Here is a 57,671-nt window from a genome sequence, read left to right as displayed (position 1 = left end):
CCGGTGGTGAAAGACAACGCGCTTTTTTAGCTTTAGCACTAGCGCAAGAACCAAAAGTTTTACTATTAGATGAACCGACAACTTTTTTAGATATCAACTATCAATTACAGTTATTGGAATTACTGAAAAATCTTAATCAACAGCAAGAATTAACTATTGTTACCGTTTTACACGAACTCAACCTAGCGGCACGATATAGTTCTCGCATTGCTTTATTAAAACAAGGTCATCTTTGGGGAGTTGGCAAACCTGAAGAAGTTCTGACACCGAGTGCGATCGCCCAAGTATTTGGTGTGGAATCTGTAATTATTCAAACACCTGTGGGTTTACAAGTTTGTGCAATTTCTGCTGTGTCACCATAACTCTATTACTTTGTTAACCAGAGTTTGACACTTTTTTATTACTTCTGTACAATTTTGCCAAATATACCCTTACAAATGCCTTAGTTAGGAATATTTATCGACGAACCAATTTATCAATAACTTTGTTATTGTCCATAACTGGTTGCTCAACATTGAAAGCTTTATTAACAATAACTTGCTTAGGTGATTGAGCGCCATTTTGGATGTACAATCCTGGTAATACACTCACTTTAACCTCTTTAGATTCAGGCACTAGACTTACTTGAAGCTCATGAAGAACTCGCTGCTGTTCCTTGATAATTTGGGTCAGTTCGTTTAGTTTTTGAGTGTGTAAGTCATCCAATTTTTCATGTAGCAGTTCAATATTTTGTCCAGCTTTCAAATTCACCTGATGGTCAATTTCGGCGTTTCTCCGATCGGTATCAGACTGACGATTTTGGCTCATCAAGACAACTGGTGCTGTATAGGCTGAAGCAAATGAAAACACTAAATTGAGCATCATGAACGGTGATTCATCCCAGTGGGGAACCCCAGGCATTGCATTTATACCAACCCACCCAGCTAAAACAACGCTTTGCCCAATGAGAAATCCCCAAGAACCTACTTTCATCGCTAATTTATCAGCAATGACTTGTCCGCGAGTCAGTGGTTCAGTGGAAATGTTTTGGGCTGCTGGTTGTATCTCTACAACTTGAGGTTTTTGAACTACTTTTGCATCAATATTGTTAGACGATACTTTTTTAAATGGATTCATGTTGCACCTCTTGGCGTTATTTCTGCCTGTGTTGTTCCTGATGACTTTTAATGTACGCTGATTAAACGATAGGAGCAAATATTGTTTCTTCTCAAAACGATAGAAAAAAGTGATGGAACGTTAAAGGCAGCGATCGCAAGTATTGGATTGAGGGGTATAGGGGCGATCGCACTCCAGCCTAATGTAGTGGTAATGAAAATTTACCAATTAACGGCAGTGCAAAGAGTCTCAACAGCCAGAGGATATCTCAGAGTGGCAACTGAAAGCGATCGCTCCAATTAAATTACTTTCTATGGCAGCTTATGTAAACTGCGATCGCACCTCCATCCTCTAAAACACCGATTCCTTAATGGGGAAACTAGACATTTAGCTAAGACTTGGTTTCTTGTGTCTGTGCGTCGATAATTACACTCCAATCATCATTTGTCACAGCAGCTTCAAGTTGACGCTGACGTTCGGCTATACTCGCATCTATTGTTTCTAAATCTTTAGAGAGGCTTGTATCAGCCATTGCTTTCCGTAGCTTTAGCTTTTTCTCCTCATAAGCTTGACGTTCCGCCTCGGACATTACCGCCTTTGCAGCTTCACCTACCGTACTAGCCCACATTTCGCAATCTGTTGCATTTCCAGGTGGTGTGGTTTCGAGTTCTGCTATCCACGCATCTCGCAAGTCTTCCATCTCTTGACGTTTGGGGAACTTAAATGCTTGCACACGCACAAAAGCACACTTTTGCTGACCATTTTGGGTGACATGACTATTTAGTGAAAGCAAGACATTTCGAGAATAGCCAATATACTGCACGCGGTGTTCTACATCTAATACTGCGTAAACACCTGCAATTTTAGCGTTTTGAGCAGATGCACTCCAAGCTTCAAGGTCAATGATTTCAGTACCATTATTTGCCAGTTCAGGGGTTATACTCACCTCAGTAGCGGTGTGTTCGTCATCAGAACTATACAAAAATTCATGTAGCCCACGGTGGTTTATGGGGACATTTTGATGTTCTATTGGCGGGTTGTGCTGAGTTTCCATCGTCGTTTATCTCTGAGTTATGACAGCAGATTGCAAATATATGCCTTTAGAATATTGAAGCTTAAATCTACTCATATCCCCAAATTATTGCTGACAAAGCGAAAACAATTATTAGACCTGATATGAATCAATTGACACCCAAAAATTGGATATTCATCAAACAGCGACTTACCCCTTATCTATTTTTACTACCCGCCTTGATTCTTTTGGGGTTAACAGTCTTTTTACCAGCACTACAAGCCTTTTACCTCAGCTTTACCAGCTACGAAGATATCGCCCAGCCGCCACAATGGATAGGTTTCGCCAATTTCCTCAAACTTTGGAAGGATGCTGTTTTTTGGAAAACCTTGGAAAACACTTTTTTATATCTTGTGGGTGTAGTCCCAATTTTAGTAATTGCTCCCTTAGTGCTAGCAATTTTGGTAAATCAGAAACTGCGGGGAATGAATTGGTTTAGGGCAGCGTACTACACCCCAGTAGTAATTTCAATGGTGGTTGCGGGAATAGCTTGGAAATGGCTGTATGCAGAAAATGGATTGCTGAATCAGTTATTAAAAGCTTTGGGGCTTTTTCCAGAAGGTATTCCTTGGTTAACTAGCCCAGAAAAAATTTTTGGTATTGTACCAATTTCTCTTGCCAGCGTGATGGCTGTCACGGTATGGAAGGGACTAGGCTACTACATGGTAATTTATTTAGCGGGGTTGCAATCAATTCCTGCTGATGTGTACGAAGCCGCAGCCATTGATGGCTCTGATGGTATTAACAAACATTGGGATATTACCATACCATTGATGAAGCCATATTTAGCATTAGTAGCGGTGATTTCGGCTATTTCTGCGACCAAAGTCTTTGAAGAAGTATATATTATGACCCAAGGCGGGCCACTCAGCAGTTCTAAAACGATTGTTTATTATCTATATGAGCAAGCTTTTAGTAACTTGGAAATTAGCTATGCTTGCACAATTGGGTTAATGTTATTTTTGATAATTTTAGGATTATCAATTTTGCGATTAACTATTAATCGGCAAGGGGACGAGAATATCACCATCTGAATCGCCGCCCTGGAATGGTTAATATTCGCAAAAATAAGGCGGGGGGATTTTTACCGAATCGTATTGTCCCCATTTACTATCTCAAATTATTTTTCTCTATAACCCCCAGCGTAGTTAATTACGCAGATTGTTCTATATGATTTGTGAGTTCCATAAGCAACGCCAGACACTTTAAAAGCACCGTTAAAAATGTTTGTTCTATGACCGCGATCGCGCACGCCATCATCAATAATTAATTGCATGACGATATCTTGGGCAGTGTTTGGGCCATAGCTGATATTTTCGCCTGCGGTTGTTTGCCATTTACCATATCGGTTGATGCGAGTAAAAGGGTTGCTACCATCGCTACCATCATGACCTGTAGCACCTTTTGGGCCTTGGTCTTTAACATGGTCTTCTGCTCCTAAAGACATACCTTTTGAGGCACTCAACGCTCCTACAGGACGTGCAGATTTCAAAAATGCGATCGCTTCATCGACTGCTTTGACTCCTTCTTGAGTTCGCAAATAGGTATTATTAGCAATTTTGACTCGGTTCCCCTGAAAGCGCTTTCTATAGTTTTCCAAAATCGGGAGATATGACTTGGGATTTGTTCGTACCTTATTTGTTTCAACAATTACCTGTTGTTCTAGAGGTGAAAGGTAACTCGCCTTTGCTAATAATGTTGGATTACTTGATTTAACTACTGCTGGGTTAGAATTTGCCACAGATGGGCTAGATTGTAACAGTTGATTTGAGCAACCGAATATCAGGGTAACTGGTAAAAGTACCCAAAATTTAATGCGATGCATTTATTACCTCAAAGTTTTTTCTATGGATTAATTTAGTGAATTAGAAGAAATAAAAATTTTTAACACACAGAGAATTCTATAGACGCTTCTTTATTAGTAATTTTAGAAGCGGCTTGTTGTCAGACATCAGAATTTCTACCAGTTCCATAACCAGAACAGAAATAAATTTATCAAGAGTTATAGATAACGCTGTGATGGTCTTTGTTCCTTGAGTGTTAAAAAAGGATTACTTAATACCTGTTGTAACCTAGCCAACACTCAAACGTAAACCACAAAAAATATTTTTACTTGATTACGCTTGCTTTTAAGTACAATAATTTAGAAAGTTAGCTTATATCAAATATAACGCAAATAAAAACTTTGCATATTTGCGTTTGACAGAAAAATACAGAGTTTATATCGTGTCTGCTTAAAGAAGCGTTGTTGCGATCGCTTGTTCTCAGTGTAAGGAAATAAGCCCAAAAAAATTTGCGATCAATTGACTAATTACGCCTGATTTACTGGATATAATTTCAAACTTTGAGAAACCAACGTTGTCGATACATTAGAACACCAACAGCCCACCACAACAACACGGTGACTATGGCGAACAAAAGGGAACCATTCAGAAGTCCCGCCCAAGATGCAAAACAATTCTGGTAAATCCAATTGTAGGTGCTGGGAGCGTCCTTACTTGTGCCGATAGTGGTTTTCACTAAGATTTTAATCAACAAAACAGATGGAACGAAAAGTGCGATCGCATTTAAGCCCATAATTTCAAAAGGTTTACTCCAGCGACGATTCAGCCGAACTTCGATAAGTTCATAACAAGCTGCTAGCAAAAGTAACGCCCAACCGCTAGTAAAGACTACATAAGAACTTGTCCACAGCTTTTTGTTAATGGGGAATGTCCACCCCCACGCCCAACCAATAATTAAACAACCAACTCCAAATAATCCTAACCCGATGCTTGTACGTGATTGTACAGGTTGGCTGCGTATCCATTGACCAGCAAAGTAGCCAGCGAGGACGCTTACTATCGCAGGAATAGTACTGAACAATCCTTCTGGATCTCCCATAAATTTGAAACCATCGCCTTTATAGAGATGTGCTTTGGGAATAATCATCCGGTCAATATAAGCAGCAAAATTACCTTCTCGTGTCAGAACTCCCGCGCCATAATCAGGTACTGGTAGATACATCATCGTTAGCCAGTAGCCGATAAGTATTACTCCTGCGAGTATCCATTGACCTTTGCGCGGAAGGTTGAGAACTATCAAGGAAGTCAACAGATAGGTAATACTGATGCGCTGCAACACTCCCATAATGCGGATGCTACTCAAATCAAAAGTCCAAACACCTTGATTCCAAAAGCCATTTAGTAGCAATCCCAAGGCGAAGAGAATGGCGGCGCGGCGTAAGATGCGCCAGTAAATAGCTGAGGTTGGTTTGTTATCTTCAGTGTATTTTGACAGCGAGAAAGTCATCGCTACACCAACAATAAAGAGAAAGAAGGGGAATACCAAATCAGTTGGTGTACAGCCGTGCCAATCGGCGTGGGCTAAGGGAGGATATACATCATCAGCGACTCCCGCCATATTGACGAGAATCATAGCAGCGATCGTAATGCCGCGAAAAACATCTAGTGAAGTCAGACGCATAAAGGGAATTTTTTCTTTGATGAGTATCTAAGTTACTCCGCCTCATGCAGGTAATCAAGCAAAATTTATATACTTGGATACAAGGTAAAATTTTGTTAAGTAATTACCACCATTTGTTATGTCAGTCAAAGTTGGAGATACCGCTCCTAATTTCACTCTACCTGCTCAAAACGGCTCAACAGTTAGCCTCCAAGATTTTCGCGGCACAAAAGCTGTTGTCCTATATTTTTATCCCAAGGATGACACACCCGGATGCACGGCTGAATCGTGCGCCTTTCGCGATCAGTATGAAGTGTTTAAAAGCGCTGGCGCTGAAGTTGTCGGCGTGAGTGCTGACTCTAGCGAATCTCACCAAAAATTTGCTGCAAAATATAATCTACCTTTTACCTTGTTAACTGACAAAGGCGACCAAGTACGGAAGCTATATGGCGCAACAGCAGCCTTTGGCTTATTCCCTGGTCGCGTTACTTACGTCATTGATCAACAAGGAGTTGTGCAATACGTGTTTGATTCAATGTTTAACTTTAAAGGTCATGTTGAAGAAGCGCTAAAAACCTTGCAACAACTTGTGAAATGAGGGATTGGGTACTGGGTACTGGGTACTGGGTACTGGGGATTGGGGATTGAGAAACTCTTTCCCAGTCCCTAGTCCCCAGTCCCCAGTCTCTATTTACTCGAGTGCAACTTTTCCGGCATGGCAATATTAGTGTGGCTTGACTTGCCATTCTTGCCGTTTGTATGACCGTTGCCATTGCGGGGATGGATTACACCATAACCGCCGTGGTTACGTTCGTAAATTACATTAATTTCTCCAGTTTCAGAATTACGGAACATATAAAAGTCGTGTCCCACGAGTTGCAGTTGTTCCAAGGCTTCTGCAAGGGTCATCGGTGGCATAGAAAAATATTTGGTGCGGACGACTTCGTTGGGTAATTCGGGGGTGCGATCGCCAATTAAATCTGGAACCACCAACTCTGCAACAACTACTTCTGTTGGTTGGGACTGAGTTTTCTGATCTTGAAGACGTTCTTTGTATTTCCGCAATTGACGGGCAATTTTATCTGCAACTAAATCAATGCTGGCATATAAACTTTCACTACTTTCCTCGGCACGGATAACGCTACCATTAGCGTAAATAGTTACTTCAGCTGCTTGTCTAGTATTAATTCGGGGATTACGGGCTACGCTCAGATGCACATCAACTTCATTTGTAAGGCTCTGAAAGTGGCTAACTGCTTTTTCAATCTTTTGATGTACATATTCCCGAATCGCATCGGTGATTTCAATATTTTTGCCGTGGATGACAAGCTTCATGTAAACTCTCCCACTAAATATTTGATGTGTGAATTTGCTTTGTATGAAAAGAAATTGCGGTAAGGTTTATTACTTCCGCCAAAACAAATTGTGAACTGTTTCTATCTACTGTTGGTAAGCTATCTCTAAGCTTACTGCATCTAAGTTTCTGCTCATTATAACTTTGATTTTCCTCCTCATCTCTGCGCTGAGATCCAATTGGATTTCCACATAGAACTATTTGGTGAGGAAATTTGAGCAGTAGCTCCGGTAACTGTCTTCTTTATTAAAACAACGCTTACAGAACTTTTGATAGTTGCTCCTTCTGTATCCGGTTGAGGTTTGCTCAATGTTGGTCAACAACACGAGTATTTGTTGAAGTCGATCTTGTTTATATTTCAAACAAGATTATTAGAGTCATCAGCCAGTGCATCTTTCTTATTGTCTTGGCATGATGCTTATTGCAGAGAATTCCTCCTAAAACCTATTGAGGTTGTATATTCAAGCTAGCACTTTGTATTTTCTAATGCATGTTCCCTTGACTTTCCTTTAAAATCCTTTGCAAATCTTGACACTTTTTGACTCCAATCCTGTAAATTGCAATATATTTTGTTCCTAATACCAGTTGATTTTTGGCATGATCCGTAGTAAAAAACCATACAAAAACCGTTGTTTGCTGTATAACCAAGGATTAATGCCTTACTTAGATGCTCATGGATGGCAGCGATCGCTTCTCAATGAGCGCATCCATGACTCTAGTTTAGATGACGTGTTAATTTTGCTAGAACATCCACCCGTTTACACTCTGGGACAAGGAAGCAACTCAGATTTCCTCAAATTTGATATTGAAAAAGGTGAATATGATGTACATCGAGTTGAACGAGGCGGCGAAGTTACTTACCATTGTCCCGGTCAACTAGTCGGGTATCCGATTTTAAATTTGCAACGTTATCGTAAAGACCTGCATTGGTACTTACGCCAACTCGAAGAAGTAATTATTCGCGTGTTGGCAGTTTATGGGTTGCAGGGAGAAAGAATTCCGGCTTTTACTGGTGTTTGGTTACAAGGGCGAAAAGTTGCGGCTATTGGGATTAAAGTCAGCCGTTGGATTACCATGCACGGCTTTGCATTAAATGTTTGTCCAGACATGACAGGCTTTGAGCGCATTGTACCCTGCGGTATTTCTGATAAACCTGTAGGCAGTTTAGCCGAATGGATTCCAGGTATTACTTGCCAAGAAGTGCGTTTTTATATAGCACAGTGCTTTGCTGAAGTATTTGGCGTGGAATTAATCGAATCGCAACCTTAACGATTTTTCCGGTCTGAGTAAATTCAGTTTGGAATTATGTAACAAATACTATAGCAGTCCTATTTAGATTATGAGACACTGATGAAAGTAACCCATATTTAATAGTATCAAAATACCTATTTAACTATGGTTGGCAAAGCTAAAATCTGATTATTTACAAATTTCTATACTAAATTTTTACAACTGTCAAGCACAACTTTGCGCGTGAATTACTCAAATAATTTCCAGGTATATACCCCATCGTTAACGTCTTTGAGAGAACGTGATTGGACAGCTTTGATAGAACTATTTGATAGAGACGACGGTGATGAAATTGAAGCTGACATCAGTGGTAGTTTGTTTTGGCTGATACCTGAGCCTTGTTGGGAAGACGATCCATTTGATTTCTTGCGTGAATATCTTTAAGTGGAGACGCGATGAATCGCGTCTGTACAAGAGAGTACAGAGTTGATTTTTAACAGGAAAGTTATTAGTTCAATTAATTACGAATTACGTTAGCGCAGCGTTAGCGAGTCATCGAGCGTCATTACGAATTACGAATTACTTGAAGGCGACTGAGGAAAATACGCAGGCGATCGCTTTGGGGATTGGTCAGTACTTCATAAGCTGAACCTTTTTCTGTCACAATACCTTTGTCTAAAAATATCACTTGATGGGCTACTTCTTTTGCAAATTGCATTTCATGGGTGACAACCACCATTGTCATCCCTTCTGCTGCTAGTTGTTGCATCACTTGCAAAACTTCGCCGACGAGTTCGGGATCTAGGGCGCTGGTGGGTTCGTCAAATAGCATGATTTGGGGATTCATACATAAGCTACGGGCGATCGCTACTCGTTGCTTTTGTCCGCCAGAAAGTTGTTCGGGATAAGCAGATGCTTTGTCAGATAAGCCAACTTTTTCTAAATATAATCTCGCTATTTGGGCGCTTTCTTTCGGTGTTTTACCCAAAACTTTACGCGGTGCGAGTGTCATATTTTCTAAGACGCTGAGATGAGGAAACAGGTTGAACTGTTGAAAAACCATACCTACTTGTGTTCGTAGTTGTCGCAGTTGGTTGTAGTTAACTGTGGGGCGGGATAAGTTGATACCGTTGATTATTAAACGCCCGTTGTCAATGGTTTCTAGGCGATTAAAGCAGCGTAGTAGGGTACTTTTACCACAGCCGGAGGAACCGATAACTGCAACGACTTCTCCCCGGTTGATTTCACCTGTGATTCCTTTAAGGACTTTTAGGGAACCAAAGTTTTTTTCGATATTGTCAAAGATAATGGCGGGTATAGTACTATTCATTACTTATGTCAAGCTGCTCTACAGTTGATTGTAAGATAAGGAACCGCAGAGGCACAGAGGGCGCAGAGGTAAGAGAAAATAATATGGCTAAATTTGGTTTTGGGCGTTGGCTGTGCTGGTGTGTGGTTGTTAGTTTGAGTTGTTTGTTATTGACTGGCTGTGCTGTCAATTCTAGTGTGGGGAAAACTTTGCGGGTTGCTACTGAACCAGCGTTTCCACCTTTTGAGTTTCAGGGAAAAGGTGGTGAGTTGCAGGGTTTTTCTATTGATTTGATGAATGCGATTTCTTCTTCTAGTAATTTTAAAGTGGATTTTCAAAGTCTGCCTTTTGACGGCATTATCCCAGCTTTGCAAAGCAAAACGGTAGATGCAGCGATTAGTTCGATCACGATTACAGAAGAGAGGGCGAAGACGATTTCTTTTTCCCGTCCTTATTTTAAAGCTGGGTTAGCGATCGCAATCCGCGCAGACAATCAAAATATTACTGGCTTTGACAGTCTCAAAAATAAAAAAATTGCAGTCCAAATTGGTACAACTGGGGCTGCAAAGGCTAAAAGTATTCCTGGAGTGCAAATTCGCAGTTTTGATTCAGCACCTTTAGCCCTGCAAGAATTGCTCAATGGGAATGTAGATGCGGTAATCAATGATGCACCAGTGACTTTATATGCTATTAATACGGGCAATCTCCAGGGAATTAAAATAGTACAGCAATTGCTGACGGAGGAGTTTTACGGAATTGCTACAGCTAAAAATTCGCCGAATTTGGCATTAATAAACAACGGTTTGGATAAGGTGTTGAAAAATGGTATTTATTCCCAAATTTATCGAAAATGGTTTAAAGCCGAGCCGCCATCATTACCAGTTCAATCACCATTTGAGAACCAAAGTAGCGCTGGCGCACCTAAAATATTTACCTCAATTGGCGTGATTTGGCAGGCTTTTCCAACTTTATTACAGGGAGCTTTAGTAACGTTGCAATTGACAATACTTTCTGTAGTATTTGGTTTAATTGGAGGTTCCCTGATTGGTATTGTCCGCCTTTCTCGTATTGCACTCTTGCGTTGGATAGCGAGAGCGTATGTAGATTTTTTCCGGGGAACGCCTCTGTTAGTGCAAATTTTTATGATTTACTTTGGATTACCTGCAATTTTGCAAGAACTGGGTTTAACATTTACTTTTGATCGTTTGGTAGCTGGGGTAATTGCCTTAAGTTTGAATAGCGCTGCATACATTGCTGAAGTTGTGCGTGCTGGGATTCAATCAATCGAAACAGGACAATCAGAAGCAGCACAATCATTAGGTTTAAGTTCTGTGCAAACAATGAGTTATGTAATTTTCCCTCAAGCTTTCCGGCGGATGATTCCACCTTTAGGTAATGAATTTATCAGTTTGTTGAAAGATACAAGTTTAGTTGCAGTGATTGGTTTTGAAGAATTGTTTCGCAAAGGACAGCTAATTGTCGCTGATAACTATCGCGCTTTTGAAATTTACGCGGCTGTAGCAGTGGTTTATTTATGCTTGACATTACTTTCTTCACAAGCATTTAGTCGCTTAGAAGTATGGATGAATCCAGTTAAACGACACAGAAAATCCGAGAAACAATAAATATTTTTCAGTAATTGTCTGATGATTGGAAGCAACAGAATTATCTGGCTTTACTGCTGAATTATTTATTGTTAATAAGTAGATTTAGCTAAACTATAAAAATCAAATTTTTTTAATATTTCCAAAAATGTGAACACCGCAGGCACATGGAGGGCGTTAGATAGAATTGCAGTTGCAATTACTCTCTTTAGCGGTGCAGGTAAACTGTATTCCTGCACATTTGGGGGAATCGGTACGGCTGCTAAACGAGGCATAATAGCTGCTCTCAGTCCTTGATTCACCATACTAACGACTGTGGAATCTTCTTGAATGTCGCTAGCAGTGTTTATTGGGATTGCTAAAGTTTTGAGGTGGTTGTGAAGAATGCGTCCACAGAGTGTACAAGGAAGTAAAACTGGTGGATAAGCTGCTATATCTTCCCAAGTAATTTTTGGGCTGCTAATTTTGGCATCTGGTGGTAGTAAAGCTAGATATTCATCCTGAAAAATTTCCCAAGTGTCAAATTCCTCACTAGCTGGTAGACAGGTAATACCAATATCGGTACGCCCATCACGCAAACACTGTTCTACATCGGTGAAAGCAGGACACTCTATGATTGTGACAGCAATTTCTGGAAATTGATTGTGAAATTGTGCGATCGCTTTTGGTAATAAATGGGTGGCGACGCTACGAAAAGCCGCAATTCGCACATGACCACCATGTAAACCTTTATGCAAGTTTGCTTCGTGTTGCATCATCTCTAGATGCTGCATAGCCTGACGCGCATGATACAAAATGCGCTCGCCAGCAGGTGTTAGCACAGCACCGTGACGACCTCTAGCAAATAAAGGTACACCTAATTCTTCTTCTAAGGTAGCGATCGCATGACTAATCGCAGGCTGCGAAAGCTGCAATTCTAGCGCTGCCTCACTAAAGTTACCACAATCTGCTACTGCAACTATGGCCCGAAGTTGGGAGAATTTCATGGTCAATTAACGATAACAAGAGTATGCACATTCTGATTTAATTGTGACAAAAAGGTTGTAATAGTGATTTTTTTATCTATAAATCATATTTATGGAACCTATGCAAGCCATGATTTGATTCTTAACTGACATGTTGCTAGTGTTTTATCTACTGAGCAACTTTCAGGAATAATTTTCTGAGTAATAACATTAAATATCTCCCAAAAGAAGATACAAACATAACTTGCAGCCCGTTATTGAGGAAAAAATTAAACTTCAATTTTTGGAAATCTCTGGATAGTATTTGGGAAAACTTTGTCAAAATACTCTTAGCAGATCCTCAAGAATTAAAAGTTTGGCAAAAGGTTGACCGCTACGGTAATATCTATTGGCAAGCTTACGATCCTGCAACTAGAAAAACTTTCTCTTCAGGTTCTCAAGCTGATGTTTGTATGTGGATTGAACAGCTTTATAGGTATTAAAAATATGACACAACTTACTTTAGTAATTGGCAATAAAAATTATTCATCTTGGTCACTCCGTCCTTGGCTATTGATGAAACAACTTGGTATAGAATTCAATGAAATTAAGATATCTCTCTACAATAACCTAGATTATTCATCAGAAATCCGGCAATATTCTCCAGCAGGAAAAGTACCTGTGTTATTGCACGATACGCAAACTGTGTGGGATTCTCTCGCTATTTGTGAATATCTAGCTGAAACGTTTCCGACTCTGCAATGCTGGCCAGAGGATAAAGCTGCTAGGGCATTTGCCCGTTCCATCAGTGCAGAAATGCACTCAGGCTTTCAAAATCTTCGTCAGAATATGCCGATGAACTGCCGTACTAAATATCCAGGTTTTGGTTTAGCATCCGGCGTACAACAAGACATTGACCGCATTACTAGTATCTGGCAAGAATCACGCCAAAAATTTGGGGCTGGGGGCAATTTTTTGTTTGGGAATTTTGCGATCGCTGATGCATTTTTTGCTCCAGTTGTCCTGCGATTTGTAACCTATGATGTGCAGTTAGATCCTGTTTCTAGAGATTATGTAGAGACAGTTTTGGCACTTTCAGCAATGCAAGATTGGATAAAGGCAGCAAAGAGTGAGACAGAAATTATTTCTCAATACGAGTTTAAGCAAAAGGTAAATAAAATATGAATGGTAGAAATATTTCAATTCGAGATGCACAGCAAAAGGATATTCCTACCATTATGGAATTGATTTATTTGAAAGCAAAATTTGATGGTTGTCCTAAATCTGTAGAAGCAACTCCTCAAAAGCTAAAAATTGATCTATTTGGAGAAAAGCCTCTTGCTTTTGTTCTTTTGGCTAAAGTTGATGGGGACGCTATTGGGCTAGCAACCTATCACTTTATCTATTCAACTTTTTTAGCAAAGCCTGGAATTTGGCTTGATGACTTATATGTTAAATCTGAACATCGAAACCACCGAGTTGGTCAAGCCCTAATGCTACGCTTGCGCGAGATTGGGCAGGAAAAAGGCTGTGGCAGAATCGATTGGACTGTAGCTGTATCTAACGAGCGTGGAATCAAGTTTTATGAAAGAATAGGGGCGAAGATTATGAACAAAGTAAAATTATGTCGTTTAGATGGTCAAGCACTAAGTCAGTAAATCTTAAGTAGGGGAAAGGAGTAGCTCAAGCTTCCCTAGATCATAAATAGTTAATACAAGCAATTAGTATAAATAGTGGCTTCAAAACCGTAGACAATTTCCAATCTGCCACAGCAGGAGTTAATATATAAACAAATATCCTATCATACAAAAGTTAAACAATTGTAACTATTAATAGTATTTATCCAAGTTTTATTTACAAATATATTTACTAGAAATAAAAAATATCCTTTTTTTTGGTATTATTTGGTGGTTATTTATAGTATTATATTGGCAAATATACTTTTTGCAAAAAAAACTATCTCAATCCAGCCATTTAGTGAATAACAATTTTATTTACTGATTATCAACACACCAAGGGATAATAGAGATAAACTAGATAAAATATAAATTAGTAGCTATAACATAATAAGCATTTATCAAATGAATTATTGATGAATAGCACAACAAGTTAAACACTTTTTTGTAGTCAACTTAAAGCAGAATACATAGATGCGGATAATTGGACATATCAACTACAAAAGGTACTACCCATGAGTTCCCGCGCACTGCTGTTAGTAAATCGTCATGCCCGCCAAGGGCAAAAGGGTCTATCGGAAGCGATTGAATATTTGAAGACACTCGGCTTTGATTTAATTGAGGAGTCTACAGAAGACCCGAAACATCTTGCTGAAGTTATATCTCGCTATCAGCATCAAGTTGATCTAGTAATTATTGGTGGAGGAGATGGCACTCTCAATGCAGCAGTAGATGCTTTAATTGATACTCAGTTGCCCTTGGGAATCTTGCCTCTAGGAACTGCCAACGACCTAGCAAGGACTTTGGAAATCCCGAATTCCCTTAACGAAGCTTGCAAAATTATTGCAGATGGAAATTTACACCGTATCGACTTAGGTTGGGTAAACGGCAAGCACTTTTTTAACGTTGCTAGTCTGGGATTAAGTGTAAAAATTACCGAGCGACTTACTAAAGAAGTCAAACGCCGTTGGGGAATATTTGCTTATGCCGCCACTGCATTACAAGTGATTTGGGAAGCTAGACCTTTTACTGCGGAGATTGCAATAAATGGTGAGTCAGTTCACGTAAAAACAGTACAAATTGCTGTGGGTAACGGTCGTTATTACGGCGGTGGTATGGCTGTGGCTGACGATGCCACAATAGACGATCAAAGGCTAGACCTCTACAGCTTAGAGATAAAACACTGGTGGCAGATTATATTATTACTCCCTGCCATGCGGCAAGGGCGACATATACATTGGGAGAGTGTACGTTCTCTTCAAGGTCAAGAAATAAAAGTATATACTCGCAAACCGCGTCCTATCAATACAGATGGTGAAATCACTACTTACACTCCGGCTCATTTTCGGGTTATATCTAAAGCTATAGCTGTTTTAGTACCCCAGAAATAAGCAGTTAGGAGTTAGGAGTTATTCTAGTGATCTCCCTCTGCGAAAAATGTGGTAACTCGGATCAACTCACGTCAAATGCATCTGAGATTTTCTCAAGATATAAAGTCCCTGTTGCAACGCCTAGCTGAACAACCACTGACTCTAGGTGATGTTCTGGCAGAAACCTCAGAACGAGGGTTCTGCCTGGTAATTACATTATTAGTCTTGCCTTTTTTATTTCCTATGCCACCAGGATTAACTGGCCCTTTTGGTGGTGCTTGTTTACTGTTATCAGCGCAAATGCTTTTAGGGAGGCGATCGCCTTGGCTACCGAAAAGAATTGCTAACTACAAATTTCCTCGTCCCTTCGCCCAGTTACTTTTACAAAATTTGGGGCATCTTACCAAAGTTTTACAAAAAATCGCCCGTCCCCGATTTGTAAAAATAGCCCATAATCCTTTAATTTGGCGAATTAATGGGTTTTGTATTTCTTTGTTAACAGTATTTCTAATATTACCAATTCCGTTTACAAATCCTATCCCTACTATAGGTATTTTACTTTTGACTGTTGCCACTATTGAATCTGACGGTTTATTAATTTGCATTAGCTACGTCATTACTGTCTTGATTACCTTGATGTTTGGATTTATTGGTTATGCAGTATGGTTAGCTCCTGGTTTGCTGCCATCTATATTTAAATAAAAAAAGCCCTCAACTAAAAATCGAGGGCTGTAATTTATTAGGGTGCATCTACCATTTATTATTTCACTTTATTAATTACCATATCCGGGAAAATTAGACTTATAGCACAAGCCTTGATGCTTAGGACATCAACAGATGATGAAACTCATACATAAAAAGACTTTTCACCCAGTCCCCAGTCCCTTGCTATATAACTAAATTTATTTTATTCCCAAATGAAAAGTATCAAAAGAAAAAAAGCCCTCAACTAAAAATTGAGAGCTGTAATTTATTAGGGTGCATCTACTATTTATTAATCCCTTCTATTAATCACCATATCCGGGAAAATTAGACTTAGAACTAAATTTATTTTATTCCAAAATGAAAAATCTCAACATAAAAAAAGCCTCCAACTAAAAGCTGAAGGCTGTGATTTAATTAAGGTGCATCTACTATTTATATATCCGCCTTAGTTATTGCTGCATCAGGAAAAATTGAAAAAAATAGATAGCTGTGGTATTGATCTCTCCAGCTACGCCAGTAGTACTAACCTGAATAAAGATAACCTACGGTTTTTGACTAGGTAATTATTGAGCGGCTTCACAAAAATTTTATAATTACTCCGAATTTGCCCTAAATAGACAAAGTTTCTGTTAATATCGCCGATGGCATCTCCGCAATAGTACTAATATGGTTTATTAGTTGGGTATATGATTCTAAAAGTTAGACACACCCAACTCGATGATAAAGCGATCGCAATTTATATTAGCCCTTGCTAGTCTTAGTATTGTCGGGGGGAGCTTCTTTATGAGAACAACTTTGAGCAGTACTAGCGAACCAAAAATAGTAACTGACGTATCACGCTACAAAGAAATTCGCAATCAACTGTGGTCTGATAATGACCAAATAAAACATTTTCCTAATGATATTCCCAGTGATGCTAAAGGCGTTCGTGTTGCTTACTCTCCTGAATTTTTGCAAGGAAGTAGTTTCTTTCAAATAAGGATGAAACAGCCACCAAACAAGATACAAAAATTACTCTCACAATACAGAAGTAGTGCAAAGCACAAATATATAGGTGGTAACACAAACGACCACATAAATCAGCCTAACGGTGTGCCGACAACTTTTTTCTACACCAGTGACTCTCCAACGGAATCTTTTCCAGCCAATTATGAAATACTGGTATTAAATACAGATGACAAAGGTAGACCAGGTTTTAAGTGGAATCACGGAGATAGTTACGGCGTTGCAATTAATAGTTCCGCTTCAGAAATTATTTATTGGTCTGAAAAATGGTAATCAGCAATTCAAATTTATTTTAAATTTTCATAAAAAATTATTATTTTTATACATTGATACATCTGCTCCTAACCTAACGCCAAGTGATTAGCTCAACTTTTTGCTCAATCCCCAGTCCCAAATGAAAGATTTTTACTAGGGACTTCCAAAAAATAAAATATTCCAAATTATTCGTAAATTTGTAGGGTAGCACAGCTGTGCTACCCTACGATAGGATATTTTTTCACTGGAAATCCCTTATCTGTTAGGAAGTATCCTAGTGCCAATAAATTGTATGTATAATAACCAACAAGGGTTAGGTACTTTTATTATCCAGGAACCCATCTCACTGCTACAGTTAATAGCGTTGTGTTCAATTGACAATAAGTTAAGCGAGAGAGGTGTGTAAGATGAAAAATCTAGTAAAAAATCTCCTTGATGAACGAACCAAATCAATTATTAGATCATCTGATCTATATCAGGTTTTATACAATAAGATGCATTCAAGCAAGCTAGCTGTTGCAGGTAAAAGGCTTGATATTTGTGCCAACGAAGTTGCTATCTATCTGCTTCAGGCTGGTAAAGGTAAGTATGTATTACGTGATAAAATTTGTCTTGAGATTGGAAGCGGATGGTTACTGACTCATTCGTTAGTATTTTATCTTCTCGGAGCAAAAAAGGTTTATGCAACGGATGTTTACCCATTATTGCAACCTGAAAATATTTTCAAAGCTGTGTGTAAGTCTGTAGATTGGAGTATTTTGGATAGTTTATCTACGTTTGAAGATCGTGAGATTATCCACTTACGTTTAAAGAAACTGCTTTCATTAAAAAGTTTATCTGTAGAAGCCTTAAAAGAGTTGGGCATAGAATACATTGCTCCAATTGATTTGTCTCAAAGAATGCCTACAGCAGAAAGAATAGATTTTATATTCTCCAAATCTGTGTTAGAGCATGTGCCAGTTGATGATGTTGTGCCACTTTTAGAAAATCTTGTAAGTAGTCTTTCTGAAGATGGTTTTATGTTTCACCTCATACACTTACTAGATCACAAAAATTTAACTGAAAGACCATTCGATTTCTTTGTTTATCAGCCAGAAGCCTACTCGAAAGACTTACAATCAAGATGGGGAAATCGAATTCGGCGAAGCCAATGGAAGCAGATATTTTCTGACCTCAAACACTTAGACTCTAAATTCATATTTGAGTGGTCGTGTAAAGACGGGGAATTACCAGAAAAAATTGATTCATCTATTCAATATACAGATGAAGAAGATTTAAGAATTTCTCATATCGGTGTGGTTGGAGAATTCACATCGCTTCCGAAAGTTCACTCTTAGGAAATGAAAGGACAAGTTTTAAGTGGAGGCTTCCTACACTCAGACTTTAGTACTAAGAGCTTATTTTAAAAGTGTTTAACTGTGACTGTAAGCACTTTTATATCATCCCTAATTTCCTTAGAAAAACTACTGTATATACACAAGTCAAAGTAGGAATCAAATAGACAGAAAAGAACGGAAAATTTTTTATAAAATCCTTGATTTTCCGTTATAGCTATATCAATAATCTGACCTTATTGATAATGAACTGGCTCAAGCTAAATCCTTGTCTATTAAGGCTTGTATATTCTAAGCAAAAGATTTTATGACTTGTGTATACACCGTAGCTTAAAAAGGGGCGAATCGAAATCAAAGTTACCTAATTTATTGGGGATTTAGAGAAATGTATAACTCTTGATACCGACAAGAGGATTTTTCAAATGTCCTCTAAGTACTGCTTTTACTCTTTTAGGTATATCACTTTGGGTAGTTAAAAATTATAGCCAGCATAGCTAAAATTTAAAAAGTGCTTAAAAAATATCTGAATATGTAGAATGCCAACTGCTTTAATTACTGGTGCTTCTAGTGGTATTGGTAAAGCTTTTGCTCAAGAACTAGCTGCACGCAAGACAAATCTTGTACTCGTAGCTCGTTCTGAACAGAAACTAAGCCAATTAGCTGAAGAACTACAAGAAAAATACAAAATTCAAGTAGACGTGATAATCAAAGACCTCACGGAATCAAATGCAGCTACTGCTGTATTTGAAGCCACTAAAGCAAAGGAATTAAGCATTGACTTATTAATCAATAATGCTGGTTTTGGTTACTATGGCGACTTTGCTGAAGGAGATGGAGAAAGACAAATTAAAATCGTACAATTAAATATTTTAGCATTGGTAGATTTAACCCATAAATTTCTACCTTTGATGCGGCAACGTCGCTCTGGAAGTATTATTAACGTATCCTCTATTACGGCATTTCAACCCATACCATATCTTTCTGTTTATGCAGCTAGTAAAGCTTTTATTCTTAGTTTTAGTGAAGCGCTATGGGCAGAAAATCGTCAATATGGTGTCCGTATTTTAGTTACTTGTCCAGGGCCAATAGAAACAAACTTTTTTGCAGAAGCTAATTTTCCTCCAGCGCTGGCGAGTAGTACAGATAAAGTGTATTCTTGTGAAAAAGTGGTTTGGGAGTGTTTAGACGCTTTGGAAAAAGGCTATCCAACTGTTATTAGTTCTGATACTACCACTCAAATTAGAAGCAAATTATCTAGGCTTGTACCACGAAAAATTCTGTTGAATATGTTAGCAAAGCACTTTAAAGTCTAACTATAGAGTTAGGAGTTAGGAGTTAGGAGTTTGAGATTAGAGAAACTGATGAATTTAAAACTCCTAACTCATCACTCTTAACTCCTAACTTAATTACATATATCTTGTTAATTGAACTCGGTAACGGTCTTTTTTTGTAACGGCGATTTCACCAACTTCTAAACGCCCTTTAGAGCGAATGGCGATTAAATCGCCTGTTTTGACTTGAGAACTTGCTTGTGTAACTTCCTTCCAATTGACGCGGACATCACCTGCGTCAATAAAATCAACCATTTTGCTGCGGGACATACCAAAACCAGCAGATGCGATCGCATCTAATCGCAAAGAAGCCTCGACAGTAGTTAATTCTTTTTTCTTTGGTTCCCGAACCTTTAACTCAGTTACCTCAATCCTTTGAGTCTTCACAGGAACCGATCGCACCTGTTTGAGACTCATTTCCAAAAATTCCACTAACTCTGGTGCAACGATCGCCTGCGCTCCTCGTTCTCCCAAAACTATAATGTCTCCCGTCTTTTCACGAACAATTCCCGTCCCCAACATTGCGCCTAAAAAGTCACGGTGAGAGGCGGTATCAAATAAGAAATTACCAGCAATTTCCACGGCGACAAGGCTAACTTGAGACTGATCTAGGGGAAGTTCCGAACGAGCGATCGCTATTCTTTGACGTTCAGCTTGAGGATATCCGCCCCACGCAACTAATTGCACTTCTGTTAATCGGTTAAACACCCGTTGAATTTCCGCCAATTCTGGGGGAGATAGAAAATCTGTCAAAACTACTTCCCAAGTTTTGATGGCTTGCTCTGCTTGGTCGATTACACGAGCTACACTATCTCTATTTTCAACACCCTTTAAAAGTTCTTCTCGTGGCAACATTCTTAAAAATTATGAATTAGTCATTTGTCATTTGTCATTTGTCATTTGTCATTTATTTTTTACTAATGCTCTTTTCGCCTCTTTAAAGCTATCTTGATTCTAACTTTTTCTGATTTATTTCTTACAATTACGGCTTGCGCCACTTCCAAAGAACAGGGAAATAGCTCAAGCCTCTGTGTTGTAATGTGTAAGCTAGGGTCATTTATTACACGCTACCTGTGTCAGCATAACCTTGGATATTTTCTGGATCAAACTGACGTAATATTCTGGTTGCTTGTCGAGTGAGAGTTTCAGAACCTTGCACGGCAACTAAATATTTACCTGCATCTAAGCGGTTGCGGTAAGGTAAAGCATCACCACTACCTACGAGTAAACCGACTCCGCCACCCACAAATACACCACCCATAGCACCACTAGCAGCACCCAGCAGTCCACCAATGATGTGATTGCCAATTTCACCCGCCCACGCAAAAGTATCTAAACCAGTGATCAGGCTGAATGTAAAACCTGCAAAAAAGCCAAATGGTATCAGCCAGGTTGCCATCAGTTGTGATTGCTTTTTGGCTTGGTCTTTGGGGTCAATTAAGCCAAACTCGTCAGCCGTTTTATACCCTTTCCCCAGGATAGTACTGTTTATGCCTTCTTCTTCTAAGGCTAAGTAAGCAGCTTCGGCTTGAATGCGGTCTGGTAATACGGCAACAAGGTAATTCATTGAATTTACAATTTGTCTAATAGAAGTTTTGCCTTAGTTAACAGCGTATCAGTCTTGGTGGAATCTATCTTGAGTTAGGAGTTAGGAGTTAGAAGTTAGGAGTTAAGAGTTAGGAATTTGCAAAGGCTTTGATTCTTACTCTCCTTCTCTTATACTAAAGCGTACATACAAGTTTTTTAAAGCTGCTCTACACCTTAGCTTGCAATGCCTAAGCATCGACTTACAATGCTTATGCATCAACTTGCAATGCCTAAGCATCGACTTACAATGCTTATGCATCAACCTACAATGCCTAAGCATCGACTTACAATGCTTATGCATCAACCTGCAATGCCTAAGCATCGACTTACAATGCTTATGCATCAACCTGCAATGCCTAAGCATCGACTTGTAAAAATTAGCCTACTCTACGTTACGTAGCGAAATGGGCGGTTATAAACCCCGTCCACACTAAACCTTACCCACCTCCGTAGGTTAGCCTTAATTTTCTTTTAGTCCGCGTAGGCTGACAATGCCTGTGTAGCCGCGAATTCCATTCGCTTAAGTTGACTGCGTAGGCGTAGCCCCCCGCAGGCATCGCACAAGTTAAACCAAGTTAAATATACATCGGCCGCTCACTTAAGCAAATCTAGTGGCTCACAAAAATTGTTCACGCCTTGCTTGAGGACATATATCAAAACTGGGGTTGCCAAAATCTTGGGAAACGTCGGCATTGCTTTTAGATGTTCCATCATCTTTTGAAGTGAAGTATTAAGCAAATCTTCCCGATATTCTTGTTCACAAATAACCACACGCCATTTTCTCGCTAAGGCATCTAACCACTCGGAATTTGCTCTTTCTGGCTGTTGTCCGGCTCTAATAGCTAATGTCATTGCCGCATCTTCTAAATCTCCATCACAGTCTTCAATCAAATCCAGCGCTTCCATATCGTTAGGATCATCAGCCAATTGAGAGCGAAACTGTGCAATTTCTTGAGATGTTACTTTAGTCATGAGTCTTTGACAAGGCAAGCTATCGGACACTCAGTTATGCTACATCATTTCACAAAATTGCTGTTACAAATACGTTTTTTACCAAAAAACCTCATTTTTCAATAATCACATTGAAGAATGAGGCTTTTTGAATTAAGAGATGAAGTCAGAATTACTAGCGTAGCGCTCTGAGGGTAACAGCTCGTTGTAACTGAGCTAAAGCACGGTTGTAATCCAAAATTGCTGTAACTCGATTACCTTCAGCTTGTGTGAGGTCGTTTTCAGAGTTAATGACATCAGTTTGAGTGCCTACACCAGCTTGGAATCGCAACCGCGCTAGACGTAAAGCTTCTCTAGCTTGTTCTAAAGCGGTATTAGAGGTTTGAACATTCACCAAACTAGATTGCTGGGTAGAATAAGCTTGTTCTACCTGAAAGCGAATTTGGTTGCGCTGTTCAGCAAATTGAGTTTCTGCGATCGCAATATTAACTCTTTGCTGTTGCGCTCTTGCTCTTGCTGCTCCCCCATCAAACAAACTTAGGCTTGCCCTAATTCCAAATGAATAACCATCAGTAAGGCTGACATTATCATCAAACTGGTCTAGCAGGTCGTAGCTGCCTACTAAACTAACTTGAGGGCCTAACTCTGCAAGTGCCTGTCTACGCTGTTGTTCGCTGATATTGCGTTGTGCTAACTGCTGTTGCAATTCTGGACGATTTTGATAAGCCAGCACAATACTTTCTTCTAGCGTTGGGTTCCAAAGACCAGCTAACTGTACAGGATCGGCTGCACTGATATTTATCGTCTGCGGCAAACTTATCCGAGTTGCTAATTGACGACGGGAAATTGCCTGCTGCGATCTAGCATTAGTCAAATTTTGTTGGGCATTGGCTAAATTCACTTGAGAGCGTAGCACATCGAACCGCGTACCAACCCCGGCTCGCTCTAAAGCTTCTGCATCACGCAAACTAGCCTCAGAGTTCACCACAGCTGACTGAGCAATACGTACTTGTTCATCCGCTTGTTGCAGATTGTAGTAGTCAGTGGCAACATTCAAACGGATTGTCTCAGACTGAGTTTCTACAGCCAACTCATTGAAACGTACCTGTTCTTCAGCCGCTCTAACACTAGCTTGTACTCTCCCAGAAGTGTAGATGTTATACGAAAGTTCGGCTTGACCAGTAAAAGATGTATTGGGTTGGTCTTGGTTAGATAGTGCGCCGTTTCGCCCGCTTAATTCGTCCTGAAGTTGACTGCTAGCAGACTGACTACGAGTTAGATTGGTGCTAATTCTCAAAGTGGGCAATAAAGCCGCTTGTGCCTCGCGCAGAGCCGCCCGATTGCGTTCTAGCTCCAAAAGAGACACCTGTAAATCCCGATTATTACGCCGTGCTAGCTCTAAAGCCTGTGCCAAAGTAATCGGCTGATTTCCCTGAAGTGTCACTTCCTCTGTTTTGGTGGGAAATTGCAGGGGATTTGAGTTAGGAATCAGGTTTTGTGGAATTTGCACCGCCCCTGATGGTGGAGGAGTTACGGTTCTCGGTACAGTGGAAGGTTGCACTGAATCACCTGGTGTAGGAGTTACACTTCCTGGTACAGTGGGAACTGGTGTAGATTCCGTTGGAATCGGGGTATTACTTTGAGCGATGCGATCGCCAACAGCATTTTGTTGTAAACAGGTGCTTGAAGCTAGTAGCAAAGCACCTGTTGAATCAGTCTTGCTTTTCCCTGATTCCTGTGGACATGTTGGCGCTGACAACAGTTTTGCTGATTCTCCACCAGTTGCTGTTTGTAAAAATGTTTGCAACTCAGCAACATTATTTATCTTTTGAACCACTGGCTGTTGTGCAGAAGACAGGGGCAAAATTTTCTTTTCGACAGAAGAGGGTTTTGAAGTGTAATTGGGAATTACTACACTCTCTGATTTCTGCTCAGAAGTGCTTGAGTTACTCTGTTTTTGCAGATTTGGAGTAGAACGGCTGACATCTAGCTGTTGGGAAGAATTAGAGGTAGGTGTCAAACTTAAAAATCTACTTTTATCCTTCTTAAGCACTTGTTTTATTGGTACAAAAGTATTCTCAGCCGTAAATACTGGAATACTGTTATTACTTAAAGGCTTCATGCTAAGTTTAGTGAAACCAAAACCAGTTACTAAAGTTGGAATACTAACATTGACACCATTCGGCAGTTGTGTATTCATCATATCCACAACCGAGTTTTGACCATAAGTAGAAGTCAAAACACTAGGAGAAGAAGCCAGTTGTACCTTAGTTAGTTTTACAGTACCAGCCCAAGCAGGCTGAGTTGTTAAAACTGCTGCCGTCACACCAGGCAAGAAGCTATAGAATAATTGCTGTCCTTTCACCGCATCCCTCACACGAAAATCAATCTAGCGGCAGAAAACCTTTCTTCACCACAGAATATAGCACGATACTAAATTTAGGAAAGAATATACTACGATACTAAATTTAGGGTTCGGAACTCTGTTTATCTTCAAAACGTCTAACAATGCGAGAAAGTTCCGCCTTTTCATCGATACTAACGCGAGTAGGAGCACCGCTAATAATCCGTTCGTAGTTTCGGAAAGAATCTTTGATTTCGGGCCCGTCAGCAGTGATATTATACTCACGAATGCCCTTATCATGCCAAGACCCACGCATTTTAAATACGTTAATTGCCCGCGACATTTCTCCACGAATTTCTACGTACTGTAACATTAGAATTGTATCGGTAATCGTAGAGATATGAGAGTCAGTAATGGAATGCGCTCCCAAAAATTGGTCAGTTGTGTTGGTAAAGAAACCAGTAATTTCTTCTTGTTTAGCATAACCCGTTACCCCAATTACAAACTGCCTAAATGCATTATTGCTCACTCCTCTAGCTAATGCTGATAAGGAATCAATGGCAATGCGGGCTGGTTTGAAAACAGCAATCTCTGATTTAATAATTTGTAAGTGGTCTTCTAAGCCAGTTGATTCAGGATATGTACAAATTATTTTGAGTAAACCTTGATCTTCTAACTCTTCAAAATCAATTCCCCAAGATGAAGCATTACGAGATAGTTGGGCGCGTGATTCTTCGTAAGCAAATAATATTGCCTGTTCTCCATTCAGACAACCATCTTGAATAAACTTACTAACTAACAAGGTTTTACCAGTACCTGTGGCTCCTGTTGCCAAAATAATAGAATCTTTAAAGAAACCACCACCGCACATTTCATCTAAAATTTTGACACCAGAAGATACCCTGATATTAGAAGACCGTTGAGTTAAACGCATTGCTCCTAATGGAAAGATGTTAACTCCTTCATTAGTAATTGTGAAGGGATATTCGCCTTTCATGTGAGTTGTACCGCGCAACTTGAGAATTTCAGCTGTGCGACGGCGACGTTCTCCTTCTAAAACGTTGCGGACAATTACTACATTATCAGAAACAAATTCTTCCACACCGAAAGAAGCAACAGGCCCATATTCTTCACTGCGTTCAGTGGTAATTACAGTGGTGACATTCAGTATTTTGAGACGTGCTACCAAGCGAAAAATTTCGCGTCGCACTACTCCCATCGCTTCGTACTGCTGAAATACGGCTGTCATTGAGTCAATTGAAACTCGTTTAGCTTTGTATTTACGAATGGCATATTGCAAGCGTTCAATCAGCGCAGAAAGGTCAAAATTCCCTACAATATCTTGACCTTCTGGATCGGGAGATGCATCAAGAATAAATAACTTCCCTTCTTCAATTAGGCGTGGCAAGTTCCACCCGAAAACATGGGCATTTTTAATAATATCGCTGGGCGATTCTTCAAAGGTAACAAAGACTCCTGGTTCATCAAAGTAGGTGATACCGTTATAGAGAAACTGAAGAGATAATAAAGTTTTCCCAGTACCAGAAGTGCCACTGATCAAGGTAGTTCTACCAATTGGTAAACCACCATGACTAATATCATCAAACCCCTCAATCATCGTGCGAATTTTTTCTACACCTCCATTTTTCGGTGTTTTATTTAGTTCTATTGGCTCGTTTTGACTCATTGCTTGATAATAGAAGGGTATTAAAAACGGGTTTTTTAACTTATAAATTTTGTACTTGATTTTCTTGAGGCTATTTATAAACCAAATATTAAGCAAGTAGGGTGTGTTAAGTCACAATTTTACTAATAAGATCACAAAAACAAATGTTTTTCGGTAATGCATCAAGAACAGGGGTGTTAAAACTCTCCTAAGTAGAGCAACATACTGGCTTATCTATACAGTTGAAATTTTCTTTTTAAATGCTCCCTTACATACATTAATTATTTTACTCTTCAAAATCTCCTTCACTTAGTTCTTCATAGAGCAAATCTAATCCAATCAATACTCTTTCTCGATCTGAAAGATCGCCGATAATTTTGCGAACGGGTGGAGGCAAAATTTTAGATAATGTTGGCGTTGCTAAAATTTTATCTTCTTCCGCCAGTTGTGGGCTTTTTAGGACATCGATTACTTTTAAAGCATAAACACCTTCAAACTCCTGTTCTAAAATATTTTTGAGTGTTTTTAATGCTCGGACTGAATTAGGGGTGTTACCTGCTACGTAAAGCTTGAGAACGTAGGTTTTTTTGGCTTTAATCATATTTTGACAGGCTAGTTATGATCAGAAAAAGTCAGGATTGTTCGCACCTTGAGAGTAACTAACAGCGTTAGCTCCTCAAAGTTAACATCAAGAATTTTAATTTATTTAGAAATAGAACTCCTATAGATTTCACACAAGTGAGCCAGGATATCTATTAACGTCAGGCGGTAATCAAGTAAGGCTTCGCTACTTCTTCCTTCTAATTTTAACTGGATAGAAAATTCTTCAATTACCTCCATGTGGATTTCAATAATTTGGGGCACAGGAATATTAGCATAAAAGATAGTGTTGATAAATTTATCAATACTATCTTTGAGTGTTTTGTCTGTGGTAAAATAATTTATAAGAATTAGGCTGTAATCGGATTTAAGCTGTTTTAATAATCCTTGCCTTTCGGCTGGATTCATATCTTGAAAATGCTGTTGACTTTTTTGCATCTGGCTGGCAAATACATAGACGTACTTGCTAGTGTATGGCTTACTTAGATTCGGTTGTGGGCAATTTGGTAAATAGTTGATTTCTACAGAGGTATTTGCAGTTACAGGGAAGTAGCAAAATTGGGCAATAATCGCGTCAATCAATTTCCACGCCCACCAAATCCAACCTTTTTGCTTGGCTAAGTCAACTAGATTATCTAAACATTTGTTAACATTAGGTTGCAGAATCAATATCGGTAATAACATTTGCTCTTTAATCTATCTCCTCGATCGCCCCGATCAATAAACGTGGGCTGATAAGTTTGGCTAACGCTTCTAGGGTAATACTTGATGTGCATTCGTAAACTGGTTGTTCTACCCCAAAATAATGCTTTGTGTTAGTAGATAATCCAAGAAGGAGAAAGGCAGGAAGTAGAGAAGCTTATTTACTAAACTTTTTACCTTTGAGCAACTGGATAGTTATTTATACCTGCTTGTGCTAGCTACTCAACAACCTAGTACAGAAACTGAGTGGTAGGTCTTTGATAATCGGGTAGTATGTCGGCATAACAAGACACAGTACCTAATTGATTGTTTACATATTTATGTAAATAGACAGATAGAGTTTTTGATTTTGCTCCTTGATAAGATACTTAAACGAACTTAAAGGATTGTCGCATTCTAAATCATTATAATTCCTCAAGGTTCTAAAGCGAATCTTTGGGGCCATAATTGTTGTAGCCGTCGCTATCGATGAGGAGTTTAAATACCAGTAAGACCCTGGGGAGGCTAGTTGCTATAAATCAGAAACGTCGCCTCTTGGAAAAATGCACTCGTTCACAAGCAAGTGTCCGTAAGGGTAAATCCCATTGTTTTATTTAATGGCGTTGAAATAACCAGAGTTGCTTATATGAGTCTTCTTAGAGGATATGGCTTCAGGCGAAAAGACCATCAATTGGCAGATGGAAATGCCGGAAGTTTCCACTGGAAGAATGATCCCCAAAGCCCTATGTTAATGCTAGATTACCCGCTTTATGACTTTCAGGCAACCGTACCTAGCTGCCTCCAAACATCTTCTTTGGCAGTGGTGCTGGAGATTTTTGAGCAAGAGCAGTGCGATCGCTTGGTAGTAGTGAATCAGCAGCAATGCCCTATAGGATTGCTGTATTCTGCACGTTTAATCCAAAAATTATTAGCACATAATGACGATAAAAATCTAAATTTACAGCAATCTATCTTTGCTTGGAGTCAAAGTCTAATTGAGCCAATCCAGACAATATCAGCTTCGGAGCGTGTTGAGCAATTAGGCTTGCATTTGTGCGATCCACAAGCCGAAAAACAGCAAAACTTAGATTGGGCGCTGATTGACTCTGATGGGCGATATTTGGGGCTACTGGATAGTTCACGACTGTTGCGATCGCTGGCTAAGGAACGCATGGGTGGCTTACAAAGCTCTGTACAGCCGCCAAATAAAGCGAAATCATTGGAACACCAGCCACTGATCCTGTTGCTGGAAAGACTGCCTTGGCCTTTGATGTTGGAAACCGATACTGGCGAAATATTAGCCCGAAATCCCGCCTGGTGGCAGCAATTAGGAGCCTTGAAAGATCCAGAAGGAGTTAGGCAACAAGTGGAGGCAATACTTATCCCTAAGTCCTCCGAAAAATCTGAATATGCCACCCAACGAGCAATCAAGGTTCATCCCAATGGCAGGGAAAATGAATATGGTGGTGAAGAACTGACTCAACAAGAAGCATCACCAGAGGCTGTATATAGTCGCTGCTATTTGGATGGTCAAGTGGGGACTTGTACCTGCGTTGTGGAAGTCCAAAATGGTCAGGAGCGAATCTGGCAGTTTGCCAAAATTCCCTTAGATAGTCCTGAGTTTAAAGGCTTGAGTGCTGAATCAGAGGTTGTACTCAGCAATGATTTATGGTTGGTTTTAGCTACTGATGTGACTGAACAGCAGCAGCTTTGCAAAGAATTAGCTGCAAAAAATGCCGATTTAATTCAACTAAATCGGTTGAAGGATGAGTTTTTATCGTGTATTAGTCATGAACTCAAAACTCCCTTAACTGCCGTTTTAGGGTTATCGCGTCTGCTTGTGGATCAGCAGTTGGGAGAACTCAACGAACGTCAAGCCCGTTATGCAGGACTGATTCATCAAAGTGGCCGCCACCTGATGAGTGTGGTGAATGACATTTTAGATTTGACCCGGATGGAAACGGGACAAATGGATTTGACGCTGACTCCGGTGAAAATTCAGGCTGTGTGCGATCGCGCCTTATCGGAAGCCAAAGCCATCCACACCCAAACTACCAAAACAACACCCCAAACTCAAGAAAACGTCCGTTCAACTGCTCCCCAATTCTGCCTTTCCATTGAACTAGGTTTAGATGAGATGGTGGCAGATGAGTTGCGCTTGCGCCAAATGCTAGTACACCTACTTTCCAACGCCTTTAAATTCACCGAAATATCTGGCGAAATTGGGCTGCGCGTGAGTCGTTGGGAAGGATGGATTGCCTTTACAATTTGGGATACAGGTATTGGTATTCCAGAACACCAGCAACACTTAATTTTTCAAAAATTTCAGCAACTAGAAAATCCCCTCACCCGCCAATTTGAAGGCACTGGCTTAGGGTTAGTCTTAACTCGGGCCTTGGCTCGCCTCCACGGAGGAGATGTCAGCTTCTTATCTCGTGAAGGAAAAGGTAGCCAGTTTACACTTCTTCTGCCGCCCAGTCCCCCGAAAACAGGCTTTTCTGAGCCAGAGATCGGAATCAGAGCAGACGATAAGACACGACACCAACAGACACGGGAAAATCCCGCAGCCGCCCGTCAGCAAGTCATTACACCCATACAGCATCATCCCGTTAGTTCACAAAGGTTGGTCTTAGTAGTCGAGGCAGTAGCGCGATATATTGAAGACTTGACCGAAAAACTTAAAGCTTTAGGTTATCGGGTAGTAATTGCGCGATCGGGGACAGAAGCAGTTGAAAAAGCTCGACGCTTGCAACCAATAGCGATATTTTTGAATCCCTTGCTGCCTCTGCTGTCAGGCTGGGATGTGCTGACTCTACTAAAATCTGACACCGCAACCCGTCACATATCTGTAATTGTTACCGCAACGGGGGCCGAAAAGGAGAAAGCATTTGCTAACCGAGCCGATGGTTTCTTAAATTTGCCCGTGGAGCATCAGGTATTAGCACCAGTTTTAGAAAAATTATGTACTGCACAAGCAGTTTTACAGGTAGGGTTAGACAATAGCGCCATTATCCCACCTAAAACCCCACTGCGAATTCTCCGGTTGGTAAATCCCCAGTTGGAATCCGTCAATCCCCACCCCTCACTTCGAGAACATCGAGTAATTGAAGTAGATGATTTAGATCAAGCAGAACTTTTGGCGCGGGTATGGCAGTTTGATGTCATTTTGCTAGATGTCGAAAGTACCACCGCCCAAATTTATCTGCAAAAACTAATTCAGCACCCACGTTTGGCGGCTGTACCCTTGGTTACTTGCGATGTTGCAACTACATTAATAGCTTCTAAAATACCAGGGTTATCTGTATTTCCTTACTTAACACCATTTACTAAAAACAACAGCAGTCGCATTGAGAAAACAGATGCCTTACTATCAGTACTGCAAATTGCTTCTGGTATTTGCTGCCCTCCTAACATATTGGTTGTAGATTTGACAATGTTGCGTGATTTTCCACAGGGAAGACGTAAGCCAGCTAAGGGTTATCGGACAGCAAAAAATTGCTCAATTAGTAGTGAAACTGCTGAACGGGGATCTGAGTGGTTCCAAGCTTTAATTCAATATCTACAAACAGCAGGCTTTAAAGCGGCGATGAGTCCTTGTTGGGCAGAAGTGTTACAACAAATTCGTCACCAAAGCGTTGATTTACTACTAATTTGTTTAGGAGAATCCGCTATCCACAAAGACGTGCTAAAAGCTCTGAAAACATTGGGAAATTCGCCTGACAAATTACCACCAATTTTGGTATTAAATCAGCGATTAAATCGTCCAGAAAACAGTTTACAGCCTGCGTTAGCTTATAAGGAAATTGACAAGCAGAAGAAAAATGGTTTGGAATCAGTAGAGAGTGTTGTTGGTGCGATCGCTACCCAAATATTACCGCGCTCGATATCAATGGAAGACCTCTTAACCCAGATCAATCAAGCCTTAGCTATCAATGGTTACAATGGCAAATGTTAATCGGGTCATTAGTCATTGGTCATTGGTCATAGATTATTCACAGATGACAAAGGACAAAGGACAAATGACTAATGATAAATTACGATATATCTATTTTTTCGCTTTTCTTTTTCTTAAAAGGAACTCGAACTAGGTTATAAGCACCCTTGGTAGATAAATTCTTGTAATCATCTGGCTGTAAGTCCATTTGTAAAAACTTTTTCTGTTCAGCCAGTAACAACAGTGAGGCAGGTTTTAATCCCTTTGCTGCTTGATTTTGAATATGCTCTATAGCCTCTTTGGGAAATCTTAAATAATTTACGTGAATTTGGCTGTAAAATACCACACTAGGCTTTTTGAAGCCAAGCATGATCAATTCTTCATTTGGTTGTTTTGCTTCTAGGACGATCGCAGATAATTCTCTTAAAGGTAATTGACGTTCTCGATCAATAAAAAACGAAGCAGGCGTTAATACAAAAATTATAAACGCCACAAACCCGATTAAATTAATCCCAATAATGTAGTTCCATCGGCGACTTAGTAAGAAACCCGCAACTAAAACGGCACAAACAAGCCATATTAAGCCGGCGATTACTGGTAAACCAGATTTTTGAATTAGTTCGTGGAAGTTACTTATGGCTGGATCAGTACCTAATATATGGGTTATATTAAACAGTGCTGTTGACAAGACTGATAAAAAAGCTACATTCAACCAACCACTGATTCGCAGAAAAGCGGGAGACGAGGAAACAGGAATTGGTTGTCTGTCTTGTCTATCCTGAAAAAAATCGCTCCATAACAGCGTTACTAAGATGGCTGCTGCTGGCATTAAAGGCAATACGTAACTAGGAAGTTTGGTGACAGCGACACTGAAAAAGGCAAAAATGCTAGCAAACCAGAACCAGGCGAATAAACCAAATTGCTGAAAACGTTCAAGGGATCGCCAGTGCGATCGCTGCCAAAATTTTAATTTTACTATAGACACTGGTAAATACACTGAGTAAGGTGCAAAACCCAGCAGCACAATTACAAAGTAAAAATACCAAGGTGCTGAATGACCATTAACTACCTCTGTAAAGCGTTCCAGGTTGTGATAACCAAAAAAGGCATTAATATAATTCCAGCCATTACGCCAAATTACTAAGGCGTACCAGGGTACTGATAAACCTAAAATTATCAGTATACCCATGAAGAGGCGCATTTCCCGCAATACCTCTCTAAACCTTCCTACATAAAGCAAAAAGGCGAAAATAATTAGTCCTGGTAAGACAATTCCCACTGGGCCTTTAGTCAAAATCGCGCCTGCAATTAGCACATAACAAGCTAAGTACCATTTATTTGGGAATTGGGAATTGGGAATTGGGAATTGGGAATTGGTTATTTCCCCCTGCTCCCCTGCTCCCCTGCTTCCTTCCTTCCCTGCATATCCTAGAAAGAAACATAACAAAGCTGATGCCATACATCCAGTGAGCAACATATCAGAGACACCTGTTCTGGCCCAAATAATAGTTTCGCCATTGAGTGCCATCAGCGCTGCTGCGATAAAAGATGTTAAATAGCGGCGAGTAGGACGTGAAACTTGCTCTAATTCGTCTTGTTTGGCAAAATACCACTGGACGGTGTAAAAACCTAAACAAATTAAGCCAAATGCTGCGATCGCTGAAGGTAAGCGTACTGCCCACTCATTCACGCCAATCAGATGATATGCGATCGCTTGACACCAGTAAATTAAAGCAGGTTTATCGAAACGAGTGTCACCATTGAAAAATGGGGTTATCCAATCACCTGTAACGAACATCTGGCGGGAAGCTTCGGCAAACAAAGGTTCTGTCTCATCAATCAAGCCAATGTTGCCCAAATTCCACCCAAAAGCTATCCAGCCAACCACCATCAACCACAAAATCGACACAGTTAAACTTAGGGCTGGATTCTTTGCTATTTCGTTGAACCACTGATCGACAGTGTGCTTAACACTCAATTTCATGCTCATTAGTCAATAGTCAACAATCACTACTCAATAGTCGTTGGTTATCTATCTTTTGTTCTTCGGAGTTTTTAACTCAACAATTTTCCTCTACTTCAGTACTCTATCAACACTAGGGTAGGCACTGCCTACAATCTCAAAATAAAAGTTTGAGACAATGGTAAACAATGCCCACCCTGCAAAAATAGCTTCCGTACTCAGCATTACTAATCTATGGACTCAGCACTAGTTGCCATTCCTTGCTTTGAGAATTCCATTTAGGTAATTGAGTTTCACCGACAACGTAGGGGCCCCAATAACGACGGGAACCATCTTGTGCAAAAGCAACCAAAATATCTCCCTTCTCCAGCTTTAAATTATTTTGAGGTAGAGATAAAGTCAGCCCCTTCTCACTACCTTCTTGGGGCGCAAAATCCCAATGTGCTGGTACATCATAGTGAGTCTTTTTAGTACCAGAGCCTTTTGCTACCGACTGTCGCGCTAGTAGAGCCAACCGCACAGGCTGATTCGTTTGATTGCTCATCCGCAAAGTCCCTTCATTCTTGGCTTTGCTTGCTGATTTATCCCGCTCTGCCAACACAGGATAAGTATTTTCTTTTATACTACTATGTTCTACTTGATTGCTTTGAGTAGATAGATTAGCGGAAATATCTTTTTCCGGTGAAACAGGTATTGATGAAGCTGTCTCCCACTCTTGAGTTTCTGTTGGCACTTGTGAAGATGTATCTGGGTTTGTGGATTCAAAAGATACACTTACTCCAAAACATCCCACCAGCGTAACAAGCAGTCCCAAGCAAGAAACCGTAATACCGACGTTACGATATACTGAAGATTTCATATTGATAGTTATTAGAAATAAATATTTTTTCTAGGCTTGACCAAATAGTAGCCTATTATCACAAAAGCTAATCAGAGAAAGTATCCTAATATAGATTTTTCTAAAATTAGGTACAAAAATGTATTATAGATATCATTTTGAGGAGAAAATATTTGGAAGAAATAATTCCTTTGATCCTTGCTCAACAATGGGTATAGATACCCTTTGCTTTGTGTATTGACCGTAGGCTTGGATGAAAACAAGAAAATCAGATACCTAGCCAAGCCTTTTCATTTGGATAAAAAAATAAGAGTTTCCTGAAACCGCTAACGGCTTCAACAAGGCTTTCTTTGCCAAACCTTAGATAAATCTAAGATGTATATTTCATCTCATCTTATAATAAGTACCCTTTTAAGAGACTTTCTAAAAGATGATAGCTTATGCAAATTTGAATTAATACTGTAACTAGGTAGGCTTAATTAAATATAAGAGCAAATCTCACCCTCACTCCTTCTCCTTAGTAAGGAGAGGGAAGCCGCAGGCAGCGTGAGGTTTTATATTTAATTTGACCCACTTACTTATATCCAGTATATATCTATAATATTAACAAATAAGCTTAGACTAAAACCAAATATCCTATTTGAATATAGAGATATTTGAAGATATCTTGACTTTTCCTGAGAAGTCTATGTGATGCAAAATACTCGTCTCAATAACTTGTTGGATGCCATTGTTACACGGTTTAGTCAATGGTTTTTAAATCCTTGGCGGCGATTATCGTTGCTGATCATTAGTTTTTTGTTTGGTTTTTTTCTAGGAAACGCAGCTTCTACTACAGCCGGTCAACGGGCAGAATTAGATATTGTAGTAGCTGGTTTTTTAGTAGTATTAACGGAAATTACTAGTAGGATATTTTACAGTAAAAGTTTTTTCGCCAAGCGATCGCTCTTAGTAGACTCACTAAATCTCCTCAAAGTTGGTTTCACCTACAGCCTGTTTCTCGAAGCCTTTAAGCTGGGATCGTGAGAAGATGCAGGGGAGCAGGGGGCAGGGAGAGGTAAATTATGAGTTGGTGGTTGGGTGAAATTTTAGTAAAGGATGGGTTGGGGGAAACTTGGCAGCAGCAAGCAAAAGAAGCAGCGCTGTTAGATAAGTCGAGAGCTAAAGCTTTTGGGATCACGTTGAAAAATGTAGATGAAGTAATAGAAAAGCGATCGCAGTTACTAAAATCTGTCTTCCCAGCTTTCAGTCAATTCTGTCAAACTACGCTCCAAATCGAACCCAAGGAAATGTTACAAGTATTGTGGGACTTGTGGCTGCCTTTGGGGATCAAACTAGCATCGCAGCGCCAACAGTTGGAACGCCCTCTAATTCAAGGAATATTAGGAGGACAAGGCACTGGAAAAACTACAATGTCTAAAGTTCTCAGCTTGATTTTGAATCAGTTGGGATACCAGACTCTAAGTTTATCTTTGGATGACTTATATAAAACTTACAGCGATCGCTTGGTTTTAACACAACAAGATCCCCGCTTGATTTGGCGCGGGCCACCAGGAACCCACGATGTAGATTTAGGCTTAGATGTACTAGATCAGATCCGTCAGTCGCAAAGTTCAGTTTTGGTTCCCCGTTTTGATAAATCTGCATACAGAGGCGCTGGCGATCGCACCACTCCAGAGATTGTAACAGGTGTAGATATTGTATTATTTGAAGGTTGGTTTGTGGGTGTGCGACCAATTAACGCAGATGTATTTGATACTGCGCCGCCGCCAATTATCACAGACGAGCATAGAGCATTTGCCCGCGATATGAATTGTCGCCTCCACGATTATTTACCATTGTGGGATCGATTAGACAGCTTAATTTTGCTATATCCAACCGATTATCGCTGTTCTTTGGAGTGGCGCAAACAGGCGGAACAGCAGATGATTGCTGCGGGAAAATCGGGGATGAGCAATGCAGAGATAGAGCAATTTGTCAATTATTTTTGGCGATCGCTTCACCCGGAATTATTTATCAAGCCGTTGGTAAAAGATGCAACAGTGGTCGATTTGGTGATTGAGATCCATGCCGATCATAGCTTTGGTGAAGTTTATTGCGATCGCACTTAGGGCGTTAGTTCTCAAGCAAATCAGCTAAAAGCACTATAATTTCTTTAAAGCGTGATTTATCCTACTCCTTAGACCAAAAATGCCAGAGGTATCGTTAAAGCTTTTCTTTTCTTACTCTCACAAAGATGAAGCTCTGCGAGATGAACTAGCTAAACACCTGACTATATTAGAATGGCAAGGTGTGATTTCAAGTTGGTGCGATCGTAAGATACTACCTGGAGAGGAGTGGGATTACCAAATTAACGATAATCTAAACACTGCCGACATCATTCTGTTGCTCATCAGTTCAGATTTTCTTTTTTCTAAATATTGCTGGGATGTCGAAGTTAAGAAGGCAATAGAACGTCACGAAGTTGGAGAGGCTTGTGTTATCCCGGTTATTCTGCGAAGCGTTGATTGGAGTGGCGCACCATTTGCAAAACTTCAAGCTTTGCCTAAGAATGCTGAACCTGTGGTTTCAAGGAATTGGCACAATCAAGATGAAGCTTTCACAGATGTAGCTAGAGGAATTCGGGCGGTTGCTGAGAACCTAAAGAAGGTAAGAGAGGAACTAAGGCAAAAACAGGAAGCAGAAAGGCTACAACTACGGGAACAAGAAGAGGAAACCAGGAAGCTACAACAGCAACAAGAAAGGCCGCGGCTACACGAACAACAAGAACAAGAAGAAGCAAATAGGTTACAAAGACAACAAGAACAAGAAAAAGCCAACAAGTTGCAACTACAACAGCAATCTACTGATAACGATCTCCTCTCTGAGAAAGGCATAGACTATAGGCGGTTGCGCGATTTACTTAAAGCAGGGAATTGGAAAGAAGCGGATCAAGAAACTCTGGCTGTTATGCTCAAAGCCACTGGCAGAGAAAAAGAAGGCTGGGTAGATTCTAAATCTATTAAAAACTTTCTTTATGCTGACTTACGCACCATTGACCAACTGTGGGTAAAATACAGTGATGGGCACTTTGGGTTTAGTGTGCAAAAGCGCATTTGGGAAAGTGTTGGAAAAGACTACGAAAAGTTTGGCGATCGCGTCGGATGGCGAAAAGGAATGTTTTTTAATAAAAAGTGGCTGGGATACTCAGACATGACCTTCACAAAAAACTCTCTGCAAGGACATTTACCGGCTAGGGCAATGGCGTGGCATAATTTATCGAATGACTTTGTGCGGATGGACTGGATGGACAACATTCCAACTCTTCTCTTCTCTCGCCTGGAGACTTTGTAAAGTCTAACATATAAGGCTTACAGCAAATTGTAAAGATTCACAAACAAGTCGTTTCGCACGAAGTATTGCGGTTTCTACGTTTCCGTTACCTGGCACTGTAGCAAAAAAACGTCTTCTTGTTGGGCTTGTAGTATAATGCTAGCTTTTTGAATGTCATAGCAATTAGCAAAGATAAATTTATTCGCTACTTTTTCTATTTCATGGTTACTTGCTTCCCATTCATCCAAGGTAGTCTCATATTAATTCGTAATTCGTAATTCATAATTCGTAATTAGACAAGTTGTAAGAAGCTCTCTCGATAATTTTAACTACTTGGGAAACCTCCAGCTTGAAAAATCTGTTCGGCGGTTAAATTCAATTCTGGGAAAGTAGGCGAGATGATGGCATCCGCACCTCTAAATTGAGTAACTTGGTATTCACCATCGATTAATTGATAAATAGACATAGTAGGTTGTTTGGGATTGCCAGTGAACTTCTTAGCGCCTAAACCTAGATAATCTACAACCCAGTATTCAGGAATTCCAATACCCTCATACTTACCTTGTTTTGTGTAGTAGTCATCATCCCAATTAGTACTAACTACCTCAACTACCAAGGGAATTGATGCCGCATAAGATACAGTTGATTCTTTTTTCCATAACGGTTCATTCACTAAATTAAGACGATTTAATATCAACACATCTGGGGAATAAGCAGATACCGAATTAGAAGGTTTTATCAACGCAGTTTTAGGGATTGTATAAGGTAAATTTAATCGGTCAAATTCTACTGTTAGTTTTCTAGCTATAAAACCAACAACATCCTCATGATCACCAGTTGGTTGGGGCATTTCAACAATCACGCCATCATATAATTCGTATCTTCCACCTTCGGGCCGCCACGCTGTAAAATCTTCAAAGCTTACTAGTTTGGGTATGGCTTGAGTCATAAATTATTGCCTTGGCTTGTATATTGCCTTAATAATTGCTTTTAAAGCTGACAAATTGCTTTTAAAGCTTGTAGCAACTGACTTGAACGCTCTTTTTCCATTAAATTTAATTCTGGTAACAGATAATAAATCGGCGGATTTCCTTGTTCAATATAGACAAACTGATAACTTCTACCATTAGTTGTTAATCCCCAAACTGATTTTTGATTATCTAAATTTTTATAAGAGTATGTGAGTAGCTGAGGTAAACCTGTTGAAATATCAATTTGACTATTTTTAGATTCGATTAAAAGTACCCAAAAATATCTTTGAAGTTTTGTATATTTAGCTTTACTAATAGCTAAAATATCAAATCTTCCTTTAATTATAATATCTTCATCTTCAACTTCAATATCAGCAATATTTTCCTCCAAAACAATCTCGATAGGATAGCGATAAAAACCAGCTAATCTTAATAAAGGTGCAACTGCAAGAAACTTTACCTGACCTTCAGAAACTTTGCCTGCTGTAAGGTAGCGCCGAAAGTCATTTCTAATTTGCAGAAGTTCTTGTTGTTCGGCTTCGAGAAGAGGTTCTAGAGATAAGTAGTTAGAAAATGAGTCACTGTATTGTTCTTGAAAGCCAAACAGACGATGGACTTCTTCTAAAGATAAATTCCGAGCATTAAGAATTGTCATATATTTTTGCTTGATTAAGGTACAACCTAATCAAAATATCTATATAAAATCTATTTTACCCCCTACTTGAGTTTGTTAAGCTGCAATAAGAAAGATTTGTCAGTTAATCAAATTAACTTCTTAACTCTGTGTTCTCTGTGCCTCTGTGGTTAAATAAAAAGCTTTTGAACCACAGAGACGCAGAGGGCGCAGAGAGAAAAAGAGATTTTAGAAGTCTATTAGTCAAGTCTTTTTTTAACTTCCTCAGCCAAATCTACTAGTAGCACTTCTACTTGCTCACCTGTTTTCAAATCTTTCAACGAAGATTTTTGTGCTGCTGCTTCCTCAGAACCAATAATTACACAAAATTGAATTCCTTGTTTATCTGCTAGCTGAAATTGTTTACCCAAGGGGCGCTTATCAAAGTTAGTGATGACATTAATTCCAGCCTGACGCAGATGTTGGGAAACTTTTAAATAAGTTGGCATTAAATCTTCTTGCATATTCACTACCATCACCTGGGCTGGTGTCGCAGCTAAGGTACTAAGAATGCCAGCTTTTAATAAACGACTAATTAAGCGAGTTAAGCCGATAGAAATGCCGACACCAGGCATTTTTTCACCCAAAAACACTCCGACTAATTCTTCATATCTTCCGCCAGAACAAATACTACCTAAAGCTTCATGTCCTAACAAGGTTGTTTCGTAAACTGTACCAGTATAGTAATCAAGCCCACGGGCAATGGATAAATCAATACAGAAGCGATTTTCAGCAACTCCGAGATTACGCACACCTGCAATTACCGTTTCTAGTTCGCTAATTCCCAAGTTTAATTGCTCGGCTTCTGGTAAATTTTGGGCAAGATGCTTAAGCTTATCTAATACTTCATCAACGGAACCATCTATTTTAATAAAATCAATAATTTTTTGAGTCTGTTCTCCTGAAACTCCCTCTTTTTCTAATTCTTGTTTGACTTTAGTTTCCCCAATTTTTTCTAAATTATCAACAATACTAATACACGATTTAATTTTGTCTTCGGTAATTCCTACTGATTTAAAAAAACCTGTAAGAACTTTCCGGTTATTGATGCGAATCAAAAAATCACCAATATTTATTGCTTCAAATATCTCAGTGATAATTGCAGGCATCTGAGCATCATAGAGTAAGCTGAGTTCACGACGAGCAACTACATCAATATCACACTGGCGAAATTGACGAAAACGCCCATCTTTTGCCCGTTCTCCTCGAAAAACCATATCAGTTTGATAGCGAGCAAAGGGAAAGGTTAACTCATTCAGGTGACGCGCAATATAAGCTGCTAAAGGAACTGTTTGATCGAATTTTAAAGCTCTTGCTTCCGAACCAGTTTCGCCCGATTTATCTCTCTCAGCTTGTCGATTTGGGGGCAGGATGGGGTCAATACCATAAATGATATTATCACCTTGATTACCTTTAGCTTGCAGCACTTCTAAACGTTCTACAGCAGGTGTTTCAATGGGCGTAAATCCATAGCTTTCAAAAACTTTACGGATGATATCTAGTAAATATAATTCTAGACGCTTTTCATTAGGCAGAAATTCTGGGAAACCGCTAGGAGTAGAAAAGTTTATTTTGTCACCTTTTGCCATGCGTGTACCTTACTAAGTTGAAATTTGAGATGGAAGTCTAACGTTTGGAAGTCGTGGCTACACAAACAAAGTCCGCCTGCGCGGACTGAGAATAATGAATGATTGTGTTTGAGAACAGAAATTACTATCTTAGCCGTTCTTCTTGAATTAAGGTGCGCTGAAAGATTTGATTGTTCTTAAACCAATGCCAAGTGCGGGCACGATTGTTATTGTCAGGGCTAATGTAGATCATTTCGTATAAACTCATTTCTGGGTTTGTTTTATAAGTAAACTGCAAAATCACAATTGAATCATCGGCTTCCCAAGCTTTTCCATCTATGCGATCGGTATCAAACCACAGCTTATTATCTTTATAGCTTCCTGGGAATTCATACTCTTCTTGTTTCCCATCAGACCATTTGTAGCGATTAATTTGATAATAGGGATGAGGGCCATTTTCTGGAAATTGACAAGTTAAGTGAGACTCATAACTGTCAAGGATTTTTCCGGTTGTATCAATTACTGTATAAGTTCCTATCCAATCTCCTTCATGACGGACAAGCACCGGCATATCTTCTCGAATATTTGACATAGCAATTCACCTTTTATTGTTCTAAAATTTGGAAAAATCGAGTAAAGTAATCAGGAAAAGTTTTCGCTGTACAACCAGGGTCTTTTATTACAATGCCTGGAACCTTTAAGCCAGTGACAGTAAATGCCAGTCTTCACTAAATAAGGCATTTTCTAAAATCGAGTCACCTGACGCTAAATCCGCAACGAGTAATGCCCGATCGCTAATACTTTTAGAACCAGGAATCTCTACCGTGGCATTTACTGGGCGATTCAGAACAGGGATTGCAATGGTATCCACTTTTAACCTCTGTGCAGGTAGTCAGCTACAACTTAATTATGTTCGCATATTATGAGTGGGGAGTGGGGAAGGTTGTCAAAGACGGCTTTAATCATTGCACTACCTTTGCTTTCGGATGCAGATTACTCTGGGTCAAGAATTGAATAGCTAAACTTTGTACGGCTTGATTCAATGCCAACAAAGGGAAGTCTTGCAAAATTTCCAGTCGTTGAGTGGCGATCACTTCGCTGTATCTCCCTTAGCTACTTCGTCTAAAACAGCCTCCGAAGTGTAAAGAGTGAAGTTGTTTCGACGAAAGTCCCACCAGTCCCGTGTTGTTTCGATATTGGCAGCAATAATCAGGTTTTTGGTCGATCTGGCTGTCAGATAACCAATTACACTAGTTTGCGTGACATCAATGCACATCTTTGACTAAACTTATCTTTCTAAGGTGTCTCAAAGACTCGTGTTCTGAACGAATGAACTCGTGTTCTGAACGAATGGACTTGTGTTCTGAACGAATGGACTCGTGTTCTGAACGAATGGACTTGTGTTCTGAACGAATGGACTTGTGTTCTGAACGAATGGACTTGTGTTCTGAACGAATGGACTTGTGTTCTGAACCAAAACTATCAAAATTCTTCCAGGTGCTTTGGTTATCGTAGACGAAACTATGGCAGAAGCGATGTCTACGACGGGCTACGCCTACGCCATTGATTACGCTAATGAGTTGCATAGTGATGATGGCATTGGTCACTCCCCATTCCCAAACCACCAAGGGTCATTAGTATCGTTAGTTTTAATTAAAATAGCTTTTTTTCGCATAAACCGTTTCAGCGCGGCTGCACCCATGCGTGAGCCTCCCATACCGGAAAATTTAAAGGCGTTTTTCTCTCCCTCGTGCATGATAGCGGTGAGTGCAGCATCGTTGATACTAATAGCACCTGCATCTATCTGCGGGGCAATTTCTAAGGCTTCAGGTTCCGAGGCAAAGACAGCAGCACTCAATCCATAAATCGAATCGTTTGCTAAAGATACCGCTTGCTCAACTGTAGAAAAAGGCATTACCGGCATAATAGGGCCGAAAGTCTCTTCGGTCATCACTTTCATCGAATGATTAACCTGGGTGAGAACTGTCGGGCGACACCACCAACCCCCACCTAAATCTTCAATTACACCGCCGCAGTGAATTACTGCTCCCTTTTCTACTGCATCTAATAAATGATCGCTAATAATAGCTGCTTGTCTTTCGGCGATAATAGGGCCAATTTCTCCACTTTCAACGCTGGGGTAGGCTAGCTCAAGGCGATGTGCTTTGGTTACTAATTGATGGTAAAACTTTTCAAATATGGATTCAGCAACATAAATTCGCTCAATTGACAAGCACGACTGTCCAGTATTGACGACGGAACCCCACAAGATTGCTGATATTGCTAATTCTAAATTGGCTGATTCTAAAACGATCGCAGGATCTTTTCCTCCTAATTCCAAAAAAGCTGGAATAAACCGTTTAGCAGCCGCTTCTGCCACTTTTCGCCCTGTGGCTACACTGCCTGTAAAGCATACTAAGTCTACATTGTCAATCAAAAGAGATCCGGTTGCACCTGCTCCTTCAACAAAAGTTAAGACATCGCGCAATTTGGGAACGGCATTGATTGCTGTTGTCATTGGTGCGACGAAGCGAGGAGCAATTTCACTGGGTTTGACAATAACAGCACAACCCGCCAGCAATGCCGGAATGGTATCAATGGTTGACAGCAGCAGTGGAAAATTCCACGGGCTAATTATCCCCACTAGGGGGTAAGGAACAGATGTTTGTTGCAAAGCGATAAATGGAATTGCTGTGTTTTTTGCAGAGTCTTGCAGCAATTCCGGTGCTAATCTACACCAGCGATCGATGCTAGAGAGAAAGGAATCTATTTCTAATACTGAGGTTGATAATCTTCCCGTATCATTTACTAAAGCTTCCGTTAAGCGATCGCGCCCTGATACTATCGCTTCCTTCCACTGCTGTAAAGCTTCAATTCTTCCTTCTAAACCCAGTTTTTGCCAGCTAACTTGTGCCCTGCGCGATCGCTTACACTGTTGTGCCAGCAACCTTGGGGGCGGCGGGACAATTACGTAGTCAAATTTGCCAGTTCGGGGATTACGGACTTCTATTGGTTTTGTCATTTGTCATTTGTCATTTGTCATTTGTTATTGGGTATGGGTTACTCTCTTTATCCCCCAATGCCCCATTCTCAATTCCCAAATTCAAATTATCCCCAATTTTGCTAACCGCTCAATGGTGGCTTGCTGGGTTTGGAGGAAGTGTTTGCGGTCTATTTCTCCCTCCAGCATAGTATTAGCTGGATAAAAGTGTGATTGATAATAACTTTCAGCGTATAGTTCAAAGCGTTGGCGGGAAAGTAAATTCTGTAACCCTGGTCTGCGGCGATCGCGGCGTAATGCTCCTAAATCAATCTCGGCGAATGCTGCCATGCTCTCGCCTGCACCTGTTTCAGCTAAAACGATTCCGCGATGGTCAATAATTTTAGAGCCACCATCAGCCGAAGCTATGGGAATGGCAATATTAGCGATACCTGCGGTATTAGATGAAACTACATAAGCCATGTTTTCGACAGCGCGAGTGATTTTTGCCGCGTCTTTGGGGGTGAGGTTTTTGTTGTATACTTCCGAGGTGGAATGAACAAAAATCTCTGCTCCTCGCATCGCCAGACACCGCGCCACTTCTGGATACAAAATCTCTTCTGATGCTAAAGCTGCTAAATTACCGATCTCCGTTTTGGCTACGGGGAAAACTCCCTCTAAACCATAGCAATCAAGATATTCATCCCAAACATCATGGGGGGTGGGGGCAAATAAGGAATTCAGCCGTCGATACCGCAAGACGATTGAGCCGGAGGGGTCAAGAATAAAGCAGGTTTGGAAGTACAATCCGGGAAAGTTGAGATCAATTTCGTAGGCGTTCCCAGCTAGGAAGATTTTGTGCTTTTGGGCAATTTTACCAAGTGCCTCATACTCAGCACCAGCCATTTCTATACATGCTTTTTCTGCCCAACCAGAGAGAGAATCTCCCATCGGAAAACCAGTGAGGAAATATTCTGGTAGTACAATTAAACGACAATCAAAGCCAATGAAAGCGATACTAGCAGCAACTTGTTGAGCTAGACGGTTGATAGAGTTTTGCATAAGTGATCGCGCTTCGTGGCGATCGCTTGTTTGGTTAACTGCATGACAGGTAACTTGCAGTGCCAAAGCGCGGAATGATTCTAGATTAGTGGGCATTGGGAATTGGGAATTGGGAATTGGGGTACAAAGAGAAGAACCTAATGACAAATGACTAATGACTAATGACTAATGACTAATTCGATCGCCACCCCAGAGCGATCGTACAAGTTTATCTGTCAATTCCGATCCAAATATTTGTGCGGCAAATTTATTACCTGGATCGCGTTCAGCACTAACACGGCGGAGCGCCAAATCACGAGCCGCCAAAGCTTCGCGTGCATCATCTGGTACTGGTTCAGCTGTATCTACCCAGGTTAGCCAGCGATCGAGGGTTTCATGTGCAAGTGTGCGAATCAGTTCGAGGGTTTCCAAGGTGGGTGTGCTGGTGTAGCACAAGCTAGCAGGCGATTGAAATAGGCGAATATAGGTGCTTTTACTAGTAAATGCCTTTAAGCGGGAATCTTCTTGTAACTTTAAGAATGTTTGGTTAACAGGTTCATAATAGCGATCGAGATATGCCAAATCGGTTAAAAGCTCAGTTCGGGGGATGTAATCTATATAAAAGAAAATATTTGGTAGCGTGCCAAGCTCAAAAGCTAAATGAGGAACTTGGATATGCGACTTCAACCAAGTGGTGAGACGCATGGTGGTAAAGTTTGATTTTTCGGGGTTTCCTAGCCACGAATGAACTAACCAATCAATTTCTTCCCCCGAAAAAGCGGTGAGCGAACCCTTCATGTTGCGATCGAGACTGCTGTATTGCTGTAAATCTTCTACAGAAGGATCTGGATATAACTGAAAACGATCCTCTAGTTTTTGGTAGAGTTCCTTTGTAATTCCCCACAACCGATCAAATACAGCCTTATTGTCTAGATAGCTTTGTTTCTGAGTCATAGTTTGAGTTTGCGGCTTTGATATAAACTTTATATTTAGTTTGACACCTTTCGGCATCTAGCTCGTTGTCCATATCGAGCAACCCATTCATCGAATTCAAGACTGTGGTAAACAGCCCATCAAACGGTCGTAAAGCTATTGCAGCAACCTGTATCAGCTGATGATTCCTCATTTGGCTTTGAATTTAGATGAATACTTTTAAATAGATTTAGTTCTAATAATTTTTTCAAGAGCATATTTATTAGAGTTGAGTGTATATGAATAACCGAAAATTGCTTTTATAATTTTATCAATACATCACCTTGTCAGCCTATCAAGACTTACCTTTGGCAAATATTATTTACTTTTATATTAATATATGAGAATATAAATATCCGGACATCAATGTATTTATTTAGTAGTGACATGGGTTAAATCATATTTAAAAAGTGTTACACAACTATAATTTATTTAGAAAATAGTATAAAATGCGCCTAAATTATAAATTGAGATTTGTTTCTTCTCAACTAGTAACTGTAACAGTACTGCTAACCTTGCTGTTATTTATCCCTCAAATTTTGCTCAACTGGCAAGCATATTATAACTTTAATAGTATTATCAAACATGAATTTAAGCTCCAAACATTGAGTGATGAAATTACTTATCTTGATGAAGTCTTAACAATGTCAGCCCGAATGAATGCAGCTACAGGTAACTCTATTTGGGAACAACGATATCGCCAATTTGAGCCTAAACTCGACATAGCTATTAAAGAATCTATTAAACTGGCTCCTAAAGCATATAAAAATGAGGATGCCCAAAAAATTGATGCTGCTAATCAGCGTTTGGTTGCAATGGAATATCAATCTTTTGATTTAGTTAATAAAAATCAAAAGGAGACAGCACAACAATTACTTTCCAGCCGCGAATATGAAACTCAGAAGCGCATTTATGCTGATGGTGTTGCGAAAAGAAACCGTAATATTTCACTTCAGTTACAGCAGAAAATTGATGAATATTACCAAAGAATATTTTGGGCAGTTTTAGAATCTATTCTAAGTTTAGCACTGTTGATTCCGGCATGGCTTTTAGTATTGCATTTATTACAGCAATACTTAAAAGATAAAAAAATTGCTCAAACCGCTTTAGAAGAAACAAATTCTAGACTTGAAAGGCAAGTGGCAGAAAGAACGGCAAAATTAGAACATAAAAATATTCAACTAAAACAAACACTGCAAGAATTGCAACACACTCAAGTACAACTTATTCAAACTGAAAAAATGTCATCATTAGGTCAGTTAGTTGCTGGTGTTGCTCATGAAATCAATAATCCAGTTAATTTTATTCATGGTAATTTGATACATCTTAAAGAATATAGTCAGCAATTACTAACTTTAATTAGCCTGTATCAACAAGAAAATTTGAATTACAACCCAGAAATAACTACTCTGATTGATGAGATCGATTTAGAGTTTATTATTGATGATATACCGAAAACTTTATCCTCAATGACAGTTGGCACTGAGCGAATTTGTGAGATTGTGCTAACTTTGCGGAACTTCTCACGTCTTGATGAAGCAGAAATGAAACCTGTTGATATTCATGAAGGAATTAATAGCACGCTATTAATGTTACAGCATCGTCTCAAACAAAATCATAAACAGCAAGAAATCAAAATTATCAAAAATTATGGTAAATTGCCTCTTGTTGAATGTTATGCAGGAGGATTAAATCAGGTATTTATGAACATCTTAAGTAACGCTATTGATGCTTTATCTGAACGCGAGGAAGAGTATTTAGCAAGAGATTTTAAAAAACACATTAATTCTATTATTATCCATACTCAAGTTAAAAATGAAAGTTTTATAATTATTAGTATTAAAGACAATGGAATTGGAATACCAGAGGAAGTTAAGACTAGATTATTTGACCCTTTTTTTACTACTAAACCTGTAGGTAAAGGTACTGGTTTAGGATTATCCATTAGTTACCAGATTATAGTAAATAAGCATCATGGAAAAATAAAATGTATTTCTGCACTTGGGAAGGGTACAGAGTTTATCATTGAAATTCCTATCAAGCAGACGTGGTAAGCAAATATATGATTGTGTAGTTTAACCGTAAGGATTCAGCACCCAGGAGTCAGGAGCCAGAATTTATCAGGAATCTAGAATGATTAGTATATTTAGTCATCAAATGTTCTCCTGATTCTTTAACTATTCTGAATTCTGAATTCTGACTCCTGAATTCTTACGTTTAACCGAACAATATGTATCCGCCTCTTATAGTTCTGGAAAATCAACAAGTCTAAGCTTGTGGCTGAACTTACATTGCTGTCGGAACAGATATATTATTTTTAGTCACACCTTTGACATAATCTTGCAATGGCTTTGTCAATATAATCTGCAATAGTTTACTCATCAAACTGTTTAACGGAACTAGGCAGGTAATCCCTGCCTTTTTTAATAAATACCATCTAGCAATGTATTCCCTTGCTATTTAATTATGGGTGATTCCCCTTTGCCTGAGAATTACTAATAGAAAATCCTCGACGAGTAGGTTTAATCTTAGCTAATTCCACCTGAAAACTTACCTTATCGGTCATTTCGCCACTTCTTGCTTCTAAAGTCCACTTACCAGGACGCAAATTCCAAAATATAGAATTAGCTGAGTTTGTATCTAACTTTTCCCCATTTAGCCACCATTCAACAGATGCAGATTTATTTCCCGCTAGTTTAAATTCGAGTTTTTGCTTTGCATCTTCACCTGGATACAGTAAGAATAAATCGCCATGATGGGGAGATAAAATTCTCAAATTGGTAGAAACAAGACTCGATTGCTGTTGTTTTGCTAACCACTCGTTATACTCTGGTGGTAAGTTAAATTTATTATCACCTTCGTAGGCAATTTTATCTTCTGGATAGAAATATTCCTGCACCACTGAGGTACAATCTGGTGTTGGTCGTAATCCCGAAATTGCACAAATAGGTAATTGCACTAAACCTTCTGGAGGTGGAAAAGCTGCTGGTTCTTGATGTTCGTGCAGATGTAACATAATTCGATTCCACAAGGGTGCAGCGCCGGTAACACCTGAGACTTGTCGCATCGGTTCGCCGTTGAAATTGCCTACCCAAGTAGCGACGGTGTAATCTGTGGTGAAGCCAACTGTCCAAGTATCACGAAAATTGGAAGAAGTGCCAGTTTTAACCGCAACAGGAAAGGGTAAATTTAGCACAGAGTTTACACCAAAGGCTGTTGCACGAGCATGATTATCACTGAGGATGTTAGTAATTAATTGCCATATCGTCGTTGAATTTTGGATATTACATCGCACATTTGATGTGCTTTCAACGCAACTTGAATTTTGGATTGAAGAATCGGAAAATGTGCTTACTAAAGGAATAGCCTCTCCTTGTCGTGCTATGGTCAAATAGGCACGGGCTAATTCCCATAAACTGACTTCGCCACTACCGAGAGTTAAGCCTAAACCGTAATGTTCTGGGGTTTGATTAAGGTTTTCAAACCCCAGTTGATGCAATCGTTCTAAGAAAGTTTCTACACCTACTTTTTCTAAAACCCTCACTGCGGGTACATTCAACGAATTTGCTAAAGCGATTCGCACCCGCACAGGGCCAAGAAAGCGTTCGGTGTAATCGGTTGGGCTATAAAGTCTCGCACCAGGAATTGCATAACGGGCGGGGACATCTGCCAAAATGGTATTTGGGCGAATTAAACCTTTTTCTAAAGCTAATTCATAGACAAAAGGCTTGAGGGTAGAACCTGGTTGACGTAGCGCCTGTACTCCATCATTGCGTCCTAGCTTGACTTCATTAAAGTAATCAGGTGAACCAACATAAGCCAAAACTTCACCAGTGTGGTTGTCAATTACCAACGCAGCTGCATCGTAGACATTGTTGGCGGCGAGTGAGGAAATCACCTGTTGTACCTGTGCTTCGACAAACTGCTGTAAAGGGCGATTTATAGTGGTGCGAATCACGGATTGATCCCCCCTAACCCCCCTTAATAAGGGGGGGATTAAGCCCTGTTTTTCGAGGGGTATTTGATTGGCTAACCAAAATAAAAAGTGTGGTGCGGCGATAATTCCCCGTGGGCGAGACTGAAACACAACTTTTTCGGTGTGTGTTCGGGCTGCGTAGCTTGCCGCCGTAGGCATCGCACCATTAATATACTTTTCCTCTACCATACGATTAAGGACGTATTTTTGTCTCTGCTTCAACCGTTCCCAATGTTCATAAGGGTTAAAATATGTGGGATTATTCGGGATAGCGGCCAACAAACTAGCTTGGGCAAGATTTAACTCACTAGCTGGTATAGAAAAATAAGTCTGCGCGGCTGCTTCCACACCATATATATTCCCGCCCATCGGTAGCCGATTGATATATGCAGAGAGAATTTCATCTTTATTCATCCCTGCTGCTAACCGCCAGGATAGCCAAATTTCACTCAGTTTACCAGAAAAACTGCGGGGCACTGGATCTAACATCCGCGCTAATTGCATAGTAATAGTGGAAGCACCGGAAACAATTCGTTTCGCGTGGATAGCTTCTTTGCTGGCGCGGATAATAGCTTTCATATCCAACGCCCCGTGATGGTAAAAGCTGCCATCTTCGGCGGCTAAAATAGCATGGATAAACTGGGGCGAAACCTGATTTAGCGGGACGACTGATGTATGTTCTTGGTCACGAGTGAGCAATGTTCCTAATGGTAAACCATTGCGATCGCTAAATTGCATTGCCAGTTGATTTTGGGCAATATCTGCGGCCCGAATGGGCGCAAAATAAGGTAATAAGCGTATAATCAAGCAGATTACCAGCACAGCTAGGATAAATTTGCTACTGTGCTTAATTTGGAGTAGCGATCGTAAAATTAGTTTCATCAGGGAATCCCTGCCCAAGAAAACTTACCTTAATTTTGACGCAGTGATTACATCTACATCAGTAAATATGTCAAATCCTTAATAATTTATTTGAAATCACTTAGCAGATGTCAATTAAAATTTGCAGAATTTAAATACTTATTTATAGTTAAGAATTGTAGTGATTTTTAGGAACAATCATATAGAATTGGTTATCTATGTAAATAAACATAGTTAAATCCAAAATCTAGGTAAAAAATAATCATCTTGCACCCTTTATTAATCTTGGCATCACCCACTTAATAAGGGAATGCAAATTTTTGCTTTCTATAATTTGTGAATTTTTTATTTTGAATTACTAAAAAATATGATTATCAAATTTTTACGCAGTTTCTACCATAAAATTCTCTATTTCTTCCTTGGCGTACTTGGCGGTAGCCTGCGGCAAGCCGTTCGCGTAGCGTCTCATAGAGAAGCGTCTACCTTAAAACAAATTAGCCATTCCTCAAATCGCAAGAGAAAAATACAGTTTATTCTTCTCTTTACGTTCACGCTAGCCATGACAGGCTGTAATTTTTTTGGTATAAACTCAAGCAAAGAACAACTCCCAGCAGTATCCCCACTCACACCACCAAAACTACCAGACTGGATTGAACAAATAAGTCCCATCGGCGATGCAAAACCTCTCAACCAAATCCGCATCCGTTTTAAAGAAGCTTTAATTCCAGTTGAAAGTCTCGACAATCCAGAACAACAGAAAATATTAGATAAATTTGCCCTTTGGCCGCCTTTACCCGGTCAATTTCGCTTTTTGACACCGCGCATGGTGGGGTTTCAAGCTGAGAAAGCATTGCCAATAGCGACAAGATTTCAAGTTACTCTCAAAACAGGTTTAGCCGATTTAAAAAATCATCGCCTAGACAAAGATTTACCTTGGACTTTCAACACTGAATCTATCAGCCTAACTAATTTACCTGGTGTCAATCCCATCGAAAAGGCTGATATCGAACCAATTGATTTACAGCAAAAGCTACAGTTTACTTCCAACGTGGAATTAAATTTAGCTTCTGTACAAGAACATTTACAGTTAATTCTTGAAGGCAAAAACAAGGGTGTAGGCTTCAAAGTCGAATTAAACAAAGAAGAAAAACCAGTAAAAAATGAAGAAGACCCTTTAGAAAAATTTGACCCTTCAGCCCGCAATTGGATTTATAATCTTACCCCTCAGCAAAACCTAGAAAAAGCAACCCCTTATCGCCTAGTCTTTTCTCCCGGAATTCGCCCTGCTTATGGAAATCTCGCTACTGAGAAAGAATTTGCCAGTAAGTTAGTAACTTATTCACCTTTGGCATTTCAGAAAATTAACTTTTACGGACAGCCAGATTCAGGTGGAACATTCGGAAGATTTATTAAAGGTAGTCCCCAGTTAGAATTTAATAACGTCTTATTGCCAGATTCAGCTAAAGAAAGTATTACCATTAATCCAGCACCAAAAGATATTTCTAGAATCATCCAAATAAATGATGAAGATAAAGTTGTCGGCATCAATCCTTATGCCCTAGAACCTGCTAAAACTTATACAATTACTATCGATGGAAATCTAAAAGATAAGTTTGGTCAGACTTTGGGTAAACCTGTCACCCTGAAATATGATACTGGAGATTTAGCCGGGGATATCTGGGTACCATCAGATTTAAATGTTTTCCCTACAGATAAAAATTTACAGCTAAATATTACTACAGGAAATCTGCCAGAATCTAAATACAAAGCAGCTTATCGAGTAGTTAAACCGACAGATTTAGTTTATTTTAACAATAGTAGCGATTTATTACCTCAACCTTCTGATTGGCAAAGCTTTAAGGTATCGGGTAAGAAAAATGAATCAGTTGATATTGCTGTTCCTCTGCGGGAAAAAATAAGTGCAGCTACAGGAATGTTAGCTTATGGAGTCCAAGCCCGCACTAATAAATATCAGGAGAATGGTAAGGAACTGTGGCGAGAACCTACTACTTATGGAATGGTTGAATTGACGAATTTGGGGGTATTTACTCAGTGGTTTCCTGAGTCAGGCTTAATTCGCATCAATCATCTGACAGATGGTTCGCCAGTTCAAGCGACTGCTGTTGAAATTTATCAATCAAAATTACAAGCAAAATCTCGCCCCGAACCTGTTCCTTGTGCAACAGGTAAAACTGATGAAAATGGAATTTTTAGAATTATTGGTGAAGGATTACAGAAATGTTATTCTGGTAATGAAAGTTCTAGTAAATCACCACAATTATTAGTAATTGCCCGTGAAAACCAAGATTGGGCATTCGCTAGAACCGAAGAATATAGCGGCGTTTATGGCTACGGTATTGATGCAGGTTGGCAAGATAGTAAGCCAGAATCACGCGGCGTAATTTTCTCAGACAGACAGTTATATCAACCAGGCGAAAAAGCTTGGTTAACTGGGTTTGCTGGCTTCTTACAAAATGGCACAATCCAGCAAGATAAAAATGCTGTTTACCAATTAACTTTGGTAAATCCTGATGGACAAAAGACCAACTTAGGTACGCAAACTACAAATGAATTTGGTACGTTTTCTTTGGAATTGCCAATTAAAACTACTCAGCGCTTAGGCTACCATACAATCCAGGCTAAGGGGAAGAATGGACAAGAACTTTCTGGTGAATTTCGGGTAGCTGAGTTTAAACCACCCAATTTTAAAGTCGAACTCAATCTAGATAAAGAATTTGCTTACATTGACGATAAAGTTGATATTAATGCTACAAGTAATTATTTATTTGGCGCACCCGTAGAAGGTGGAGAAGCAAAATACTTTATTACTCGCCAACAGGCTAATTTTATTCCCAAAGGTTGGGACGAATTTACTTTTGGTCGGCAGTGGTTATGGCCAGAGGAAACTCCTACTATATCTAGTGATGTGTTGCAAACTAATACCCAACTAGATGCTAATGGTAAAAGTAGTCAAACTGTGAGTGTGGCTAATGATTTACCATATCCCATGACTTATCAAGTTGATGTACAAGTTGCAGATGTTTCTAATCTATCTGTAGCGGATTCCAAAACTTTTACAGCTTTACCAAGTAATCGTCTTATCGGGTTAAAAAGTAATTTTGTTACTGATGCTGGCAAGGCTTTTCCTATTGATGTAATTGTAACTGACCCTACAGGAAAAGCGATAACAGGTCAACGAGTGCGTCTGGAATTACAAGAAATTAAATACAGCAGCGTTACCCAATTAGTTGAAGGTAGCCGAACGCCAAAAAATCAAGTTGAATATAAAACAGTTGGACAGGCAGAAATTACATCTGCTAGTAATCCCCAATCGGTAAGTTTAACAGCACCGGAATCTGGTTCATATCGAATTAGAGTTAATTTTAGCGATGCCAAATCCGAATTAAGCGCCACAGATTTACAAATTTGGGCAACTGGAGAAAATCCAGTATTTTGGGGTTCAAGAGAAAAAGATGTTTTAGAAGTTAAATTAGATAAACAAGAATTTAAACCTGGTGAAATCGCTACAGTACTAATTCAATCTCCCTATCCAGATGCAGAATTATACTTTGCTGTGATTAAAGACAAACCCCTTTATCAGCAAGTTACCAAAGTTCAAGGAAGCGCACCACAAATTCAGTTTCAAGTTACGCCGGAAATGTTACCCAATGCAGCCATTGAAGCTATCTTAGTCAGGCAAGGTAAACCCATAAGCCAAGTGGAAGCAGGAAGTTTAGATAACTTGGTGAAAATTGGTTTTACACCTTTTAAAGTTAACTTAGAAGATAAGTATTTAAAACTGCAAGTTAAGCCAGTGCAAACATCATTAGAACCTGGTGCAGAAGAAACAGTACAACTGGAACTGAAGGATAATCAAGGTAATCCCACCAAAGGACAGTTTACAGTCATGGTGGTAAATGAAGCGGTGTTACAACTTTCTGGTTATCGTCCGCCAGATTTGGTAGATACAGTTTATGCAGAACAGACAATATCTACCCGCTTTAGTGATAATCGTCCAGATGTCATATTACAACCGCAAGATGTAGCTAAACCCAAAGGTTGGGGTTATGGCGGTGGTTTCTCAACTGGTGCAGCAAATACTCGCACTCGCACTGATTTTAAAGCCTTAGCTTACTACAACGGTTCTGTCCTTACCGATGCAAATGGTAATGCACAGATAACTTTTAAATTGCCGGATGATTTAACTACATGGCGAATTATGGCTGTGGCCACTGATGGAAATCTGCGTTTCGGGAATGAGGACGCGACGTTTATCACCACAAAGCCACTGCTAACTAATGCCATCTTGCCACAGTTTGCTCGTCCAGGCGATCGCATTCTCGCGGGTTTATCCGTTACCAACAACACCGGGAATACAGGAAACCTCTCAATTAATGGCGAACTTAGCGGTAATGTGAAGTTTGCTGACAAAAACCCCACAGCGAATTCTTTGCAAACCAAAGCTGAATCTGCAACTCACGCTTATCGTTTTCCAATGGTGGCAGATAGTGTGGGAGCTGGTAAAGTTCGCTTTACCACTCAACTAAATGGTACAGCCGCAGACGCTTTTGAAGTTCCTTTGGAAATTAAGCCAGTTGAAATTACTGAAGAAGTCGTTGAATCTGGTGTAACTGAGAAACAGGTAAAAATTCCCCTGAATGTTGATAAAAATACCTTCCCCGATGCGGGAGGTTTAGATATTCAGTTGGCGAGTAGCTTGATACCGGAAATTAAAGCACCAGCAAAGCAGGTTTTAGAAGATAATGATTTGCCATTCACAGAACCGGCGGCTAGTCAATTAATGATTGCGGCTAATCTGCAAACTATCGCCCAAAAATATGGTCAAACATTTGCAGAATTTAATCCTAGCCAACAAGCTAATTTAGCAATCGAACAATTACAAAAGCTTCAAATAGCTGATGGTGGTTTTGCTGCTTTCCCCGGACAAGAAAAATCCGACCCTTGGATTTCTTCTTATGCAAGTGAATCTTTGGTAAAAGCAAGTCAAGTATTCCCGAATTTAGTTGATTCTGGAATGCTGTCTCGCCTCAAAACTTATCTGCAAAAAGTTCTGGCGAATCCTGGGGAATATGACTTTTGTAAACAACTACTATGCAAAAGGCAACTGCAACTTAACGCTTTAATCGCTTTATCAGATTTAGGAGATAAACGCAATACTTTCCTCACAGATATTTATGAACAGCGCAATAACTTTGATTTAGTAACTCAAATTAAACTAGCGCGATACTTCTCTCAATTCCCAGAATGGCAAAATGAATCTCAACAATTAGTAAACAAGCTCCAACAAAGTATATATGAAACTGGTCGTACAGCAGTTGTGAGTTTCCCCAGCAGTTGGGGATGGATGAGTTCATCTACAACGACGCAAGCGCAAGCTTTACGCTTATTTATCACCAAACAAAGTAAACCAGAAGTTATAGATAAGTTATTCCAAAGTCTTCTGGCACTACGACGGGATGGTACATGGCAAACTAATTATAATAATGCTCAAGCTTTAACAGCTTTGGTAGATTATAGTCAATTGCAACCCACACCACCTAACTTTGTTGCCACTGTGCAATTAGCTGGTAATAAGTTAGGAGAAAATCGCTTTGAAGGTTACAAAAATCCTAGCTTACAACTAATTGTGCCGATGAATCTATTACCTCGTGGGCGTAATGATTTAACGCTGCAAAAAGCAGGTAATGGCACTTTGCACTATCTGGTTGCTTATAATTATCGCTTGCAAGGAAATCAACCAGGAAGATTTAACGGGTTACGCATAACGCGAGGAATTAGTCAAGTAAATGAAGAGAAAGTTTTACAAAAAACGGGAATTTACGCTTTCGATAAACCCTTGACTTTAGCTTCTGGACAGGTGTTTGATATTGGTTTAGAAATTATCACCGATCGCAGCGTGGATCATATAGTAATTAAAGATCCGCTACCAGCAGGTTTTGAGGCGGTGGATGCAAGTTTTCAAACTACCACGGCTGCATTACAAGCAAAAGCCGATAACTGGGAACTTGGCTTTAGAAATATCTACCGCGATCGCATTATCGCCTACGCTGACCACTTGGAACCAGGAGTTTACAGCTTGCATTACTTAGTCCGTTCTGTCACTCCTGGGACATTTTCTTGGCCTGGTGCAGAAGTTCATCTACAATATGCACCAGAAGAATTTGGGCGTACTGCTGAGTCTACATTGATATTGGAGGATGGGAAGTAATCATTGTCTGCGATCGCATGACTTCCACTGTAATCAAGTACAATCAAGCTAATCACGGTAAGATTCACTCTGTTTAGCTTGGATAAATCCCAAGAATTAATATTAACTAAATTAGGAGAAGGGCTACCTGCTATAACTCCATCTTTTGGAGCAGCTTTAGCAGAAGCTTGTGCAGTATGTTTGGATGAACAAGGTCATTTGCAGGGTGTAGAATTTAGCAGTAAATGGAAATTTCATTACCACCTTCAGACTCTATTGGCAACCTGTTACACAGCAAATGCTGCGCTGTTGGAATGATGAAGAGTTTACCACAGAATAAGCAGCCTATGGTACTGCTTTTATGCTGATCAGACAATTGACTGAGTTTACAGTGATTGAGCGATCGCGTAAAGGCACTGGATTTGATTATTGGTTAGGTAGCGAAGAAGAAACAGGTGAACTTCCGTTTCAAAATAAAGTCCGGTTGCAAGTTCCAGGTATACGTAAAGCGGATACAGCATTTACGGCTGTTATGAGGTACAATAGCAGCAACTAGCAAACCAGTTTCTTAAATGTTGAGGATTTATCTAAGTCTAGTGCGACTGAGATGAGTTTCTCAGCCATTTCTGTTGTAGTTGGAGCAAAAATGCGTAAAATGGATTAATGGATTATTGTAAGAAACAAACAAAACTCGGTAGCTAATATGTATGATAGCTATCGAGTTTAGTTAGAAATATAGAACCTGGCATCGAGCTATTTTTGCGTAGGGCGACCCCTAAACTATCGTTGCCGCAACAGCGTTTCACCTCTGAGTTCG

At 39.8% G+C, this 57,671-nt stretch carries 51 protein-coding genes and 1 pseudogene (1 of these 52 running past the window's edge); 23 read left to right on the top strand and 29 right to left on the bottom strand.

All coding sequences use genetic code 11. The annotated features are described in order from the left end of the window. Positions 1–362, top strand: the 3' end of a protein-coding gene (locus tag RMZ41_RS24405; RefSeq protein ID WP_322639623.1) for an ABC transporter ATP-binding protein. Its footprint begins 421 nt before the window's first position; the window shows 362 of its 783 coding nt (coding positions 422–783); its start codon lies off the left edge, out of view; it ends in the stop codon at positions 360–362. Between the two features lie 94 nt (positions 363–456). Here the strand turns inward: RMZ41_RS24405 and RMZ41_RS24400 are convergent, their stop codons facing one another. Continuing rightward, entirely contained in the window at positions 457–1,116 is a 660-nt protein-coding gene (locus RMZ41_RS24400) for a DUF1003 domain-containing protein (RefSeq protein ID WP_322639622.1), read from the bottom strand. Between the two features lie 81 nt (positions 1,117–1,197). Between RMZ41_RS24400 and RMZ41_RS24395 the strand changes: the two genes are divergently transcribed. Next, positions 1,198–1,398 (top strand): hypothetical protein, encoded by a 201-nt coding sequence (locus RMZ41_RS24395; RefSeq protein ID WP_322639621.1) that lies wholly within the window; start codon positions 1,198–1,200, stop codon positions 1,396–1,398. Positions 1,399–1,486: 88 nt separating this feature from the next. Here the strand turns inward: RMZ41_RS24395 and RMZ41_RS24390 are convergent, their stop codons facing one another. Then, on the bottom strand, positions 1,487–2,149 hold the full coding sequence (locus RMZ41_RS24390) for a GIY-YIG nuclease family protein (RefSeq protein WP_322639620.1): 663 nt from the start codon (positions 2,147–2,149) through the stop codon (positions 1,487–1,489). Between the two features lie 122 nt (positions 2,150–2,271). On the opposite strand from RMZ41_RS24390, the gene RMZ41_RS24385 reads away from it, so the two are divergent. Next, positions 2,272–3,201 (top strand): sugar ABC transporter permease, encoded by a 930-nt coding sequence (locus RMZ41_RS24385; RefSeq protein ID WP_322639619.1) that lies wholly within the window; start codon positions 2,272–2,274, stop codon positions 3,199–3,201. A gap of 86 nt (positions 3,202–3,287) precedes the next feature. On the opposite strand, the gene RMZ41_RS24380 is transcribed toward RMZ41_RS24385, so the two are convergent. Further along, a complete protein-coding gene (locus RMZ41_RS24380; RefSeq protein WP_322639618.1) occupies positions 3,288–3,992 on the bottom strand; it encodes a CAP domain-containing protein in 705 nt (234 codons plus the stop codon). 512 nt (positions 3,993–4,504) lie between these two features. Continuing rightward, the gene (locus tag RMZ41_RS24375) at positions 4,505–5,632 is read right to left on the bottom strand and encodes an acyltransferase family protein (protein WP_322639617.1); all 1,128 of its coding nucleotides are present in this window, start codon (positions 5,630–5,632) and stop codon (positions 4,505–4,507) included. 118 nt (positions 5,633–5,750) lie between these two features. Between RMZ41_RS24375 and RMZ41_RS24370 the strand changes: the two genes are divergently transcribed. After that, on the top strand, positions 5,751–6,209 hold the full coding sequence (locus RMZ41_RS24370; protein ID WP_322639616.1) for a peroxiredoxin: 459 nt from the start codon (positions 5,751–5,753) through the stop codon (positions 6,207–6,209). An 89-nt stretch (positions 6,210–6,298) separates the two neighbouring features. Here RMZ41_RS24370 and hpf read toward each other — a convergent pair whose 3' ends face one another. Further along, the gene (gene hpf / locus RMZ41_RS24365) at positions 6,299–6,946 is read right to left on the bottom strand and encodes a ribosome hibernation-promoting factor, HPF/YfiA family (protein ID WP_322639615.1); all 648 of its coding nucleotides are present in this window, start codon (positions 6,944–6,946) and stop codon (positions 6,299–6,301) included. A gap of 616 nt (positions 6,947–7,562) precedes the next feature. Here hpf and lipB point away from each other — a divergent pair. Continuing rightward, positions 7,563–8,234 carry a lipoyl(octanoyl) transferase LipB gene (gene lipB / locus RMZ41_RS24360; protein ID WP_322639614.1) on the top strand — a complete coding sequence of 224 codons (672 nt, stop codon included), beginning with the start codon at positions 7,563–7,565 and terminating at the stop codon, positions 8,232–8,234. Between the two features lie 204 nt (positions 8,235–8,438). After that, positions 8,439–8,639 (top strand): hypothetical protein, encoded by a 201-nt coding sequence (locus RMZ41_RS24355; RefSeq protein WP_322639613.1) that lies wholly within the window; start codon positions 8,439–8,441, stop codon positions 8,637–8,639. Positions 8,640–8,760: 121 nt separating this feature from the next. On the opposite strand, the gene RMZ41_RS24350 is transcribed toward RMZ41_RS24355, so the two are convergent. After that, on the bottom strand, positions 8,761–9,525 hold the full coding sequence (locus RMZ41_RS24350; RefSeq protein WP_322734420.1) for an amino acid ABC transporter ATP-binding protein: 765 nt from the start codon (positions 9,523–9,525) through the stop codon (positions 8,761–8,763). Positions 9,526–9,608: 83 nt separating this feature from the next. On the opposite strand from RMZ41_RS24350, the gene RMZ41_RS24345 reads away from it, so the two are divergent. Continuing rightward, positions 9,609–11,129 (top strand): ABC transporter permease subunit, encoded by a 1,521-nt coding sequence (locus RMZ41_RS24345; protein WP_322639611.1) that lies wholly within the window; start codon positions 9,609–9,611, stop codon positions 11,127–11,129. Between the two features lie 71 nt (positions 11,130–11,200). Here the strand turns inward: RMZ41_RS24345 and RMZ41_RS24340 are convergent, their stop codons facing one another. Beyond that, complete coding sequence (locus RMZ41_RS24340) at positions 11,201–12,094, bottom strand: LysR family transcriptional regulator (protein ID WP_322639610.1); 894 nt, start codon at positions 12,092–12,094, stop codon at positions 11,201–11,203. Between the two features lie 236 nt (positions 12,095–12,330). Here RMZ41_RS24340 and RMZ41_RS24335 point away from each other — a divergent pair, with 236 nt between their 5' ends. From RMZ41_RS24335 to RMZ41_RS24300, 8 genes are all read left to right on the top strand, one after another. Then, positions 12,331–12,555: a hypothetical protein gene (locus RMZ41_RS24335; RefSeq protein WP_322639609.1), complete on the top strand. Its 225-nt coding sequence runs from the start codon at positions 12,331–12,333 to the stop codon at positions 12,553–12,555. A gap of 4 nt (positions 12,556–12,559) precedes the next feature. Continuing rightward, positions 12,560–13,237, top strand: coding sequence for a glutathione S-transferase family protein (locus RMZ41_RS24330; RefSeq protein ID WP_322639608.1), 678 nt, complete (start codon positions 12,560–12,562; stop codon positions 13,235–13,237). After that, positions 13,234–13,710 (top strand): GNAT family N-acetyltransferase, encoded by a 477-nt coding sequence (locus RMZ41_RS24325; protein ID WP_322639607.1) that lies wholly within the window; start codon positions 13,234–13,236, stop codon positions 13,708–13,710. Before RMZ41_RS24330 ends, RMZ41_RS24325 begins: the two co-directional genes overlap by 4 nt. A gap of 533 nt (positions 13,711–14,243) precedes the next feature. After that, positions 14,244–15,119: a lipid kinase gene (locus tag RMZ41_RS24320; RefSeq protein ID WP_322639606.1), complete on the top strand. Its 876-nt coding sequence runs from the start codon at positions 14,244–14,246 to the stop codon at positions 15,117–15,119. A gap of 75 nt (positions 15,120–15,194) precedes the next feature. Beyond that, positions 15,195–15,800: an exopolysaccharide biosynthesis protein gene (locus tag RMZ41_RS24315; protein WP_322639634.1), complete on the top strand. Its 606-nt coding sequence runs from the start codon at positions 15,195–15,197 to the stop codon at positions 15,798–15,800. 720 nt (positions 15,801–16,520) lie between these two features. Further along, positions 16,521–17,081: a hypothetical protein gene (locus RMZ41_RS24310; RefSeq protein WP_322639605.1), complete on the top strand. Its 561-nt coding sequence runs from the start codon at positions 16,521–16,523 to the stop codon at positions 17,079–17,081. A gap of 389 nt (positions 17,082–17,470) precedes the next feature. Then, positions 17,471–18,400 (top strand): hypothetical protein, encoded by a 930-nt coding sequence (locus RMZ41_RS24305; protein ID WP_322639604.1) that lies wholly within the window; start codon positions 17,471–17,473, stop codon positions 18,398–18,400. Positions 18,401–18,933: 533 nt separating this feature from the next. Continuing rightward, the gene (locus RMZ41_RS24300; RefSeq protein WP_322639603.1) at positions 18,934–19,710 is read left to right on the top strand and encodes an SDR family oxidoreductase; all 777 of its coding nucleotides are present in this window, start codon (positions 18,934–18,936) and stop codon (positions 19,708–19,710) included. 93 nt (positions 19,711–19,803) lie between these two features. Here the strand turns inward: RMZ41_RS24300 and RMZ41_RS24295 are convergent, their stop codons facing one another. The 7 genes from RMZ41_RS24295 to RMZ41_RS24265 form a co-directional block, all read right to left on the bottom strand. Next, a complete protein-coding gene (locus RMZ41_RS24295; protein WP_322639602.1) occupies positions 19,804–20,583 on the bottom strand; it encodes a photosystem II S4 domain protein in 780 nt (259 codons plus the stop codon). Between the two features lie 205 nt (positions 20,584–20,788). Continuing rightward, the gene (locus RMZ41_RS24290) at positions 20,789–21,295 is read right to left on the bottom strand and encodes a hypothetical protein (protein WP_322639601.1); all 507 of its coding nucleotides are present in this window, start codon (positions 21,293–21,295) and stop codon (positions 20,789–20,791) included. A 614-nt stretch (positions 21,296–21,909) separates the two neighbouring features. After that, positions 21,910–22,287, bottom strand: coding sequence for a hypothetical protein (locus RMZ41_RS24285; protein ID WP_322639600.1), 378 nt, complete (start codon positions 22,285–22,287; stop codon positions 21,910–21,912). Positions 22,288–22,441: 154 nt separating this feature from the next. After that, positions 22,442–24,631: a TolC family protein gene (locus RMZ41_RS24280; protein WP_322639599.1), complete on the bottom strand. Its 2,190-nt coding sequence runs from the start codon at positions 24,629–24,631 to the stop codon at positions 22,442–22,444. Positions 24,632–24,734: 103 nt separating this feature from the next. Next, positions 24,735–26,297: a circadian clock protein KaiC gene (gene kaiC / locus RMZ41_RS24275; protein WP_322639598.1), complete on the bottom strand. Its 1,563-nt coding sequence runs from the start codon at positions 26,295–26,297 to the stop codon at positions 24,735–24,737. 265 nt (positions 26,298–26,562) lie between these two features. Then, positions 26,563–26,877, bottom strand: a complete 315-nt coding sequence (kaiB, locus tag RMZ41_RS24270) for a circadian clock protein KaiB (RefSeq protein WP_012409411.1) — start codon at positions 26,875–26,877, stop codon at positions 26,563–26,565. Positions 26,878–26,978: 101 nt separating this feature from the next. Continuing rightward, a complete protein-coding gene (locus RMZ41_RS24265) occupies positions 26,979–27,560 on the bottom strand; it encodes a KaiA family protein (RefSeq protein ID WP_322639597.1) in 582 nt (193 codons plus the stop codon). A gap of 742 nt (positions 27,561–28,302) precedes the next feature. Between RMZ41_RS24265 and RMZ41_RS24260 the strand changes: the two genes are divergently transcribed. After that, entirely contained in the window at positions 28,303–31,512 is a 3,210-nt protein-coding gene (locus tag RMZ41_RS24260) for an ATP-binding protein (RefSeq protein ID WP_322639633.1), read from the top strand. Positions 31,513–31,591: 79 nt separating this feature from the next. On the opposite strand, the gene RMZ41_RS24255 is transcribed toward RMZ41_RS24260, so the two are convergent. Both RMZ41_RS24255 and RMZ41_RS24250 read right to left on the bottom strand, forming a co-directional pair. Beyond that, on the bottom strand, positions 31,592–33,481 hold the full coding sequence (locus RMZ41_RS24255; RefSeq protein ID WP_322639596.1) for a glycosyltransferase family 39 protein: 1,890 nt from the start codon (positions 33,479–33,481) through the stop codon (positions 31,592–31,594). Positions 33,482–33,686: 205 nt separating this feature from the next. After that, positions 33,687–34,313 (bottom strand): hypothetical protein, encoded by a 627-nt coding sequence (locus RMZ41_RS24250; RefSeq protein ID WP_322639595.1) that lies wholly within the window; start codon positions 34,311–34,313, stop codon positions 33,687–33,689. A 672-nt stretch (positions 34,314–34,985) separates the two neighbouring features. On the opposite strand from RMZ41_RS24250, the gene RMZ41_RS24245 reads away from it, so the two are divergent. The 3 genes from RMZ41_RS24245 (at position 34,986) to RMZ41_RS24235 (ending at position 37,625) form a co-directional block, all read left to right on the top strand. Next, positions 34,986–35,318, top strand: a complete 333-nt coding sequence (locus RMZ41_RS24245; RefSeq protein ID WP_322639594.1) for a DUF565 domain-containing protein — start codon at positions 34,986–34,988, stop codon at positions 35,316–35,318. A gap of 38 nt (positions 35,319–35,356) precedes the next feature. Next, positions 35,357–36,403, top strand: coding sequence for a glycerate kinase (locus tag RMZ41_RS24240; protein ID WP_322639593.1), 1,047 nt, complete (start codon positions 35,357–35,359; stop codon positions 36,401–36,403). 79 nt (positions 36,404–36,482) lie between these two features. After that, the gene (locus RMZ41_RS24235; protein ID WP_322639592.1) at positions 36,483–37,625 is read left to right on the top strand and encodes a GUN4 domain-containing protein; all 1,143 of its coding nucleotides are present in this window, start codon (positions 36,483–36,485) and stop codon (positions 37,623–37,625) included. A gap of 304 nt (positions 37,626–37,929) precedes the next feature. On the opposite strand, the gene RMZ41_RS24230 is transcribed toward RMZ41_RS24235, so the two are convergent. From RMZ41_RS24230 to RMZ41_RS24175, 12 genes and pseudogenes are all read right to left on the bottom strand, one after another. Then, positions 37,930–38,553, bottom strand: a complete 624-nt coding sequence (locus tag RMZ41_RS24230) for a Uma2 family endonuclease (RefSeq protein ID WP_322639591.1) — start codon at positions 38,551–38,553, stop codon at positions 37,930–37,932. Positions 38,554–38,594: 41 nt separating this feature from the next. Beyond that, the gene (locus RMZ41_RS24225; protein WP_322639590.1) at positions 38,595–39,230 is read right to left on the bottom strand and encodes a restriction endonuclease subunit R; all 636 of its coding nucleotides are present in this window, start codon (positions 39,228–39,230) and stop codon (positions 38,595–38,597) included. Between the two features lie 218 nt (positions 39,231–39,448). Further along, complete coding sequence (gene hisS / locus RMZ41_RS24220) at positions 39,449–40,837, bottom strand: histidine--tRNA ligase (protein WP_322639589.1); 1,389 nt, start codon at positions 40,835–40,837, stop codon at positions 39,449–39,451. 124 nt (positions 40,838–40,961) lie between these two features. Further along, the gene (locus tag RMZ41_RS24215) at positions 40,962–41,408 is read right to left on the bottom strand and encodes a DUF3598 family protein (protein ID WP_322639588.1); all 447 of its coding nucleotides are present in this window, start codon (positions 41,406–41,408) and stop codon (positions 40,962–40,964) included. 129 nt (positions 41,409–41,537) lie between these two features. Further along, a pseudogene (locus RMZ41_RS24210) lies at positions 41,538–41,687 on the bottom strand (3-phosphoshikimate 1-carboxyvinyltransferase); the annotation flags it as partial. Between the two features lie 91 nt (positions 41,688–41,778). Beyond that, positions 41,779–41,910, bottom strand: a complete 132-nt coding sequence (locus RMZ41_RS24205) for a hypothetical protein (protein WP_322734419.1) — start codon at positions 41,908–41,910, stop codon at positions 41,779–41,781. Further along, positions 41,907–42,092 (bottom strand): hypothetical protein, encoded by a 186-nt coding sequence (locus RMZ41_RS24200; RefSeq protein WP_322639587.1) that lies wholly within the window; start codon positions 42,090–42,092, stop codon positions 41,907–41,909. The genes RMZ41_RS24205 and RMZ41_RS24200 overlap by 4 nt, the downstream gene beginning before the upstream one ends. Next, positions 42,082–42,423 carry a hypothetical protein gene (locus tag RMZ41_RS24195; RefSeq protein ID WP_322734418.1) on the bottom strand — a complete coding sequence of 114 codons (342 nt, stop codon included), beginning with the start codon at positions 42,421–42,423 and terminating at the stop codon, positions 42,082–42,084. The genes RMZ41_RS24200 and RMZ41_RS24195 overlap by 11 nt, the downstream gene beginning before the upstream one ends. Then, complete coding sequence (locus RMZ41_RS24190; RefSeq protein ID WP_322639585.1) at positions 42,420–43,838, bottom strand: aldehyde dehydrogenase family protein; 1,419 nt, start codon at positions 43,836–43,838, stop codon at positions 42,420–42,422. The genes RMZ41_RS24195 and RMZ41_RS24190 overlap by 4 nt, the downstream gene beginning before the upstream one ends. A gap of 81 nt (positions 43,839–43,919) precedes the next feature. Beyond that, on the bottom strand, positions 43,920–44,954 hold the full coding sequence (locus tag RMZ41_RS24185; protein WP_322639584.1) for a nitrilase-related carbon-nitrogen hydrolase: 1,035 nt from the start codon (positions 44,952–44,954) through the stop codon (positions 43,920–43,922). Positions 44,955–45,023: 69 nt separating this feature from the next. Next, positions 45,024–45,791 (bottom strand): red chlorophyll catabolite reductase, encoded by a 768-nt coding sequence (locus RMZ41_RS24180; RefSeq protein WP_322639583.1) that lies wholly within the window; start codon positions 45,789–45,791, stop codon positions 45,024–45,026. Beyond that, a complete protein-coding gene (locus tag RMZ41_RS24175) occupies positions 45,760–45,963 on the bottom strand; it encodes a hypothetical protein (protein WP_322639582.1) in 204 nt (67 codons plus the stop codon). Before RMZ41_RS24175 ends, RMZ41_RS24180 begins: the two co-directional genes overlap by 32 nt. 295 nt (positions 45,964–46,258) lie before the next feature. On the opposite strand from RMZ41_RS24175, the gene RMZ41_RS24170 reads away from it, so the two are divergent. Next, positions 46,259–47,863 carry a sensor histidine kinase gene (locus tag RMZ41_RS24170; RefSeq protein ID WP_322639581.1) on the top strand — a complete coding sequence of 535 codons (1,605 nt, stop codon included), beginning with the start codon at positions 46,259–46,261 and terminating at the stop codon, positions 47,861–47,863. A gap of 410 nt (positions 47,864–48,273) precedes the next feature. Here the strand turns inward: RMZ41_RS24170 and pbpC are convergent, their stop codons facing one another. Next, the gene (gene pbpC / locus RMZ41_RS24165) at positions 48,274–50,667 is read right to left on the bottom strand and encodes a penicillin-binding protein 1C (RefSeq protein WP_322639580.1); all 2,394 of its coding nucleotides are present in this window, start codon (positions 50,665–50,667) and stop codon (positions 48,274–48,276) included. A 538-nt stretch (positions 50,668–51,205) separates the two neighbouring features. Here pbpC and RMZ41_RS24160 point away from each other — a divergent pair. The 3 genes from RMZ41_RS24160 (at position 51,206) to RMZ41_RS24150 (ending at position 57,410) form a co-directional block, all read left to right on the top strand. Further along, a complete protein-coding gene (locus RMZ41_RS24160) occupies positions 51,206–56,875 on the top strand; it encodes an alpha-2-macroglobulin (RefSeq protein WP_322639632.1) in 5,670 nt (1,889 codons plus the stop codon). Between the two features lie 78 nt (positions 56,876–56,953). Further along, positions 56,954–57,172 carry a hypothetical protein gene (locus RMZ41_RS24155; protein WP_322639579.1) on the top strand — a complete coding sequence of 73 codons (219 nt, stop codon included), beginning with the start codon at positions 56,954–56,956 and terminating at the stop codon, positions 57,170–57,172. 43 nt (positions 57,173–57,215) lie between these two features. After that, positions 57,216–57,410 (top strand): hypothetical protein, encoded by a 195-nt coding sequence (locus RMZ41_RS24150; RefSeq protein WP_322639578.1) that lies wholly within the window; start codon positions 57,216–57,218, stop codon positions 57,408–57,410. Positions 57,411–57,671 lie beyond the last annotated feature (261 nt).

This window comes from Nostoc sp. DedVER02, from assembly GCF_034530675.2.
In the GTDB taxonomy this organism is placed as follows: domain Bacteria; phylum Cyanobacteriota; class Cyanobacteriia; order Cyanobacteriales; family Nostocaceae; genus Nostoc.
Note: the sequence above shows the minus strand (reverse complement) of the source record. Positions and strands in the feature narration are given on the sequence as shown.

Excerpts from the sequence above, each read along its gene's own strand:
- RMZ41_RS24400 (WP_322639622.1), bottom strand. The coding sequence starts at position 1,116 with ATGAATCCATTTAAAAAAGTATCGTCTAACAATATTGATGCAAAAGTA.
- RMZ41_RS24390 (WP_322639620.1), bottom strand. The coding sequence starts at position 2,149 with ATGGAAACTCAGCACAACCCGCCAATAGAACATCAAAATGTCCCCATA.
- RMZ41_RS24385 (WP_322639619.1), top strand. The coding sequence starts at position 2,272 with ATGAATCAATTGACACCCAAAAATTGGATATTCATCAAACAGCGACTT.
- RMZ41_RS24380 (WP_322639618.1), bottom strand. The coding sequence starts at position 3,992 with ATGCATCGCATTAAATTTTGGGTACTTTTACCAGTTACCCTGATATTC.
- RMZ41_RS24375 (WP_322639617.1), bottom strand. The coding sequence starts at position 5,632 with ATGCGTCTGACTTCACTAGATGTTTTTCGCGGCATTACGATCGCTGCT.
- RMZ41_RS24370 (WP_322639616.1), top strand. The coding sequence starts at position 5,751 with ATGTCAGTCAAAGTTGGAGATACCGCTCCTAATTTCACTCTACCTGCT.
- hpf (WP_322639615.1), bottom strand. The coding sequence starts at position 6,946 with ATGAAGCTTGTCATCCACGGCAAAAATATTGAAATCACCGATGCGATT.
- lipB (WP_322639614.1), top strand. The coding sequence starts at position 7,563 with ATGATCCGTAGTAAAAAACCATACAAAAACCGTTGTTTGCTGTATAAC.
- RMZ41_RS24350 (WP_322734420.1), bottom strand. The coding sequence starts at position 9,525 with ATGAATAGTACTATACCCGCCATTATCTTTGACAATATCGAAAAAAAC.
- RMZ41_RS24345 (WP_322639611.1), top strand. The coding sequence starts at position 9,609 with ATGGCTAAATTTGGTTTTGGGCGTTGGCTGTGCTGGTGTGTGGTTGTT.
- RMZ41_RS24340 (WP_322639610.1), bottom strand. The coding sequence starts at position 12,094 with ATGAAATTCTCCCAACTTCGGGCCATAGTTGCAGTAGCAGATTGTGGT.
- RMZ41_RS24330 (WP_322639608.1), top strand. The coding sequence starts at position 12,560 with ATGACACAACTTACTTTAGTAATTGGCAATAAAAATTATTCATCTTGG.
- RMZ41_RS24325 (WP_322639607.1), top strand. The coding sequence starts at position 13,234 with ATGAATGGTAGAAATATTTCAATTCGAGATGCACAGCAAAAGGATATT.
- RMZ41_RS24320 (WP_322639606.1), top strand. The coding sequence starts at position 14,244 with ATGAGTTCCCGCGCACTGCTGTTAGTAAATCGTCATGCCCGCCAAGGG.
- RMZ41_RS24315 (WP_322639634.1), top strand. The coding sequence starts at position 15,195 with ATGCATCTGAGATTTTCTCAAGATATAAAGTCCCTGTTGCAACGCCTA.
- RMZ41_RS24310 (WP_322639605.1), top strand. The coding sequence starts at position 16,521 with ATGATAAAGCGATCGCAATTTATATTAGCCCTTGCTAGTCTTAGTATT.
- RMZ41_RS24305 (WP_322639604.1), top strand. The coding sequence starts at position 17,471 with ATGAAAAATCTAGTAAAAAATCTCCTTGATGAACGAACCAAATCAATT.
- RMZ41_RS24300 (WP_322639603.1), top strand. The coding sequence starts at position 18,934 with ATGCCAACTGCTTTAATTACTGGTGCTTCTAGTGGTATTGGTAAAGCT.
- RMZ41_RS24295 (WP_322639602.1), bottom strand. The coding sequence starts at position 20,583 with ATGTTGCCACGAGAAGAACTTTTAAAGGGTGTTGAAAATAGAGATAGT.
- RMZ41_RS24290 (WP_322639601.1), bottom strand. The coding sequence starts at position 21,295 with ATGAATTACCTTGTTGCCGTATTACCAGACCGCATTCAAGCCGAAGCT.
- RMZ41_RS24285 (WP_322639600.1), bottom strand. The coding sequence starts at position 22,287 with ATGACTAAAGTAACATCTCAAGAAATTGCACAGTTTCGCTCTCAATTG.
- kaiC (WP_322639598.1), bottom strand. The coding sequence starts at position 26,297 with ATGAGTCAAAACGAGCCAATAGAACTAAATAAAACACCGAAAAATGGA.
- kaiB (WP_012409411.1), bottom strand. The coding sequence starts at position 26,877 with ATGATTAAAGCCAAAAAAACCTACGTTCTCAAGCTTTACGTAGCAGGT.
- RMZ41_RS24265 (WP_322639597.1), bottom strand. The coding sequence starts at position 27,560 with ATGTTATTACCGATATTGATTCTGCAACCTAATGTTAACAAATGTTTA.
- RMZ41_RS24260 (WP_322639633.1), top strand. The coding sequence starts at position 28,303 with ATGTTAATGCTAGATTACCCGCTTTATGACTTTCAGGCAACCGTACCT.
- RMZ41_RS24255 (WP_322639596.1), bottom strand. The coding sequence starts at position 33,481 with ATGAGCATGAAATTGAGTGTTAAGCACACTGTCGATCAGTGGTTCAAC.
- RMZ41_RS24250 (WP_322639595.1), bottom strand. The coding sequence starts at position 34,313 with ATGAAATCTTCAGTATATCGTAACGTCGGTATTACGGTTTCTTGCTTG.
- RMZ41_RS24245 (WP_322639594.1), top strand. The coding sequence starts at position 34,986 with ATGCAAAATACTCGTCTCAATAACTTGTTGGATGCCATTGTTACACGG.
- RMZ41_RS24240 (WP_322639593.1), top strand. The coding sequence starts at position 35,357 with ATGAGTTGGTGGTTGGGTGAAATTTTAGTAAAGGATGGGTTGGGGGAA.
- RMZ41_RS24235 (WP_322639592.1), top strand. The coding sequence starts at position 36,483 with ATGCCAGAGGTATCGTTAAAGCTTTTCTTTTCTTACTCTCACAAAGAT.
- RMZ41_RS24230 (WP_322639591.1), bottom strand. The coding sequence starts at position 38,553 with ATGACTCAAGCCATACCCAAACTAGTAAGCTTTGAAGATTTTACAGCG.
- RMZ41_RS24225 (WP_322639590.1), bottom strand. The coding sequence starts at position 39,230 with ATGACAATTCTTAATGCTCGGAATTTATCTTTAGAAGAAGTCCATCGT.
- hisS (WP_322639589.1), bottom strand. The coding sequence starts at position 40,837 with ATGGCAAAAGGTGACAAAATAAACTTTTCTACTCCTAGCGGTTTCCCA.
- RMZ41_RS24215 (WP_322639588.1), bottom strand. The coding sequence starts at position 41,408 with ATGTCAAATATTCGAGAAGATATGCCGGTGCTTGTCCGTCATGAAGGA.
- RMZ41_RS24200 (WP_322639587.1), bottom strand. The coding sequence starts at position 42,092 with ATGTGCATTGATGTCACGCAAACTAGTGTAATTGGTTATCTGACAGCC.
- RMZ41_RS24190 (WP_322639585.1), bottom strand. The coding sequence starts at position 43,838 with ATGACAAAACCAATAGAAGTCCGTAATCCCCGAACTGGCAAATTTGAC.
- RMZ41_RS24185 (WP_322639584.1), bottom strand. The coding sequence starts at position 44,954 with ATGCCCACTAATCTAGAATCATTCCGCGCTTTGGCACTGCAAGTTACC.
- RMZ41_RS24180 (WP_322639583.1), bottom strand. The coding sequence starts at position 45,791 with ATGACTCAGAAACAAAGCTATCTAGACAATAAGGCTGTATTTGATCGG.
- RMZ41_RS24175 (WP_322639582.1), bottom strand. The coding sequence starts at position 45,963 with ATGAGGAATCATCAGCTGATACAGGTTGCTGCAATAGCTTTACGACCG.
- RMZ41_RS24170 (WP_322639581.1), top strand. The coding sequence starts at position 46,259 with ATGCGCCTAAATTATAAATTGAGATTTGTTTCTTCTCAACTAGTAACT.
- pbpC (WP_322639580.1), bottom strand. The coding sequence starts at position 50,667 with ATGAAACTAATTTTACGATCGCTACTCCAAATTAAGCACAGTAGCAAA.
- RMZ41_RS24160 (WP_322639632.1), top strand. The coding sequence starts at position 51,206 with ATGACAGGCTGTAATTTTTTTGGTATAAACTCAAGCAAAGAACAACTC.
- RMZ41_RS24150 (WP_322639578.1), top strand. The coding sequence starts at position 57,216 with ATGCTGATCAGACAATTGACTGAGTTTACAGTGATTGAGCGATCGCGT.